Consider the following 57671-nt stretch of genomic DNA (forward strand, 5'->3'; position numbering starts at 1 on the left):
CGCCCGAGGGGCCAGAGGCCTCCTGAGCCCCCCTCGCGCAATCCCCCTGTCGTCCGATGAGCGGCCGGTGGGAGCCCTGGCGGGTTAGGCAGTTTGCCGGCGAAGGAAAGACATTCTAATTAACGCTGGCCTAATCATTGGGTTTGAGGATAGGAGACGGCCTTATGCAGCTCGAATCCTTGAAGATGTTCTGCGACGTGGTCGAGACAGGCTCCTTCTCCCGCGCCGCGCAGCTCAACCACGTCACGCAATCGGCGGTGAGCCAGCAGATTCGCGCGCTGGAGAATCGGTACGAGCAGAAGCTGCTGTCGCGCAGCGCGCGGCAGGTGACGCCGACGCCGGCCGGGGAGCGGCTGTTCCGTGGGTGCAAGGAAATCCTCGCCCGCTTCTCCGAGGTGGAGCAGGAGATTCGCGAGCAGGCCACCGAGGTGGCGGGCACCACCACGGTCTCCACCATCTATTCGGTGGGGCTGCACGAGCTGAACGCCGTGCAGAAGCAGCTGCTCAAGTCGCACCCCAAGGTGAACATGCGCCTGAACTACCGGCGCAACGACCAGGTGTACGACGACGTGATTCTGGGCGCGGCGGAGATTGGCATCGTCGCCTATCCGCAGCCCCGCGCCGGCGTGGACATCCTCTCCTTCCGCGACGACAAGCTGGCCGTCGTGTGTGCCCCCGGCCACCCCTTCGCCACGAAGCAGAAGGTGAGCCTCACCGCGCTGACGGGGGTGCCCTTCATCGCGTTCGACCGCGAGGCGCCCACGCGCAAGGCGTTGGATCGGCTCTTCCGCGAGAAGAACATCGACATCACCCCGGTGATGGAGATGGACAACGTGGAGACCATCAAGCGGGCGGTGGAGATGGGCCTGGGCGTGGCCATCCTCCCCATGGCCACGGCCCTGGGCGAGGTGAAGGGCGGCTCCCTGGTGGCCAAGCCCTTCGCGGAGGGGCCGGTGTCGCGCCCCATTGGCCTGCTCATCCGCAAGGGCAAGTACCTGGACCGCGCGTCCGCCGCGGTGTTGGAGGCGTTCAAGGCCGCCGCCAACCTGCCGCACGCCGACGACGACTGAGCGTCAGTAGAGCTTCCGGAGGCGCGCGGCGAAGAACCCGTCGAAGCCCTCCACGCCTGGCAGCGTGCGCAGGTACGCCTGGGACATCGGCAGCTTGAGGCCGGGCAGCACGGGCGGCTCGGCCGTCCACTCCGGGTGGCTGCGCAGGAACATCTCCACCTGGTCCTGCCCCTCCTGCGGCTCCATGGTGCACACCGCGTACACCAGCAGGCCCCCGGGCGGCACCGCCTCCTGGCAGTTCTCCAGGATGCGCCGCTGGAGCGTGGCCAGCCGGGAGATGTCCTCCTCCTTGCGGCGGTAGCGCAGCTCCGGGTGGCGGCGCAGCGTGCCCAGCCCCGAGCACGGCGCATCCACCAGGACCGCGTGGAACTCCCCCCACGCCTCCGGGAAGGGCTCCGCGGCGTCGTGCGCGTAGGCCTTCAGGCGCGGCTGCACGCCCAGGCGCCGGGCCTCCGCTTCAATCTTCCGCAGCTTGTGCGCGTGGAGGTCCACCGCCACCACGTCGTGTGACTGCGCCTGGTGGCAGGACTTGCCGCCCGGCGCGGCGCACGCGTCCAGCACGCGCGCCGTCTCCGGAATCGCCCCGTAGACGCCCACGAGCTGCGCGGCCTCGTCCTGCACCTGCCACAGCCCCTCCGCGTAGCCGTACACGTCCTCCACGCGGCCCACGGACGGCAGGGTGATGCCCACCGGCGATATCGAGGTGGCCTTCGCGTCCACGCCCATCTCCTGGAGCTGGGCGAGCAGCGCGTCGCGCGTCACCTTCGCGGTGTTGGCGCGCACCACCACCGCGGGGGACTGGTTGTCGGCCACCAGCATGGCCTCGGCGCGCTCGCGGCCGAACTGGCGCAGCCAGCGCTCCACCAGCCACTGGGGATGGCTCTCCCGCACGGACAGGTGCAGCGCCACGTCGGACGCGGAGGGCAGCGGCGGCGCGGGCAGGGCCGCCAGCTTGCGGAGGATGGCGTTGGTGAAGCCCGCCGCGCGCGACAGCCCCACTTCCTTCAGGGCCTGCACCGTCTCCGCCACCGCGGCGCGGGCTGGCACGCGGGTGTGGAATATCTGGTAGGCGCCGATGCGCAAGGCCGCCAGCACCTTGTCCTCCAGCGCGTCCAGCTTGCGGTCGGCGAAGCGGGTAATCGCGTAGTCCAGCGCGAGCTGCCGCCGGGTGGCGCCGTAGGCCAGCTCGGTGACGAGCGCCGCGTCGCGCGGGTCCTTCGGCGGTGATTCGGACAGCTGCGTGTCCAGCACGAGGTTGAGGTAGGCGTCCGTCGCGCGGACACGCGAGAGGACCTGGATGGCGAGTGCGCGGGCGTTCATCCTTCGTCGAGCCGGGTCAAGAGGTCCACGAGCTGCTCATCCGAGAGCCGCGTCGCGGGCAGGTTGGAGAGGGTGAGGCTCTGGAGGCTGTCCTCCAGCAGCGCGCGGTGGCCATGCTCCGCGGGAGCGCCACGCTGCACCGCCTGATACTGGGAACGGGCCCAGGCGGCCAGCTCGGCGGCGGAGAGCCTTCCCGAAAGCCGGTCTGAAATCTTCTGACGCACCAGCGCGCGCGTGAGCAGGTCCGCCGCGGGGGTGAGCCCCTTGCCGCCGCCGCGCCCCAGCGTCTTCGCCTGACGGGCCGCGCGCAGGTCCTCCACGGGCGCCAGCTTGCGGCCCAGCGTCTTCGTGGGCCCCGCCGTCTTCACCGCGCGGGCCAGGGACTTCGCCGTCTCCGACGAGCCGTCCTTGCGCGCGGCGCGCTTGAGCACGGTGATGGGGGTGACCTTCGCGCCCTTGGTGGGGCTCCCCTTCTTCTTTCCCAGGAGCTTCTTCGACTCCGGCTTCTCCGTCGTGAAGACGCCGCTGCCGAAGGTCTCCAGGGCCTGCAGGTAGGGCTCGAAGCCGGGCCCGCCGTGAATCTGGAGCACGCAGGCCTCCCCCACCACGGATTCGCGGGCCGGGGGCTTGAGCAGCACCTCGATGGCGGGCAGCCCGGCGGCCTCCAGCCCCTCCTTGAGGCAGTAGGAGCCGAACAGCCCGGCCGGGTTGATGATGATGCCGTCCAGCGCCTCCAGCTCCGCGCCGAGCGCGTCCAGCAGGTCGCCTTCGTGGTTGGACTGCACCACCGTCAGCTCCTGCCCCAGCTCCTCCGCCCGCGCGTGCATCGCCGCGTCCAGGTCTTCCAGCCGCCCCCCGGACGAGCCATCCCGCACGCCCAGCAGGTTCAGGTTGGGTCCGTGCAGTACCAGCAGTCTCATGGCCATCACCCGTTCTCCCGTCAGCCCGCGACGAAGGGCTGGCTGCCCGGCGCCAGCTTGTGCCCCTGCAGGAAGTCCGCGGCGCGCATCACCCGCTTGCCTTCCGGCTGGAGGTCCAGCAGCACCAGCGAGCCCTCGCCGCATGCCACCTCGATGCCGTCCGGGCCGGACGCCAGCACCGTGCCGGGAGCCCCACTACCACCCCTGGCCTGCGCGCGGTGGACCTTCAGCAGCTTTCCACCCAGCGTGGTGAAGGCCCCGGGCCACGGCGTGAAGGCCCGCAGGCGCCGCTCCAGCTCCGCCGCGGGCTTCGTGAAATCCAACCGGCCCTGGTCCTTCTCGATGATGGGGGCCAGCACCATGCCCTCGGAAGGCTGCGGCACCGGCTTCAGCTCCCCGCTCAGGTAGGCCGGCAGGAACTCGCGCAGCACCTCACCGCCCAGCGCGGCCAGCTTCGGATACAGCGAGGCGCTCGTCTCGTCCGGGGCAATGGCCAGGCGCTTCATCGCCAGCACCGGACCGGTGTCCAGGCCTTCATCCATCACCATCAGCGACACGCCCGTCTCCGTGTCGCCATGGGCAATGGCCCACTGGATGGGCGCCGCGCCCCGGAAGCGCGGCAGCAGCGAGCCGTGCACGTTGACGCAGCCGTGGGTGGGCAGCGCCAGCAAGTCCTTGGGGAGGATGCGGCCATAGGCCGTCACCACGCAGACGTCGGGCGCGTACTGGCGCAGCGCCTCCGCGAAGGGCGGCGTGCGCAGCTTGGCGGGCTGGAGCACGGGGACGCCGCGCGACAGGGCCAGCTCCTTCACCGGCGGCGCCGTCACCGTGTTGCCGCGGCCCTTCGGCTTGTCGGGCTGGGTGACGACGGCCACCACGTCTCCCAGCTCGAAGCAGGCGGCCAGTGAGGACACCGCGAACTCAGGGGTGCCCATGAAAACGATGCGGGGTCTACTCATGGTGTCGCGCTTCTCCTGCGCCGGGCGACTCAGGCCACGGACTTGAAGGTGCTCCCGGTGGGAGTGTCCACCGCCTGACGCTTGCGCGTGTGCAGGGCGCTCAGGGTGCCCAGCGCCTCCAGGGCCTCGGGCGTGGTGGCCACCGGCCGCAGGGCCTCCAGCACGGTCTCCAGCGCGTAGGCCTCATCCGCCTCACGCTCCCGGATGCGCGTCACCGCGTCGGTGAAGCGGTCGAAGAACTGCTTGAGCTCGTCCCCGCGCCGCAGCGGTCTCATCCGGGGATAGCGGCCGGCCGCCAGCGACGCCACGTACAGGCTCATGACGTGGACGGGACCCGCCACCCGGTGGGTGAAGACGAGGCCGAAGAGGCCCATCGCCACCGCCGTGCCCAGCGCGCCCACCGCCGTCAGCCACAGCAGCGTCTGCCCGCCGTCCAGCCCCTGGGCCGTGGACGACACGTGGACGCGGTGCGCCAACAGCCCGAACACGAGGATGCTGCCGGCGCCAATCCCCGCCAGCAGCAGGATGTATTTGAGCTGGAAGGGCCGGTCCAGGATGTACGTCCGGCGGACGTGGCTCGGGCGCACCGTCTTTTGATTCCCATCGGACATGTCGTTGACCAGCGTACCCCAGGTGCCGGGGGCGGTTTGCTTCCTTCCTCTCGCGAGGTTTACACGGAAGACAGGACAACCTCGCAGACGCACTGGAGACCGCATGACCCGCTCTCTCACCGCGTTGTGTGTTGCGCTCTCTTTCCTGGTGTTGGCTGGGTGCAAGGGGGACCCAGCGACCCCGGAGTACTGGGAATCAGGCATCCAGCAGAGCCGCAGGGCGGAGGACCGCATCCGCATGGTGGAGGCCATGCGTTCGTCCGGGAAGATGGACGAGCGCTTCCTGCCCATGCTCCACGGTCAGCTCGACACCGAGCGCAAGCCGGAGGTGCGCGCCGCGCTGGCCCGCGCGTTGGGCGACTTGAAGCATGCCTCTTCAGTGGAGCCGCTGACGAAGGCCCTGGACCCGGCGGCGAGCGACATGCCCGCGCACCTGGCGAACAAGGCCATTGTCGCGACGCTGGGGGCCATTGGTGACCGCCGCGCCATCCCCTCGCTGGTGCCGCTGCTGCGCGCGAAGGACAACTACACGCGCATCGAGGCGGTGCAGGTGCTGGGCGACATGAAGGCGAAGGAAGCGGTGGAGTCGCTCATCACCCTGGCCACGGACGACACCGTGGAGCCCTTCCTCAACAAGAAGGCCATTGAAGCCCTGGGGGACATCGGTGACGGCCGCGCGGCGCCCGCGCTGGTGCGGATGCTGACCAAGGAGCGCAAGGGCAAGTCCTTCTACGTGGAGAGCTCCTTCGCGCTGTACCAGCTGGGCGCGCCCGCGGCGGACGCGCTGCTGCCGGCGCTGGAGGGCCAGGACAAGGAGCTGCTGAAGTGGGCGCGGTCGAACGGCGTCAACCCCGCCAGCTACGCGATGAAGGCGGCGACGGTGCTGGGAGACTTGCGGGAGAAGCGCGCGGTGGCCGCGCTGATGAAGCAGCTGGACTTCACCCACGCGGACCCGCAGGTGCAGGCGCTGGTGCGGATGCAGGCCGCGGACGCGCTGGCGCGCATGCGCGCGCAGGAGGCGGTGAAGCCGCTGGCCGGGCTCGTGGCGGAGACGGACGCCACCGTGAGGGATGCCTACGTGAGCGCCCTGGTGCGCCTGGGCGGACGCGACGCGCTGCCCGCGCTGGAGAAGGCCGCGGGCACCGGCGACTGGTACGCGAGGGAGTCGGCGGTGAAGGGCCTCGCCATGCTGGGCGACGCGCGCGAGCTGCCCGTGCTGCAGAAGCTGGCCGCGGCCGAGCCGGCGCGGACGGCGGCGGACTGCAAGCAGGCGGAGGATGACGGCTGCGACGACGCGGCCGCGCTGGGCAAGCAGCGGGCGGACCAGATCGCGGGCCAGTCCAAGCTGCTGGAGGCCGCGCAGGCGTGCGCGGGCAACGCGGGCTGCTGGGTGCAACGCATGGAGAAGGCGGAGCCGCGGATGCTGGAGCGCGCGGCGCTGGAGGTCGGCCGCTCGGGCGCGGCCGAACACGCGGGCGCGCTGGCCTCGCGGCTGGGAGCGCGCGACACCGAGGCCCGGCTCGCGCTCGTCCTCGCGGTGGGCTGGCTGGTGGAAGGCTCGAAGGACGCCGCGAAGAAGCTGCGCGAGGCCTCCCTGCCCACGCTGCGCAAGCAGCTCGCGGACGAGCAGGGCAACACCCGGTTCGTCAACGTCAACGAGGACCTGCGGCGGCTGGTGGCGACGCTGGACCGGACCTGACGCCCTCCTTGAGCCGCAGCGGCGGGACGCGCTCCGCCGCGGAGTGCAGCACGGTGAGCTGTCGCACGAGCCGCTCCACGTGCGCGCGCGACAGCGCATCCACCCCACCCACCGGAGCCGTGGCGGGCATGGGCGCGGGCCGGCGTTGCTGCTCCATGGCCGTCGCCAGCTCGTCCAGCACGCCCCCGGCGAAGCGCACCACCTCGGAGAGCTCCCGGGGGGACGCCGGGTCCGCGCGGCTGGCGGCCAGCGTGGTCACCGCCGACGTGAAGCGCCGCGCATAGACGAGCAGCGCCATCACCGGCTCCAAATCCCTGGCGGGTCCGCGCCACTCTCCCAGCAGCCGCTGGAAGGACGCCTCCGCCGCCAGCAGCGCCAGGCCCATCTTTCGCCGGGCCTCGCGCACCGCGGGCTCCGCGTCCGAGTGCGCGGCGGCCACCGACTTCAGGTAGTCGCGGTCCGCGCGCAGCGCGAAGGCCACCTGCTCCGGCAGGCGCAGGTGCTCCGGGCTGGGCCACAGCAGCCGCGTCACCGTCAGCGCAATCAGTCCGCCGAGCAGCGTGTTGATGATGCGCACCCCGGCCAGCTCCCAGTCTCCCGACTGGAGCTCCGCGAGCAGCACCAGGGCCGGCGTCAGCAGCACCTGGAACGCGGACAGGCTGAGCGGCTGGACGCTCATCGCCACCGCGAACAGCACGACGATGGCCAGCAGGATGATGGCCGGGTCCCTCACCAACGCCACCAGCCCCGCGGCCAGCGCCGCGCCCAGCAGCGTGCCCGCGATGCGCTGCAGGCTCCGCTGGAACGTGAGGCCCGCGTAGGGCTGCAGGACGACGGTGACGGTGATGATGACCCAGTAGCCGTGATTGAGCCCCAGCGCCCAGACGAGCGCGGTGGCCAGCGCGGCCGCGACGCCCAGCCGCAGCGCGTGGCGGAAGATGACGGAGCGGACGTTGAGGTTCTCCCGCAGCGGCTCCAGGAGCGCCTGCCGCGGCGCCGGCTCCGCCTTTCCCGCGGGCAGCGCCAGGGCGTCTGGCACGGGCGCGCCGCCCTCCAGCCGCGCCGCCACCTCCACCGTCGCGTGGGCGTAGTCCCGCAGGCGGTCCAGCAGCGCGTACACGTACTGGTAGCCGGCACGCACCGGCTCGGGCACCTCACCCGCCGTCTCCAGCGCCTCCAGGGCCCGCTTCACCCGCTCGGCGTCCCACACCGGCTGGGGGTTCACCGCCGCCCCCTTCTCCAGGGCCAACGTGACGCGGCGCAGGTCCGCGGCCAGCGCCGCCAGCGCGCGCTGCACCTCCGCGCGGAGCGCGTGATACCGAGGCTCGGCGGGCGCCACCTCCAGCATCTCCGTCAGCGCGATGAGCGTCACCATCATCGAGTCCACGCCTTCGACCAGCACCAGCAGGTGTTCGCCCCGGCCGCTCTCCCCCGCCCGGCCCATGCGCGTGGAGGCCAGCACGGTGCGCGCCTGCTCGATGAGCTGACGCATGCGAGCCTGCCAGGGCGCCACCACCGGCAGGACGCCCGCGGCGGCGGGCGGCACCCCTTCGAGCGGCCAGCGCCCCACCTCTTCCGCGTGGTCCGCCAGCGCGTCGTAACACCGGGCAACGGCCAGACGCGCGGGCCGGTAGGGCACCAGCGGCCACAGCATCAACGCGAGGAACATGGCCCACGCCCCGCCCACCAGGAACAAGCCGGAGCGCAGCAGGGCGTCCGCCACGTCCCTGGCGGGGAGCGCGAGCGACACCACGAAGTAGTTGGCGAGCACCACGCCCATCAACCCGGGCGTGTCCCCAAACGAGCGAGCGAACCCGCACGCCGTCACCCAGAGCAGCGTGGCGATGACGGCGGCCCACGCGGGCAGGTGCAGCGCCGCGACCAGGCCCACCACCGCGCCCAGGAGCGTCATGGCCCCCATGGTGAGCGCGCGATACCGGTAGGGCCCGCCCCGGTCCACCAGGGCGACGAAGAGCGCGGCCAGCCCGACCCACGTGGCGGCGGGGAGGTGCAGCAGGGCCGCGACGGCCATGGGGCCGCCCACCGCGAGCGCGGCGCGCAGCCCCGCGCCATACGCGGGGCGGCCCGGCTCTACCCGGAGGAAGGCCTGGAGGTGATGACGAAGCGGACTCATCGCGGGTGAAGGTGATGTCCAGGCGTGGACGCGGCCAGGGGCCCGCGTCAGCCGGCCTCACGCTCCGGCCCCGCGTCGTCGAAGTCCTCCTCGACGGGCGCGGCCTCCTGGAAGGCGCTGGGCAGCAGACTGAAGGGCAGCACCTTCGCCAGCGCCGCCAGCAGCAGGATGCCGCCGGGCGCCGCGAAGATGGCCAGCGCGGGAATCGCCTTGGCCACGTCGATGAGCTGCGCGCGCATGCGCCGCCGCTCGTCACCCGTGAGCGCCTGACGCCGGGCCGCCTTCGTCAGCAGCACCGCCAGGTCGCCTGTCTCGCGGACCTCCTGCATCAGCCGGTAGAAGTTCGTCTCCAGCGTCTCCTGGATGCCGGCCACCAGGTCGTCGCCCATGGCGCCCGCGGCGTCCGACACGGTGAAGACGTCCACGATGGCGCGGTGGCGGACATAGAACTCCGCCATCTCCAGCTCCAGCCGGTGCAGCTCCACATCCGGGACGTGGAGCGCCTCCGCCAGCTCGCGGATGAAGACGCGCTCGCGCCGCGTCTTGCGGCCGTCCACCAGCGCCGCCAGCAACGTCTGCTCCAGCAGGAAGTGGCGCACGTCCACGCTGCGCACCTGGCGCACCACGTCCCGCACCGGGCGGCGGCGCGCGAAGGACTGCTTCACCGCGGCCTTGAGCTCGGACGTCATCGCCGCCGGCAGCCGCAGGGACTCCACCTGCCGCAGGATGGCGCGGCGCGCGGGCAGGCCCGGCACCCGGTCCACACACGCCAGCCCCGTCAGCACGTCCACCAGCAGCGCCTTCTGCCGCGCCGCGAAATCCAGCCGCCGCCGCGCCCGCTCGCGGTGCAGCGTGCCGCGCGAGAAGTAGTCGATGGCCTGCCGGCAGAACAGCTGCGCGTCCGCGTACTGCGCGCCGTTGTGCAGCACCAGCCCGTACACCGGGTCCCCCGCCAGCACGGGAGAGCGCGTCACCAGCGACGCCTCCACCTTCGCCGCCAGCCGCCGGGACACCGGCCGCCCCGAGGCAATCGTCGCGTCCACCGTCTCCGCCAGCGCCAGTTCCCCGGTGAGCACCGCGAACAGGACCAGGAGCTGCTCGGTGCGGACCGCCGCCGGGGCCCCCACGAGCCGGCCCAGCTCCAGCGCCATCAGCGCCAGGGTGCGCACCACCGCGTGGAAGAGCTGGTCCTCCAGCACACGCGCCTGGAGTTCCGTGGGCTGCTCCACGTCCGTCGCGGCGGGCGCGTCCGCGGGCGTGCCGTACAGCAGGCCACTGGCGCGCAGCGTCCGGCGCAGGTACGCGCGGGCCCGGGCCCGTCCGGAGCCCAGCGGAGGCGCGGACGGAGCCGGCGCGCCCGCCTCGAAGGCGACCGTCTCCGTCAAGAGTGGCATGAGCCACCCCGCCTTGGTGAAGTCCATCACCGGAGCACCCCTGGGCCGCGGGGAGAAACCCTCGCGCCGCGAAAGGAGCGGGATGTAACCCAGGGGCCTCCCGGTTGCCACTCGGCCACGGGACAGGGTCAAGGCCCGGAAGTCAGCGGGGATAGAACCGCCACTTCTACCGGGCCCAACCATCTGCTCTCGGTGCCTACAGCGCGGTCGTCGCGCCGGGCGCCGGGGCCACCACCTTGGCCGTGCCGCGCAGCTTCTTCAGCTCGCCGGTCAGCGCGTCCGGGGTGCCCTGGAGCAGGGGGAAGGTGCCGTAGTGCATGGGAATCACGCTCTTGACCTTCAGGAGCCGCACCGCCTGGGCCGCCTCCGCGGGGCCCATGGTGAAGTGGCCGCCAATGGGGAGCAGGGCCACCGTGGGCTTGAACTGGGTGGCGATGAGCGACATGCCCTCGAAGGGGCCGGTGTCACCCGCGTGGTACAGCGTGGGGCCCTTGTCGACTTTCAGCACGTAGCCCAGGGGCGCGCCCGCGTACTGCGCCGGCGACTTCGGGTCGGCGGCGTAGCTGCTGGAGTGGACCGCCTCCACCAGGTGGAGCGTGACGTCCTTCACCTGGAAGGTGCCGCCCGCGTTGGCGCCCACCGCCTGGGCCTCCGGGAGCCCCAGCAGGTTGATGAGCTCGAAGGAGCCGTAGACCTTCGCGCCCGTCTTCTCGGCCAGCGCCTTGGCCTCGCCCACATGGTCGAAGTGGCCGTGGGTGAGGAGGATGGCGTCCAGCGCCTCCGGCTGCGCGGCGCCCTGTGGGGCCTTGGGGTTGGTGAGCCAGGGGTCGATGGCAATCACCGCGCCGCCCGGGCTGCGAATCACGAAGGCCGCGTGCCCCCACCACGTCACCTCCGTCTTGCCGCGAGGGGCCGCCACCGGGGCCTTCTTGGTGGCCGCGACCTTGGCGGGCGCCGGGGTGCCCTGCGCAGCCGCCGTTCCGCTGAAGGCCATTGCCGCGCCCGCCACCACTGCCATGAGCTTCGTCCGCATATCCATCCACTCCTGCTTGCGAGGTGAAGACCTGCCGCCGCCACCTGACAAAGACCGGGCGGCCATTCAAGGGCCCGCCATGGATGCCCAAGTACGCGCCGCGTCTCAAGCTCGATTCGGCTGTCGATACGACGGGGGGCGTGCGCTAACGTCGGCGGCACGTGGACCACCGATTTCAAGTCAGCCTCCGCGGGGTCATCGACCTCCTGTCTCACCACCTGTACAGCTCCCCGGGCGTCTACGTACGCGAGCTGCTCCAGAACGCGACCGACGCCATCCGCGCCCGCCAGCTCCTGGAGCCCGGCCACGCGGGCACCGTCCGGCTGGAGCTGATGGAGAAGCAGGACGGCAGCCCGCCCACCCTGCTCTTCACCGACGACGGCGTGGGGCTGACCGAGGACGAAATCCACCGCTTCCTGGCCACCATCGGTGAGTCCTCCAAGCGCGAGGCCCTGGAGGCCCGGCGCAACGACTTCATCGGCCAGTTCGGCATCGGCCTGCTGTCCTGCTTCATGGTGTGTGACGAGCTGCTGGTAGTGACGCGCTCGGCGCGCGGCGACGGGCGCACGCTGGAGTGGCGGGGCCGGCACGACGGCACGTATGCCGTGCGGCCCTCCGAGCACCCGCTCGCCCAGCTCGGCACCCAGGTGTTCCTGGTGGCCCGCCCGGACATGGCGCAGTGGTTCACCGCCCAGCGGCTGCGAAACCTCGCCAGCCACTACGGCGGCCTGCTGCCCTTCCCCGTCCACCTCACCACGGACCAGGGCACCGAGCGGCTGGACACCTCCGGCGTCCCCTGGCGCCGCGAGTACGACAGCGCGTCGGAGCGGCGCAAGGCGCTGCTCGCCTACGGGCGCGAGCTGTTCGACACGGACTTCGTCGACTGCATCCCGCTGCGCTCCACCGCGGGAGACGTGGACGGGGTGGCGTACGTGCTGCCCGCGTCGCCGCACTTCAACTCGCGGCAGAAGCACCGTGTGTACCTCAAGCACATGCTGCTGTCGGAGAGCGCGGAGAACCTGCTGCCGGACTGGGCCTTCTTCGTGAAGTGCGTGGTGAACGCCAACGCGCTGCGGCCCACCGCCAGCCGGGAGTCCTTCTACGAGGACGACGCGCTCGCCGCGGCGCGCGAGTCCCTGGGGCAGTCCCTGCGCGGCTACCTGATGGAGCTGGCGCGCGAGGACCCGCGCGCGCTCCAGCGGCTGATTGCCCTGCACGGGCTGAGCGTGAAGGCGCTGGCGCTGGATGACGACGACTTCTACCGCCTCATCATCCACTGGCTCCCCTTCGAGACGTCGATGGGGATGATGACGCTGGCGGACTACCGGCGCGCGCACCCGGTGGTGCGCTACACGTCCACGCTGGACGGCTTCCGGCAGATTGCCCAGGTGGCCAGCGCCCAGGGCCTGTGCATCATCAACGCGGCGTACACGCACGACACGTCGCTGCTGGAGAAGCTGCCGCACGCGGTGCAGGACGTCCAAGTGGAGCCCTTCACCTCCGCGGACCTGCCGCAGAGCTTCGAGGAGCTCACCCTGGACGAGCGCGAGGCCACCTTCCCGCTGCTGCGCATGGCGGAGCGCGTGCTGGCGCCGTTCCGCTGCGGCGCGGTGGTGAAGAAGTTCTACCCGGCGGAGGTGCCCACGCTCTACAGCGCGGACGCGGAGGGCGCGTTCCGGCGCGACGCCGAGCGGGCCCGCGAGGAGTCGGATGACCTGTACGCCGGCGTGCTGGACAGCGTCATGGCGGCCTCGGGCAGCGAGCCTGCGCAGCTGTGCTTCAACCTCCACAACCCGGTGGTGCGGCGGCTGGCGGCGGTGGCGGACCGGGACATGCTGAAGCTGTCGGTGGAGATGCTCTACGTGCAAGCCCTGCTCCTGGGACACCATCCCTTGAACGCACAGGAGATGGTGCTGCTGAACCAGGGCCTGCTGGGCCTCATCTCCGCGCACCTGGGCGGGGATGGCGGACGCGGCGGCGAAGAAGGCAGCGGCGGCGCGGGTCCCCGGGGGCTGCACTGATGAGCGGTGACTGGCGCGAGCAGGCGGAGTCGCTCTTCGAACAGGCGGGCGGGCTGGCGGAAGGCGAAGGCAAGGTGCGGCTCCTGGAAGAGGCGGTGCGCCTGGCGGACACGCACAAGGACGTGGGCCTGGGCTACCGGATGCGGGACGCCCTCATCGACGCGGCGACCTTCGGCGGCTTCCCGGACAAGGCGCTGGTGGCCTTCGCGTGGTGCCGGGGCCAGCAGAAGAAGGACCCGAAGCGCTTCGACCCGGAGGAGATGTTCTGGAAGCAGAAGTGGGTGGTGGCGCGCATCAAGGAGTTCCCGCACATCACCCGCAAGCAGATTGTCGACGCGCTGGACGACGTGGAGCAGTGCTTCAAGGCCACGGACTCCGGGGCGCGCGCGGTGCTGAAGATGCGCTACCAGGCCGCGCGGGAGATGGGTGACGCCGCCGAGGAGGTGGAGCGGCTGTGGAGCTTGTGGCTGGAGGCCCGCAGAGACCACCTCACCGACTGCCGCGTGTGCGAGCTGGACGACGAGCTGGACCACCACGCCGACAAGGGCGAGTGGCAGCAGGTGCTGCGCAAGGCGAAGCCCATCCTGGACGGCCGAAAGGCCTGCGCGGAGATTCCCCACCTGACGCTGGGCACGGTGCTCTACCCGCTGTTCAAGCTGGGCGAGCTGGAGCAGGCGCGCGAAGTCCACCGCCGCGGCTACGCCCTGGTGGCGAAGAACCGCGAGTTTCTCTCCACCGTGGGCGAGCACCTGGAGTTCCTCGCCCTGACGGACAACCTGTCGCGCGGGCTGACGCTGCTGGAGAAGCACCTGGGCTGGGCGCTGGACCACCCGAGCTACCGGGACCGCTTCACCTTCTACGCCGCCGCCGCCTTCCTGCTGGAGCGGGTGCTGGCCGCTGGAGAGCGGGACGTGGTGAGCCTGCGGCTGCCCAAGACGTTCCCCCACCACCAGGCGGATGGCGGCTACGACGTCCGGGCCCTGCACGCCTGGACGCGGGAGCAGGCCCGGGACATCGCGGACCGCTTCGACACGCGCAACGGGACGGACCGGTTCGCCAGGCTCCTGGCGCGCAACCAGGTGCTGGCGGGGGAGGTCCGTCCCTTCCCCATCGACGCGAAGCCGTGAGGCGACGCCCCGTCAGCGCTTGAGCTTGCTGAACGGGTTGTTGAACGGCTCCGGGCCCTTCTTCTCACCGGGCCCCGAAGGCGGCTTCGGCCCCGGGCCGGAGGCAGGCCGCGCGCCCTGACGAGGCCCGCCGCTGCCGCCGCCGCGCTCCGTCATGCGGCCCTGCCCCGTGGCCCCGCCGACGGGGGGACGGCCCGACGGCTGCGGCGCCCCACCCTCCTGCGCCGCGCGCACGGAGAGCGCCAGCCGCTTGCGCGCCAGGTCCACGGTGAGCACGCGCACCGTCAGCCGGTCGCCCACCTTCACCACTTCGGACGGGTCCTTCACGAAGCGCGTGGAGATTTGCGACACGTGGACCAGGCCGTCCTGGTGCACGCCCACGTCCACGAAGGCGCCAAACGCGGTGACGTTCGTCACCACGCCCTGGAGCACCATGCCCTCCTTCACGTCCTCCAGCGAGCGCAAATCCTCGCGGTGCTGGGGCGCGGTGAAGTCGCCGCGCGGGTCGCGGCTGGGCTTCTCCAGCTCCGCCAGGATGTCCTTGAGCGTCAGCTCGCCCAGGTCCGGGCCCAGGTAGCGCTTCGGGTCAATCTTGCGCACCAGCTCGGCGTTGCCCACCAGCGCGCTCACGGCCACGCCCAAATCCTTCGCCATGCGCTCCACCACGCCGTAGCGCTCCGGGTGGACGGCGCTGGCGTCCAGCGGCTCCGTCCCGCGCACGCGCAGGAAGCCCGCCGCCTGCTCGAACGTCTTCGGCCCCAGGCCGCTCACCTTCAGCAGCTCTCGCCGCGTGGTGAAGCGGCCCTTGGACGCGCGGTGCGCCACCAGCTTCTTCGCCAGGGACGGCCCCACGCCGGACACGTGCTCCAACAACTGCGGAGACGCGGTGTTGACGTCCACGCCCACCGCGTTGACGCACGAGTCCACCACCTCGCCCAGCTTCTTCTTGAGCAGGCCCTGGTCCACGTCGTGCTGGTACTGCCCCACGCCGATGCTCTTGGGGTCGATCTTCACCAGCTCCGCCAGCGGGTCCTGGAGGCGGCGGCCAATGGACACCGCGCCGCGCAGGCTGACGTCCATGTCTGGGAACTCGTCCCGGGCCACCTCGGAGGCGGAGTAGATGGACGCGCCCTGCTCGCTCACCGACACCACGGGGACCTGCGAGCCCATCGCCTTCAGCGTGTCGCGCACGAAGTCCTCCGCCTCGCGGCTGCCCGTGCCGTTGCCCACGGCGACCAGCTCCGGCTTGTGCTTCTGCACCACCGCTGCCAGCAGCTTCGCCGCGCGGGCGCGCTCGTCCGCGCCGCGCTCCGAGTAGAGCGTCACCGTCTCCACCACCTTGCCGGTGACGTCCATCATCGCCAGCTTGGTGCCCGTGCGCAGGCCCGGGTCCAGGGCCAGCACCGCGCGGGCGCCCGCGGGCGGCGTGAGCAGCAGGTGGCGCAGGTTCTCCCCGAAGACGCCAATGGCCTGCCGGTCCGCGCGCTCCTTCAACTCCGCGCGCAGCTCCGCCTCCAGCGACGGCCCCAGCAGCCGGTCCCAGCTGTCCTCCACGGCGGCGCGCAGCTCCTGGGAGAAGAGGGCCTGCGGCCTCGTCACCACGCGCCCGGCCAGCAGGCCCTTCACCTCGTCGTCGGGCAGGGAGAGCTTCACCTTCAGCACGCCCTCTTCCTCGCCGCGCAGCAGCGCCAGCACGCGGTGCGAGGGGGCCTGCGACAGGGGCTCCTCGTGGCCGTAGTAGTTCTCGAACTTGGTCGGCTCGCCCTTCTTCGCGGGCACCACGTTCGAGCACAGCGTGCCCCGGCGCGCGCTCACCTCACGGGCCTCGCGGCGCAGGCCGGCGTCCTCGGCCACGCGCTCGGCGCAGATGTCGCGCGCGCCCGCGAGCGCCGCGGCCTGGTCCGGCACGTCCTTCTCCGGGTTGATGTAGGGGCGCACGCGCGCGGCCACGTCCTCGCCTCGGCGGCCGTCCTGCTTCCACACCAGGTCCGCCAGCGGCTCCAGCCCGCGCTCCCGGGCAATGGCGGCGCGCGTGCGGCGCTTGGGCTTGTAGGGGAGGTAGAGGTCCTCCAGCTCCGTGCGCGCCTTGGCCGCCTTGAGCGCCTTCGCCAGCTCCGGCGTCAGCTTCCCCTGCTCTTCAATCGAGCGGAGGATGGTGTCGCGCCGGGAGTCCAGCTCGGCGCGCTCGGTGGCCCGGTCGAAGAGGGTTTGAATCTGGACCTCGTCCAGGCCGCCCGTGACTTCCTTTCGGTAGCGCGCGATGAAGGGAACGGTGGCTCCGTCCTCTTGCAGCGCGAGGGTCCGGTCCACCTGCTCGGGCCTGAGGCCCAGCTCCTGGGAAAGCTCCGCGGCGTAAGCGTGCATGGCGCCGCTTCTATAACCCGGGCCCCGCACCGCTCCCAGAGACCGGCCGTCCGAAGCGCTCAGCCAACAACGAACGCGGCGCGCCGGGCCTCCCACTCCGGGCGCAGCAGGCCCCAGATTTGCTGGTCCCTGCGTTGCCCCTGGAACAGGCAGTGCCCGCGCAGGGTGCCCTCCATCGTGAAGCCCAGCTTGCGCGCCACCCCTTGAGAGCCCGTGTTCTCCGCCAGCGTCGTCAGCCACACCCGCTGGAGGCAAGGCAGCGTGAAGAGCTGCTCCAGCATCAGCCCCACCGCGCGCGTGCCCAGGCCTCGGCCGTGGTGCGAGTCCGCCATCATGTAGCCCAGCTCGATGCGGCCATGCGCGCGCGACAAGTCCCGCGCGGACACCGTCCCCACCAGCTGCCCGTCCGCCTCCACGAACCACCGGAAGCTGCGCGCACGGGGCTCCCCCAGCGCGCCCGCCTCCAGGATGCGCCGCAGGAGCAGCTCCCGCGTGTCGTCCTCCGTGTCCACGAAGCGCCGCGCGCCGGGAGCCGCCCGCATGGCCAGCCAGAAGTCCACGTGCTCCGGCCGGGCGGGAATGAGTTGGACAGCACTCACGACAGCACCAGTTGACATGGTTGGCTTCTATCGCGGCTGACGCCGCGACGCATCATGCCGGGCCGGATGACAAGCATCAGCACCTCACGGGGCTGCCCACCTGGATGAACGCTATACTGACCCATCCACCCCCACTCCTGGAAAGGTAGAGCCATGGGACTCCCCGAGCGCAGGGCGCAGAAGGCCTACGAGACGAATGTCTTTCCCAAGCAGAAGCAGCTCATCGACGAGGCGGCCCACTTCGAGGTGCCTGTCGAAGTCCACTGGGACACCTTGATAGAGGACGGCTACAGCCACCTCTTCGAGGATGCGTGGACGAAGGTCTTCTTCACCTCCGTGGTGGATGCGTTCAAGGCCATCTGTGTCGATGACATGGGCAAGGACGCGCTCAAGGAGAAGCTGAAGAAGGTGGTCATCCAGAACACGGCCGGGAACTCCAATGGGAGCCGCGTCGCCAGCTTCGCGGAGGGTGTGCTGACGCTGGACCATCAGCCCTTCACCAACATCGACGACCTGAAGGACCGCACCAAAAACATCCAGAAGACGTTGGAAGCCGTCCTGTAGGTCCAAGCCACCATCGAGCGGGCCTGGGGGGAAGCAACGTCATGTCATTGAATACTTGGCCCCGGGACCGCTCCATGAGCCCGGGCGGCGGCCTCTCCACGGGCCCGGGTGGCGGCCTCTACACCGGCTACTGCGAGCAGCCCTACCGGAGCAACCAGCCACCGCGCGCGGCGCTGCTGGAGTACCTGGCCAGGACGGGAAGGCAGCACCTGCTTCAGCTCCTCATACGCTACGGCTGACGCCTCCCGCGGCGCAGGCCGCGCAGCGCCCCTCATTGCCTTTCGCCAGCGGCGAAGCCGCGGCAGGCCGACATCGCCTTGAGCGCGCGCCTCGCGGAGCTGCACCGGCCCCGAAACGGCCGAGGGCCGCGGCCCGGAGCACCTGGCTCCCGGCGCGGCCCTCGCGCCTCACCCGGCGGGTGAGGCCCGTGCCGCTCAGGCGGCGGTGATGGCGCCGTCCTTGATGACGAAGTCGCGGCGGAAGGCCTTCGCCGTCAGCTCGGCGGGCGAGCGCAGCGAGTAGTCCCTGGCGATCTCCGTGCTCGGGATGAGGTGGAAGGCCGCCTTCGCCTCGGTGCCGCCGACCTCCAGCACCACGAAGCCGTGGGCGTCACCGTCCACGAACGCCATGCCGGGGTGCGCCTCCTTCAGCGACTTGTCCAGCTCCGTCACGATGTACCGGTACACCGAGCTGCCGGAGGAGAAGCCCGCGCCGATGACGGCCAGACCCGCCAGCTCCTTGATGGAGCCGGAGGAGATGGCCGGCGCCGTCAGCGCGGGGATGCCGGACTCCACGGACGCGAAGGACGCGTGGATGTCGCCGGAGATGAACAGCGCGTTCTGCACCTGGTTGTCGCGCAGGAACTTGAGGAACTCCTGCTTCTTGGTGGGGAAGCCGTCCCACTGGTCCACGTTGAAGTAGAAGTCCTGGCGCAGCGTGGGGTCCGGGACGTCCGCCTTGTCGCTCAGCTTGAACACCATGGAGGTGAGCGAAATCGAGGAGACGATGATCTTCCACGCGTTGGTGGCCTGCACCGACTCCTGGAGCCACGCCTGCTGCTCGTTGCCGAAGATGCCCTCGGTGGCCCCCGCCGAGCCCATGTACTTGATGGCCGCGAACAGGTCGAAGATGGGCTTCACCACGACGTAGCGTGAGCCCTGGATGCCGAAGAGGCCCGTCTTGCCCATGTGCGCATAGGCCAGGCCGCGCGGCGTGCCCGCCACGGGGATGAGCGGAACGGCCGACTCGCCCGCCGCCACGCGCGCCTGGTTGACGGCGTTGAGCACCTGGTTGACGTAGAGCAGCGCCTGCCCACCGGAAATCCAGAAGGCCGCCTTCGTGGCCGCCTCTTCCGCCGTGAGCCCGGCCGCGACGGCCTGCTGGACGTACACGCCGGTGAGGATCTGCTTGTAGGGCGTCAGCTCCTCCGCGTCGATGTCCACGTAGGCGAACATGTCCGACTGCAGCTGCGCCTGCGTGGCCTCCGGCAGCGTCGGCAACACCATGGCCAGCTGCTCGGCCGGCACCGCCACCTTGCCCGGGTACGCGTCCTCGGGGATGAGGTGGTCGGGGCGGTAGGTGCGCGTGTCCGTCACCAGCAGCTTCAGGTTCCGGCCGAACTCGAAGTCGCGGTAGATGCGCGTCGGCTGGGCCACCACGGCGTTGATGTCGATGGCGCCCGCGTCGCTCGCGCCGTGGTCCATGGGGATGTACTCGAAGAAGGCCTGCTCCGCGTTGCGGCGGCGCTCGGTCTGCTTCTCGTTGGTCTTCTCGTCCGTGTACGTCGCGACGTCGCCCCAGCAATCGTCGGAGAACTCGTGGTCATCCCAGGTGACGATGAACGCGTAGCGCTCATGCACCTGCTGGATGATTTTGTCCGTGCGCAGGTTCTTGTAGAGGTCGCGGTAGTTGGACAGCGAGTTGGCCGCGTAGAACGACGTCAGGCCCGTGCCCTGACGGAGCGCCTTCTCCGGCTCGCTGAAGACGATGCCGCGCCCGTCCACGGACTGGAACGACGCGTCGCCCGTCGTCTCGTAGACGTAGTCACCCAGGAACACGACGAAGTCGAGGTCCTCGTTGAGCTGCAGCAGGTGCTGCCACGCGTTGTAGTAACGGCCGATGTAGTCCTGGCAGCTGGCGAAGACGAACTTCACCGGCACGTCGTCGCCCGCCGCCGGCGCGGTGCGGGTGCGGCCCGTCACCGTGGAGTGCTTCTGGCCGTTCGCGTCGATGCTGAAGCGGTAGTAGTACGTCGTGCGCGCCGACAGGTTCGTCACCTTCACCTTCAGCGCATGGTCGAACTGCGCCTGCGCGGTGAAGGACTGGTCCAGCACCAGGCTGCTGAACGACTCGCTGGTGGAGACCTCCAGCCGCACCTGCGTGTTCGCGCCCGCGTTGTCCGGGTCCACCGCCCGCACCCACAACACCACGCTGTCCGGCCGCGGATCCCCCGAGCACACCGACTGCGGGAAGTACTTCTCACCAGCATCCGACGACGTCTCGTCGTCGGAGCATCCGAACGCAGTGGTCGCGGCGACGGCGACGGCGGCCTGGAGGAAACTGCGGCGTTTGAATCGGTCGAACAAGGTGGGACTCCGGATTGCGCGGGTTGGGAAGCAGGGCCGCGAGTCTAGAGCGCCCGTCCGCTCCGCAGGAAACATCCCCACGGAATGAAACGACAACGCGCCGTGTCACCCACGCCCGGTACGAACCGGCGCGAGCGACACCGGACGCCAAGCAAAAGGGCCGCCCACCTCGCGGCGGACGACCCTCTGACTTTCCTGGCGAATTGCCACCATCCGGGAAAACGCCCCGGAGACCGGGCTACTTCACGGCCTTCACGCGGCCGCGCTTCTCGCTGCCACCTTCGGGCGGCGCGGACTCGTCCGGCACCGCGGCGACGGGCGCGGCCCCCGTCTTGCCGATGCCGTACTTCTCCAGCACGCGGCCTTCGATGTCCTTGGCAATCTCCGGGTGCTCGCGCAGGTACTCCTTCACGTTCTCCCGGCCCTGGCCGATGCGCTCACCGTTGAAGGAGAACCAGCTGCCGCTCTTCTCCACGATGTTCTCGTTGGAGGCGAGGTCGATGAGGTCGCCCTCACGGGAGATGCCCGTGCCGTACATGATGTCGAACTCGACTTCCTTGAACGGCGGCGCGACCTTGTTCTTCACCACCTTCACGCGGGTGCGGCTGCCCACCACGTTGTCGCCATTCTTGATGGCGCCGATGCGGCGGATGTCCAGGCGCTGCGACGCGTAGAACTTCAGCGCGTTGCCGCCCGTGGTCGTCTCCGGGTTGCCGAACATCACGCCAATCTTCATGCGAATCTGGTTGATGAAGATGACGCACGTCTGGCTCTTGGAGATGGTGCCTGTCAGCTTGCGGAGCGCCTGGCTCATGAGGCGGGCCTGCACACCCATGTGCGCGTCGCCCATCTCACCCTCGAGCTCCGCCTTCGGCACGAGCGCGGCCACCGAGTCCACCACCAGCACGTCGATGGCGCCCGAGCGCACCAGCATCTCCGCGATTTCCAGCGCCTGCTCACCGGTGTCCGGCTGGCTCAGCAGCAGGTCATCGGTGCGCACCCCCAGCTTGCGCGAGTAGCCCACGTCCAGCGCGTGCTCCGCGTCCACGTAGCCGCAGATGCCGCCGCGCTTCTGCGCTTCGGCGACGATATGGAGACACAGCGTCGTCTTGCCGGACGACTCCGGCCCGAAGATTTCGATGATGCGGCCCTTGGGCACGCCACCCACGCCCAGGGCGATGTCCAGCGAGATGGAGCCCGTCGGGATGGCCTGAACGTCGCGCATCAGCGGCTCGTCGTTGCCGAGCCGCATGATGGACCCCTTGCCGAACTGGCGCTCCACCGCGGACATCGCCAGTTCGATCGCCTTTTCCTTCTCCTGATTCACGGCCATTGCTCGTAGCTCCTTGTATTGGCGAGCCACCCCGGCCCACCTGAACGCGCTTTTAGTACGCGATGGGTAGACCCTAGTCCACCCCTCTGACATCCGTGCTGCATCCTGCCGGTCAGCCCTCGCGGAGGGCAGCCAGGAGGGCGGCCACCAGCCCCGCCAATCCCACCCACAGCCCCGTGGGCGCCACGCCGAGGACGGCCAGCACGGCCCCGGCCAGGGAGACCGCGGTCAGCAGCAGCATCCCCACGCGGTACACGGGCGTCCGGGGCGGAGCAAGCCACAAGGCGGCCATCGCCAGCAGGGAGAGCCCCACCTGGGAGGTGAGCAGGCTGGCGTCCCCCTTAGAGAAGAGCGCCTCATGGACGACTTGTGCCCCAATGCCTCCCACCAACACCGCCATGCACGTACCTGGCTTCAGGCGCTGCGTCTTCCGCTGCAGGGTGTTGGCGCGCAGGTGCTCCAGGTCCTCGGGCTGGACCTCCAGGGCGTAGGGGAAGCCCAGGGACAGCAGGGCCTCCACCGCGGCCGCGCGGCAGGTGCGTCCCTTCGCATCCACCAGCCCGGCGAGCCGCCCGCTCTCCAGCAGCCGCAGGAAGGTGTCCGCCACCAGCCGGTCTCCGCCCGCCCTGGCCATCCGGGACAGCTGGAGGTTCAGCCGCGCCGCCACCAGGGGACGCTCCGCCTCCGGCACCCGCAGGGCCTGCTCCGTCAGGACCAGCACCGGCAGGGGGAGGTCCAACGGCGGCGTGGGCGCGCCCGGGAGCCTCGGGGCCAAAGTGGCTCGCGGCGGCGCGGGCTCGGGCGGCGCCTCCCACGGCGCGACGTCACGCGGCGGCGGCGCGTCCTCCACCTCCAGGGCGCGCTGCGTGGGCGGATGGATGCGAGGCGCGTCGGGCACGGAGGAAACTGTAGCCACGGCCCTGGGGGAGGTTCAAAGCGAAGTGCTCCCGCAACTTTCACCGGGCAACGGGGTTGATGTCGGAGTGGACGACGCGGACTTGGACGCACAGGCGATGCTGAGGGTGGCGGCGGGAGACCGGCGGGCCTTTGCCTGGCTGTTCGACCGCTACCACGCGAGCGTGGCGCGCTTCGCGCTCCGCTTCGTGGGCAACCGGGAGCGGGCCGAGGAGCTGACGCAGGACATCTTCGTGAAGCTCTACCGGAACGCGCGGGCCTACCAGCCCACGGCGCGCTTCAAGACGTTCCTCTTCCGGGTGGCCACCAACCACTGCCTCAACGAGGTGCGGCGCGGCGAGTACCGGACGCCGCACGCGCCCGACGGAGGCGACACGGAAGGAGGGGAGATGGAAGGCCCCCGGGGTGACAGGCCGGATGCGGCGCTGGAGGGGCGGGAGCTGGAGCGGGCGGTGAGCGAGGCCCTGGCCGGCATGAGCGCACGGGAGCGCGCGGCCTTCACCATGTGCCGCTTCGAAGGCATGGCGTACCGGGACATCGCGGACGCGCTGGAGGCGAGCGAGTCCGCCGTGAAGAGCCTCATCCACCGCGCCACGCTGGCGGTGGCGCGCAGGATTGAAGCGCTGCAGGCGGGCACCGTGCCCGCGAGGAGCAGGGCATGAGCTGTGATGACGCGAATGACTTGACGGCGTACATGGACGGCGAGCTGCCACCGGCCCGTGACGCGCGGGTGCGTGCCCACCTGGAGGCGTGCGCGGCCTGCCGCACCACCGAGGCGCTGCTGCGCACCACCGTGGCGCGGCTGGCGGAGCTGCCCGCCTTCGAGCCCTCGCCGGCCACGCGGCGCGCGGTGCTGGCGACGCTGGACGCGCTGCCCGTGTCCTGGCCGGAGCGGATGAGGACCTGGCTGCGCCCGGCGGTGCTGTGGCCCTCCGCCGGGCTGGTGGCGGTGCTGGCCGTGTCCCTGCTGATGCCGCGCCCCGGCCCGGACGCGCCGCTTGCGCTGGAGGACGCGTCCGTCATGGAGCTGGCGGTGAACCTGGAGCTGGCCGAGGACTACGAGCTGCTGGGGCTCGACAGCATGGCGGACCTGGAGGTCGTCGCGAACCTCCACGAGCTGGAGGTGGTGCGATGAGGAACGGGAACCTGGCGGCCACGCTGACGCTGGGCGTGGCGCTGCTCACGGGCGCCCCCGCGCGCGCGGAGGCTCCAGCGCCCCGGACGGCCGCCGAGCGCTTCGAGCAACTGACGCCTGAGCAGAAGGAGGCGCTGCGCGCGAAGCTGCGCGAGTTCAAGGCGATGTCGCCCGCCGAACAGGCACGCATCCGCGCCAACCTCCAGCGCTGGCGCCAGCTGCCGCCCGAGGAGCGCGAGCGCATCCGCGCCAACCTGCGCGAGTTCAAGCGCCTCACGCCCGAGGAAAGACAGGCCCTGCGCGAGCGGGCCCGGGACTTGAGGAAGCTGGACCCGGAGCAGCGCGCCGAGCTGCGCCGGCGCATGCGGCAATACCTGAAGGAGCACCCGGAGCGCCGCGAGCAGCTGCTGGAGAACGTCCGCCGCTGGCGGCAGCTGTCGCCCGAGCAGCGGCAGGAGGTCCGGGAGCGCCTGCGAGAAAGGCGGCGCCGTTGAGCGGCGCCCTGTCCGCCGTCGTCCTGCTGTGCCTGCTGCCCCTGGGCGCCACCGCCGCCGAGGCCCAGGCCGCCACGCCCGCGCCGACGCCCAGCGTCCCCGCGAAGCCGCCCCCGCCCGGCGAGCCTCCGCGCGCCCGCGCCACGCCCTCCGAGGAGGACCAGGAGGTGGTCGAGAACCTGGAGCTGCTGGAGAGCCTGGACGCGGCCGAGGACCTGGACCTGCTGCTCGAGCTGGGCCGGGAGGACTGAAGCCCTCACGCGGAAACGATGAAGCCCGAGCCCCCCTCGTGCGGGAGCCCGGGCTTCTGGCGCTTCAGGTCCGAAGCCGCGCGGTGCGCTACTCCACCGTCACGCTCTTGGCCAGGTTGCGCGGCTGGTCCACGTCGTTCCCGCGCAGGTCCGCCACGTGGTAGGCCAGCAACTGCAGGGGGATGGTGGCCACCACCGGCGCCAGCAGCGCGCAGGCCGCGGGAATCCGGATGACATGGTCGGCCAGCGTGGCCACGTGCTCGTCGTCCTCGTCGATGACGGCAATCACCTTGCCACCGCGCGCGCGGACCTCCTCGATGTTGCCAATGATTTTCTCGTAGGCGACGTGCGGCTGCTTCGGCGCGATGACGACCACCGGCATCTTGTCGTCGATGAGCGCGATGGGGCCGTGCTTCATCTCACCGCCCGCGTAGCCCTCCGCGTGGATGTACGAGATTTCCTTCAGCTTGAGCGCGCCCTCCAGCGCCACCGGGTGCATGGGGCCGCGGCCGAGGAAGAGGAAGTCCTGCGCGTTCATGTACTCACGCGACACGCGCGTCACGGCCGGCTCGCACTTGAGGACGTCCTCAATCATCTTCGGCACCTGCGTCAGGTGCGTCAGGTGCTCCTGCGCCGCCGGCACGGACAGGGTGCCACGCATGCGGCCCAGCTTGACGGCCAGCAGGTACAGGGCCACCAGCTGCGTGGTGAACGCCTTGGTGGACGCCACGCCAATCTCCGGGCCCGCGTTGGTGAGCACGGAGAAGTCGGCCTCGCGCGTCATCGCGCTGCCAATGACGTTGCAGATGGCCATGGCCGTGGCCCCGCGGGCCTTGGCCTCCTTGAAGGCCGCCAGCGTGTCCGCCGTCTCGCCCGACTGGCTGATGGCGATGGCCAGGTGCGAGCCGTCAACAATGGGGTCGCGGTAGCGGAACTCGCTCGCCAGCTCCACCTCCACCGGCAGGCGCGCCAGCGACTCAATCATGTGCTTGCCCGCGACACCGGAGTGCCACGACGTGCCGCACGCGAGGATGGTGACCTTCGTCAATGAGCGGACCTTCTCCGCCGACAGGTTCCAGCCCTCGAAGTGGACGTCGCCTTCCGACAGGAGCATCCGGCCGCGCAGCGTGTCCGCGATGGCGCGGGGCTGCTCCCAGATTTCCTTGTGCATGAAGTGCTTGTGGCCGCCCTTCTCCGCCATCATCGGCGTCCAGTCGATGCGGCGGGTGGGCCGGTTCACCTTCTGGCCCTGGCGGTTGAAGATGTCCACGGCCGCCGCGGTGATGACGGCCAGGTCACCCTCTTCCATGTAGACGAAGTCGCGCGTGTGCTCGAGCAGCGCGGGCACGTCGCTGGCCAGGAAGTTCTGGCCTTCGCCCAGGCCCAGCACCATGGGCGAGGCGTCCTTGGTGCAGACGATGCGGTTGGGCTCACTGGCCGTCAGCACGGCCAGCGCGTAGGTACCCCGCACCTGGGCAATGGCCGCACGCACCGCGTCCGGCAGCTCCAGGCCACGCTCCAGCCCTTCGGAGATGAGGTGCGCGAACACCTCCGAGTCCGTCTCCGAGGAGAAGACGTGCCCACGCGAGCGCAGCTGCTCCTTGAGCGCCAGGTGGTTCTCGATGATGCCGTTGTGCACCACCGCCACGTCCTTGTACGTGTGCGGGTGCGCGTTCTCGTCGGAGGGCCGCCCGTGGGTGGCCCAGCGGGTGTGCCCGATGCCGATGTTCCCCGGCGGCTGGTCCGCCACCACCCGGTTCTCCAGGTTGCGGAGCTTGCCCGTGGCCCGCACGACGTTGAGCTTGCGCTGGTTCAGCACCGCCACGCCCGCCGAGTCATAGCCACGGTATTCGAGCCGCTTCAGGCCCGACACCAGGATGGGGGCTGATTCCTTGTCACCGACGTAACCAACAATCCCGCACATAGTTGCACCTCTCTCGCACGCCCACGCCCGCCGGAGCAATCCGCGGGATTCCCCTACATCCCTGCCGCACAGCACTCTGCCTGGTTCCCAAGCAAGAGCCGCGCCGCCTATCCCGCCCGAGCCTTCGCCTGCCGCGCCTTCTTGGTGGCCACCCAGCCTTCCTTGGTCACCTGTGGCGTTCGGGACACAGCGAGGCTCCCTGGAGGCACATTTTTCGTCACGGTGGTGCCCGCGCCGACATACGAGCCGTCGCCCACCTTCACGGGCGCGACGAGCTGGGTGTCGGAGCCGATGAACACCCCATCACCCAGTTCAGTCAGGTGCTTGTTCACCCCGTCATAGTTACAGGTGATGGTGCCCGCCCCCACGTTGCACCCTGAACCAATGACAGCGTCCCCCAGGTACGTGAGGTGATTGGCCTTCGAACCTTTCCCGATGCGGGCCTTCTTCGTCTCCACGAAGTTGCCCAGATGCACGTCCTCTGCCAGCTCCGTCCCGGGGCGCAGCCGCGAGAAGGGGCCGATGACGTTGCGCTCCCCCACCCGGGCCTCTTCCAACACGGAGTAGGGCTTGATGACGGTGCCGTCCGCCACCGTGGAGGCATGCAGCACGCTGCCCTGGCCAATGCTGCAGCCCTTGCCCACCACGGTGCCCGCGGCCAGCGTGACGGAGGGACCGACTTCGGTGTCAGGCCCCACGGTGACGCCTTCCTCGATGTAGGCGGTGGCGGGGTCCTGCAGCGAGACGCCGGCGCGCATGTGCGCCTCGTTGATGCGCTGCTGCAGCACGCGCGCGCGCGCGGCCAGCTCCACCCGGTCATTCACGCCGGCCGTCTCCGTGGCGTCCGCCTCCACCGAGCCCACGGGCCCCAGCTTCGCGGCCATCTCCACCAGGTCGGTGAGGTAGTACTCGCCCTGGGCGTTCTGCGGCTTGATGTCAGCCAGCGCCTTCCAGAGGAACTCCGCGTCCACGGAGTAGATACCGGCGTTGCACTCGCGCACCGCGCGCTGCTCCGGGGTGCAGTCCTTGTGCTCCACGATGCGCGTCACCTTGCCACCCTCGCGGATGACCCGGCCGTAGCCCGTGGGGTCCTCCAGGGTGGTGGACACCATGGCCAGCGTCCCGCCCGCCTGGTCATGGGCTGCCAGCAGCGCCGCCAGCGTCTCGCGACGCAAGAGCGGCACGTCGCCGTAAAGGATGAGGACCCGCCCGGAGTAGCCCTTCAGGGCCTCCTCCGCGGAGCGCACCGCGTCCGCCGTCCCGCGCTGTTCGCGCTGGAGCGCGAAGCGCAGGGGGGCCTCCGGGAAGAGGCCGCGCACGGCCTTCTCCACCGCCTCCGCCTGATGGCCCACCACCGGGACCACCGACGTGGCGCCCAACTCAAGGGCCCGCTTGAGGGGATACGCGCAAAGGGGCCGGCCGAGGATGGGGTGAAGGACCTTCGCCTTCTCCGACTTCATCCGCGTGCCCTTGCCCGCGCACAGCACCACCGCCGCCAGAACGCTCATGCGGCGGAGAATTAGGGACAGCGAATCGAGTCGTCAACCGCGCGAGGATCAGAAGGCGTGACGGTGTCCACCGGGCGCGGCTTCGCACTGACCGAGACGCACAGGGTGTTGCGTTGAATCGTGATGCCGAAGCTGGGCTTCAAGAAGACCGTCACCTCGGCCGCGCCAGGCGCGGCGCCAGGTAGGCTCTTTTTCTCGGGTATGGCTGGCGTGCTCATACGCTCCCCCGGACGCGATTCATGATGGGACCAGGATGCACGCCACTGGAGAACAATCCAAGAGGAAAAATGTTGCTAGGCTGAAATCCTGGTCCCGGCCACACGGTTCGTGCATACCGAGACACATGTAGTCCGTCTGGTCCCCCGCCGTCGCCGGACTGGAGGGTAGGCTTTTGTCGCCCGGGTAACACACCACCCAGGACGAAAGCCAGCGATGGACTGTTCAGACAACGCGAGGAGGGCTGAACCTGTGAAGGAAACAAGCTTCCGCGGTGCGGTGGTGAAGCGCGGGCTGCTGGCCGCGGTGTTGGTGGTGGCGAGCGCCGCGCAGGCGGCGCGCCCATACCGGGGCGGCGCGGTGGCCACGGCCTACCCCCAGGCGAGCGCGGCGGCGCTGCAGATGCTGGAGAAGGGCGGCAACGCCACGGACGCGGCGGTGGCGGCGGCCTTCGTGGCGGCGGTGGTGGGGCCCTACCACTCCGGCGTTGGCGGTGGCGGCTTCGCGCTGGTGCACGACGCCAAGAGCGGCGACACGAAGGTGCTGGACTTCCGCGAGGTGGCCCCCAAGGCGGCCACGCGCGACATGTACCTGAAGGACGGCAAGGTGGTGCCGGGCCTGTCCACGGACGGGGCGCTGAGCGTGGCGGTGCCGGGCGCCGTCGCGGGCTACCTGGAGCTGCTCAAGGCGCACGGGAAGCTGAAGCCAGCGGTGGTGCTGGCGCCGGCCATCGCCGCGGCGCGCAAGGGTCTTTGGGTGACGCCGCGCTACCGCACCATGGCGGAGGGCCGGCTGGCCTGCCTGAGCCGGGACGCGGAGGCCTCGCGCGTGTTCCTGGTGAAGGACGCGCAGGGCCAGTGGGCAGCGCCGCCCGTGGGGCACGTCATCCGCCAGCCCGACCTGGCGCGCACGCTGGCCGCCATCGCGAAGGGAGGCGCCAAGGCCTTCTATGCGGGGCCGGTGGCGAAGGCCATCGCCACGTCGGTCCAGGCCGGCGGCGGCATCCTCACCCAGGAGGACCTCGCGGCCTACAAGACGCGCGGCGCCACGCCCCTGGAGGGCACGTACCGCGGCCACCGCATCCTCACCATGCCGCCGCCGAGCGCGGGCGGCGTGGCCGTCATCCAGGTGCTGACCGCGCTGGAGCAACTGCGTCCCCAGGGCGTGCCGTTCCGCGACGCGGAGGCGCTGCACCTCTACGTGGAGGCCGTGCGGCGGGCCTACGTGGACCGCGCGAAGCACCTGGGGGACCCGGCCTTCGTGGACGTGCCCCTGGCGCGGCTGGTGTCGCCCGGCCACGTCGCGGACCTGGCGGGCTCCATCGACCCGAAGAAGGCCACGCCCAGCGCGTCACTGCTGGCGCCGAAGGAGGGCGTGCGGGGCTCCACGCTGACGGACGAGCCCACCACCCTGACGCCCGAGCCGGAGAAGAAGAACACCACGCACATCTCCGTCATCGACAAGGACGGCAACGCGGTGGCCATGACGACCACGGTGAACTACGGCTTCGGCTCGTGCGTGGTGGCCAAGGGCACCGGCGTGCTGCTCAACGATGAGATGGATGACTTCGCCGCGCAGCCGGGCGTGCCCAACGCCTACGGCCTGGTGACGGGCGAGCCCAACGCGATTGCGCCGGGCAAGGTGCCGCTGTCCTCCATGTCCCCCACGCTGGTGTTCGCCAAGGAGGACCCCAAGCGCGTCATGCTCGCGGTGGGCAGCCCGGGCGGCTCCACCATCCCCACCACCGTCATCCAGGTCATCAGCAACGTGGTGGACCACGGCATGGACGTGGCGCGCGCGGTGAACGAGGGCCGCGTGCACCATCAGTACCTGCCCGACGAGGTGTGGGTGGACAAGTGGGGCCTGGAGCCGGCGACGCTGTCCGTGCTGGAGGCCAAGGGCCACAAGGTGCGCCGCGTGGAGCAGTGGGGCGACGCGGAGGCGGTCTACAGCGACCCGAAGACGGGGCTGCGCTTCTCCGCGAGCGACCCGCGCAACGAGGGCGCCGCCCTGGGACAGGACTGAGCAGTGCCCACCACCCCACCGCCCATCTTCGACGCCCACCTCCACCCGGAGAGCCTGAGCGACCAGGATTTGGAGTCCATGCGCTTCTTCGGCGTGGAGCGGGCGCTGGTGGTGGCGCACCACTTCCCGGAGCCCACGTCCAAGGCGCTGCTGCGGCACTTCGATGACCTGGTGGAGCGCCAGCTTCCCCGGTTGGAGCGCCTGGGCATCCGCGCGTACGCGGCCCTGGGCGTCCACCCGCGCTGCATCCCCCGGCGCGGCTTGAGCGAGGTGCTGTCCGCGCTGCCCGGCTACTTCCAGGGCGGGCGCGTGGTGGCGCTGGGAGAGACGGGCCTGCACACGGGCGGCGAGGAGGAAGAGGAAGCCTTCCTGGAGCAGCTCGCGCTGGCCCGGAGCCTCAAGCTGCGCGTGGTGGTGCACACCCCCACCACCGACAAGGAGCGCCACACGCGGCGCATCCTCACGCTCTTGCGACAGTCAGGCCTGCTGCCCTCGCGCGCGCTGGTGGACCACGCCAACGCCCGCACGGTGCGCACCATCCTGGAGGTGGGCCACTGGGCCGGGCTGACGCTGCACCCCGAGGCGCTCAAGGCCGAGCGCGCGGTGGTGCTGGTGCGGCGGCTGGGCAGCGAGCGGCTGGTGCTCAACTCCGACGCGGGCGACGGCGCCGGTGACATCCTCGGCCTGGCGCGCGCCGCCAACCTGCTGGCCAAGGCCAGCCTGTCCGAGCGCATCGTCCGCCGCATCACCCACGAGAACGCCGCCCGCTTCTTCCAAGTGGGCGGCTGACGCTCGCGCGGCGCCGCAAGCCACCGTGGCCGGACGGCGTTGACCTGGGTCAACCCTCCTCCGCGGCGGAATCTTGCGATGAAACGGCGCGCTCTTCGTCATTCCCATCAGGAGCACGCAGCGGAAATAGGCCGGTCCCCCGCACGTTGCCCCCTCACCCGCGCTGGGAGTGGCATTTGCACCGCTTGGTCGTCTTCGTCGTCAGCCTCGCGCTCGCGGGCTGCACTGGCCCGTCCTCCGCTCAGCGCCCTGCGTCATCCACCGGGACGCCGGTGCATTTCGCGGCGCGCCCCTTGGAGCCTGACGCGGGCCGCCAACTGACCGCCACCCCCGGGCGCTTCCTGGCGGCCTGCCTGTGCGACGTGCAGCGGGCCCTGGCGCGCATCGACGCGCTGCTGTCGCTGCCCGAGCCCCGGAACGTGGACGCGGCCCTCACCGCCTACGACGACGCCATCGCGTTGCTGGACGATGCCAACGGCCGCGCGGGCATCGGCGCCAACACCCACCCGGACGCCGCGTTCCGCGCGGCGGCGGCGCGCTGCGCCCAGGCCGCGGAGGGCATGCGCACGGACGTGTCGCTCAACCCCCACGTCTACGCGGCCCTGGCCGCGCTGGACCTGAGCGGACAGGACACCGCCACCCAGCGCTGGGTGGACCTGGTGCTGCGGGGCTTCCGCCGCGCGGGGGTGAATCGGGACGCGGCCACCCGCGCGCGGCTGCGCGAGCTGCACGATGCGCTCACGCGGCTGGGTCAGACGTTCAGCCAGCACATCCGCGAAGACGTCCGGTACGTGGAGGTGGCGCCCGAAGCGCTGGCGGGCCTCCCCGGCGACTACATCCGGGACCATCCACCGGGCCGCGACGGCCGGGTGCGCATCACCACCGACGCCTCCGACGCCCTGCCCTTCCTGACGTACGCGAAGGATGGCCGCGCCCGCGAGGCGGTGTGGCGCGCGGGCCAGCAGCGCGGCCATCCCCGCAACCTGGAGACGCTGTCACGCCTGCTCCAGACGCGTCACGACCTGGCCACGCTCCTGGGCTACCCGAGCTGGGCCGCCTACGCGTCAGAAGACAAGATGGTCCGACACCAGCACGTGGCCGAGGACTTCATCGAGCAGCTCGCCACCGCCACCACCGCACGCGTCCAGGACGACTACGCCGCGCTGCTGGAGCGCAAGCGGCGCGACGTGCCCGGCGCCGCTCGCGTGGAGCCCTGGGAGCAGACGTACCTGAAGGAACAGGTGCGCGAGGAGCGCTACCGCTTCGACTCACGCGAGCTGCGCCCCTACTTCGAATACACGCGGGTGAAGCAGGGCGTGCTGGACATCACCGCGCGGCTCTTCGGGCTCACCTACCGCCGCGTCCCGGACGCGCCGGTATGGCACCCGGACATCGAGGCCTGGGACATCTACGAAGGCCCCACGCGCCTGGGGCGCTTCTACCTGGACATGCACCCGCGCCCGAACAAGTACGCCCATCCGGCCCAGTGGGACCTGGCCACCGGCCGCGCGGGGAGGACGCTCCCTGAAGGCGTGCTGACGGGCAACTTCCCGCGTCCCGGCGCCCACCCCGCGCTGCTCCAGCACGCCCAGGTGCAGACGTTCTTCCACGAGTTCGGCCACCTGCTGCACCACGTCCTCGGCGGCCGTGCGCGCTGGGCGGGCCTGTCCGGCTCCCGCACGGAGCGCGACTTCGTGGAGGCCCCCGCCCAGGTGCTGGAGGAGTGGGCCTGGCGCCCGGAGTCACTCCAGACGTTCGCCCGCCACGTCGTCACCGGCGAGCCGCTGCCCACGGAGACCATCCTCCGGATGCGGCGCGCGGACGCGTTCGGCAAGGGCCTGTGGCTGCGCCAGCAGCTCTTCTACGCGGCCGTCAGCCTGCAGCTCCACGCGAGCGACCCGGCCGGCGTGGACACCACCGCGCGGGTGAACGCGCTCCAGGAGCGCTACATGCCCTTCCCCGCACTGGACGACACCTACGCCCATCTCTCCTTCGTCCAGCTCGACGGCTACTACTCCTCCGCGTACTACGCCTACCTCTGGTCGCTCGTCATCGCCCGCGACCTGCTCACGCCGTTCCTGGAGCACGGGCTGATGGACCCCTCCACCGCCCAGCGCTACCGGGACACCGTGCTGGGTCCGGGCGGCTCCCGTGACGCGGCGGACCTGGTCCGGTCATTCCTGGGCAGGGACTACGACTTCGAGGCGTATACCCGTTGGCTCGACGACGCCTGACGCTGCTCGTCAGGGCCTGTAAAAACCAAGGGCCCCGCGATGTGAATCGCGAGGCCCCTTGTATTGTGAATCCGTCAACCCGTTGACACTCCGCTCACGCAGGGTCGGCGCTCAGTGCACCGCGGGTGCGGACACCGGCTGCTCGGGCTGCAGGGTGATGCCCTGGGAGCCCACATTGAAGCGGACCTGCACGGGGACGCCCTGATAGCGGTACTGGGCCAGGGAGTCCGCCGCCTCGTCGAGCTGGCGCTGATAGCGCTCCTCGAGCTCCACGGCGATCAGCAGCATCGTCTCGCCCGCGTCCTCGACGCCCGGGCGGTACACTTGGCACCGCTGGAACCGCGCCCAGCGACCGTTCTCCATCTTCACCAGCTCGCCGTCGTAAGCCATGCGCAGCTCCTCTGCTGTAAATCCAACGGAATCCAATGTAGGGCCGGATTAACTCCGTGTCATCCCCTCACTTGAAAATTCGTCAAAACCCTGAAACTCCAATGGGTTAGGGGCACACATGGCAGGCATCCAGGCGAGGGAACAGGGGCAACTGCTCAAAAATGTAAATTGAGCGGGTCGTCAACGTGGTTAAGGCCCGCCTCGCGGGGCGGTGGCACGGGAGCAGTGCGTCACCTATGCTTTGGGGGAGATGAAGCTGCCCGGGCTGTTCCGCAAAGAGCGCACCACCATCCAGGCCGCCGACGCCCAGGACCATGCCGAGCGGCTCCTCGCGGAGTCGCTGCGCATGCTGGGCCAGGTCTGCTCCAAGGTCGCGGACGCCATCGAGGCGCAGCGGCTGTCCCGCCAGGGGTACTCGCACAACACCTACCTGCGACGGACCGACGGCGACGAGGACGACAGCGGCAAGAAGGCGTAGACGGGTGGCGCGCATGGCCACCGACTCCGACGCTGACGTGCCCGCGCCCTGCTTGGCCTCCGCGCCCACGTGGCGGGACGCCGGCATCCGCATGCCCATGCCCGCCCTCCAGGACGCGGAGGGCGCTCGCCTGCCCGAAGGGCTGCCTCCCGTGGTGGACGCCCACGTCCACCTCTTCCCGGACCGGGTGTTCGACGCGGTGTGGCGCTGGTTCGACCAGTACGGCTGGCCCATCCGCTACAAGCTGCACACGCGGCAGGTCGTGTCCTTCCTCCTGTCGCGAGGCGTCCACCGGGTGGTGGCGCTGCATTACGCCCACCGGCCGGGCATGGCCCGCGCGCTCAACGCCTACGTGGCGGAGGTGGCCCGGGAAGAGCCTCGGGTGCTGGGGCTCGCCACCGTGCTCCCGGGGGAACCCGACGCCACGGCCGTGCTGGAAGAGGCCTTCGCCGCGGGCCTGCGCGGGGTGAAGATTCACTGCCACGTCCAGGCCTTCTCCCCTGACGCGCCGCACCTTCACGAGGTGTATGCCGCGTGCGCGAAGGCAGGCCGTCCGCTCGTCATGCACGCGGGACGGGAGCCCTCCAGTCCCCACTACCCCCGCGACACCTACGCGCTCTGCGCCGCGGAGCGGGTGGAGCGGGTGCTGAAGGACCATCCCACGCTGAAGCTGTGCGTGCCCCACCTGGGCGCGGACGAGTTCGACGCCTACGCGCGGCTGCTCGAGCGGCATGACAACCTCTGGCTGGACACCACCATGGCCCTGGCCGGGTACTTCCCCGTCCCCCTCCCCCGCCGCGCGCTGGAGGTCCGGCCCGAGCGCATCCTCTACGGCACGGACTTCCCCAACATCCCCTACGCGTGGGACCGCGAGCTGCGGACGCTGCTGGGGATGAAGTGGGATGACGCGGTGCTCGCGGGCCTCCTGGGGCAGAATGCACTCCAGCTCTACGGAGCGTGAGCCCCGCGCGCATCCGGCCCCGGATGCAAGCCTCGTCCTCACGGGCCGTTCGCTGTTGAAAAGCATCGGGGCCCCTTCCGGAATGGAAGAGGAGTTCCCATCATCCTGCCCATAGAATTTCGCGGCGCGACACCCAAGCCGCAGCTTCCGAGGCCCTGCCATGTCCCACATCCTGGTCGTCGACGACGACGCGAGCCACCGCACGCTCATCTGCGATGCCCTCGAGGAAATGGGCTATCCCACGGTGCAGGCGGCCAACGGCCGCGAGGCGCTGGACCTGCTGGAGGGCGCCATGCCCTCCGCCGTGCTGCTCGACCTCCGGATGCCGGTCATGAGCGGCTGGGGATTGCTCGACGCGCTCAAGAAGATGCCCCGTGCGCGCGGTCTGCCCATCATCATCATCTCCGGCTACGGCTTCGAATGGGAGGCCGAGCTCGTGGGCGCCGCGGGCTACATCTCCAAGCCCGTGGACCTGGACAAGGTGCGGATGACGGTGCAGCAGATCGCCGGTCCGCCGGAGATGTCGCTCGTCCACTGAGCCGGCATCGTAGGAGCCGGCGGCATCCCCCTGTTGACGGGTGGGGATTGTCCCCCGGTGCCGGGCTCGGGTGAGATGGAGGGCATTCCATGACGCCCTCTCCCACTGATGACCTGGCGGTCGACGCCCGCGGCCTGCAGAAGCGCTTTGGCGGCTTCAGCGCGCTCAACGGCCTGGACCTGCAGATTCCCCGCGGCGCCTTCTACGCGTACCTGGGCCCCAACGGGGCCGGGAAGTCCACCAGCATCGCCCTGCTGACGGGGGTGTACGGCCCCGACGCGGGCACCATCCGCATGCTCGGGGTGGACGCGGTGGCCAGGCCCATGGAAGTGAAGCGCCGCGTCGGCGTGGTGCCGGAAGAGCTGAGCCTCTTCGAGCGGCTCACCGGCCGGCAGTACCTCACCTTCTGCGCGCGCATGTACGGGCTGGACGGCGACGAGGCCGCGGCGCGGGCCACGGAGCTGCTGGAGCTGACGGAGCTCACCTACAAGGCGGGCGCGCTGGTGGCGGAGTACTCCAAGGGCATGCGCCGGAGGCTCGCCATCGCCGCGGCGCTGATCCACGCGCCGGAGCTGGTGCTGCTGGACGAGCCCTTCGAGGGCATCGACGTGCTGGCCGCCGGCGTCATCCGCGAGCTGCTGCGCGAGCTGAGCCGCCGCGGGGTGACGCTGCTGCTCACCACGCACGTGCTGGAGATCGCCGAGCGGTTGGCCACGCACGCGGGCATCATCCGCGGCGGCCGCATGCTGGACCAGGGGCCGGTGGGCTCGCTGCTGTCGCGCTACGAGTGCCCCTCGCTGGAGGCGGTGTTCGAGAAGCTCATCTCCGTGCCGGCCTCGCGCAACGCGCGCCTGTCCTTCTACGGCGAGGCGCCCGAGTCCGTGACGCCGCTGCGCCAGGAGACCGCATGAGCCGCCCCGCCGTGCCTGGCTTCTTCCGGCACTTGTGGCTGCTGTGGGGGCTGCGCTTCGACATCGGGTTGAACCAGGGTCCCGGACGCAGCCGGCTGCTCGCGGTGGCCGCCTTCGCCGCGTCGAGCGCGCCGGGCCTCTTCCTGGGCCTGACGTTCTTCACGCTGATGCGGCTGCGGCCCATCGCGCAGAGCAACGTATGGCCCTTCTTCATCCTCAACCTGCTGTGCTTCGTCACCTTCTCGGTGTGGGTGACGTGGCCGCTGCTCTCCGCGGGCGTGGATGACCACTCCGAGCTGAGCCGCTACGCCGCCTTCCCCATCTCCCCCTTCCGGCTGCTCATCGCGTCGACGGTGGCCAGCCTCTTCGAGCCGCGCGCGCTCGTCTTCTACGCGCCGCTCACCGGGGCCGCGCTGGGCTTCGCGTCCGTCCGCGTGCTGTACATGCCGTGGCTGGCGGTGGTGCTCTACGTCCTCTTCGCGCTCCTGTGCGCGGCCTGGAGCCGGGTGGCGCTGTACGCCGTCATCAACGTGCTGCGGGCGAAGCACAGCGCGGAAATCATGGGCGGCGGACTGGCGCTCTTCCTCCTGGGCGCGTCGTTCATTCCGCCCATCGACACCTCGTGGCTGACGGCGGTGGGCGAGGCGGGCGTGGACGCCCTGGACATGTCCCTCATCATCAACGCGGCGGTGGCGCTGGGCCGCGTGCCCCCGGGGCTCTTCGGAGACGCGCTGGCGCAGCTCGCCTGGCACCGGCCCCGGGTGGCCATGCTGGAGGCGGCGGCGCTGCTCTTCTTCGCGGGCGTGGGCATGGCGGTGGCCTACGCGCTGCTGATGCGCTTCCACCGGCAGGCGGGCCGCGCGGGGGGCTCAAGCAAGGACTCGGGCGACAGCAACCCGTTCGCCACCACGCGGACGCGCTACACCACGCTGGTGACGCGCGAGGCCCTGGACCTGTGGCGCAACCCGCGCGCGCGGCTGCTGGCGTCGGTGCCCTTCATCCTGGCCATCCTGCTGAAGCTGCTGTCCGGCCGGGACCTGTTCGTGTTCCTCCTGGGCGGCGCGGCGGATGCGTGGCTGATGGGCGGCCTGTGCATCTACGGCGCGGTGGTGATTGCGTCCACGTTCTCCCAGAACACCTTCGCGTATGACGGACAGGGCTTCGCGGCCTTCCTGGCGGCGCCCCTGGACCTGGCGGAGGTGCTGCGCGCGAAGAACCAGGTGCAGGGCGCGGCGGCGCTCGGGATGGCGGCGCTGGTGGCGCTCTTCTATCGGGTGTACTTCGGCTTCGGCACCGGGCTGGACCTGCTGTGCGCCATGGCGGCCGTGACGGCCGTGGTGCCCATGCTGCTGGCCGCGGGCAACTTCCTGTCGCTGTACTTCCCGGTGAAGTTCCACGCGAGCCTCAAGCGGCGGGACAAGGTGCCGCTGACGGCCTCCATGCTGGGCATCCTCGCGGCCAGCGCGGGCTGCATGCCCTTCGGCTGGGCGCTCAGGCTCGCGGGCAAGGAAGGCCCCACCTGGCACACCGCGGCGATGATTCTCCTGGCCGCCGCGCTGAACGTGGCGCTGTATCGCGGCGTGCTCCCCCTGGCGCTGCGGCTGCTGGAGCGGCGGCGGGAGGTCGTCCTCCAGGCGGTGACGCGGGAGTAGCCCACACGGCGGACAGGCTGCTCCCGGAGGCCGTCCATCCGGCGCCGGGGGAGCGCGCGCGCCCACGCCTGACACGCGCAAGCCGCGGACGCCTGCAAGCGCGTCCGCGGCCTCCGGGTCCCCACCTCCATCGCGCTCAGTAGGCGATGCCGTGCCGGGCGGCCTGCGCCTTCACGCCCTTCATCACGTTGGCGTCGAAGGCGTCATCCTTCTCGGGGGCGTTCTTCGTCAGCCACGCCTCGCGCTCGGCGGCCAGCGCCTCCGCCTTCTTCTCCAGCGACTTCTTCTCCTCGGAGAGCGCCTTCACCTTCGCCACCTGCGCCTCCTTGGACATGCCCTTGAGCTCGGAGGGGAGCTCGTCCGCCTTCACGCTCGCCAGCGCGGACGGCGCCTCCACCAGGTCCACCGCGCCGCCCACCGCCTTGGGCGCGCTGCTCGCGGGGGCTCCCGCGGCCCCACGGCCGCGCGTCTTCTTCATGTAGCTGATGCGCTCGGCCGCCGCCTCCGGCGCCAGCGCCCCCATGGAAGCGGCGCGCGCCATGTTCTCCGCCTGGACCTCCCTGCGGCCCGTGTAGAGCGTCTTGGTGGACAGCTCCGCGTTCACCTTCGCCAGCTCCGCGTCATACGGCGTGGCGACGGCGACCATGCCACCGCCCTGGTCAATGGAGTCGAAGGTGCCGTCCGTCAGCTTCGCCACGAACCGCCACGACGTCTCCGTCTCGGCGTTCCCGCCGCACCGCACGGTGTTCACGACGATGTGCTTCTCCCGGGCCTTCTTCGCCCAGTGCTTGAAGTCCCAGTCGTCGTTGCGCTGCGCGGGGGGCGCGTCCCCCACCAGGAAGATGGCCTTCATCACCTCGCGGTTCTGGCTCCAGGACAACTTGGACACGGCCTCGCCCAGGCCGCGCCCCACGTGCTCGGGCGTATCCCCGCCGCCCCCCGCCTCGAACTTGCGCAGGTTCGCGAACACCGTGTCCAGGTCGTCGCTCAGGTCGAAGCGCTTCGTCACGTAGTCGTCGCCCACGTCACGGTAGGCCACCAGCCCCACCTTCAGGTGCGGCGTCGGGCGGCCCTGCGCGATGCGCGAGGCGATGGAGTAGATCTTCCGCTTCGCCCCCTCCAGCAGCCCGCTCATCGAGCCCGTCGTATCCAGCACGAACACCACCTCGATCTCCGGCCGGGCGGCGGCGGGGACCTGCTGCTGGGAAGGCGCCGGCTGCGCGGGCTTCTGGTCCGGAGCGGGCTTCGCCTGGGCGGCCGGCGTCGCCGTCCTGGCGGGCGCGGGCTTCTCCACGGGCTTGAGAATCGGGCTCTCCCTGGCCTGGGCCAGGGCGGCGGACAGAGCGGTGACGAGCGCGGCCGACAGCGCGGCGCGCGACAGGGACTTGCGGTCCATGGCGTTCTCCAAGGGAATGGGACGGCGGCAGCGAGGTTGGAAACGGCTGACCTCGCCCCCGGGTCTACGCCCCCGGTCGATTTCTCACACGCGCCGGCGGCCTCGCCGAGCCCGCCTGCTCTGGAGCGGCTTGCCCGGGTGGCACGGGGGGCGGATGCTGGCACGCACCAGGAGACTCAAGAACATGACCCCCTCCATCCGCCGGCCCCTCATCGGGAGCCTGTTCCTCGTCGGCAGCGCGCTCGCGTTGTCCTGCGGCGGCACCGGGCCCTTCTTCCGCATGGCCTTTGACATCCCCGACACCCTCACCGCCATTCCAGGTGAGAGCCTCCCGGTGGACATCACCGTGCTTCGCGAGGGCGACGACCAGAGCGAGTTCCGCATCAACCTCCAGAATGCGCCCGAGGGCGTGACGCTCGCGCCGGAAATCGTCCTGCCCGAAGGCGAGGCCAGCGTCACCACGACCGCCACCTACGCGGTGGCGCAGGACACGCAGGCCCAGGGAATGATGCGCGCCTTGCTGGTGGCCACCAACGCCACGGAGACGTTCGCGACCAGCGCCAACATCTTCCTCGTCATCCTCCCGCCGCCCGTGGCCCAGCCGGACTTCTCCGTCACCATCGAGCCTCGCCAGTTAAACCTCTTCGCCGGTCAGAACGAGAAGGTGCGCATCACCGTGACGCGAGCGGAGGGCTTCACCGGCCCCGTCACCGTCGCGCTGGAGTCGCCCACCCGCCGCATCAGCATGCCCACGGTCACCATCCCCGCGGACCAGACGTTCGTGGAGCCCTACATCGACACCGACCGCGGCATGACCCGCGTGCCCGTCGCCGCCTCCATCATCGCCACCAGCGAGGACGGCCGGCTGGCCAGCACGGGCACCACCGTCAACGTGCGCTAGCACCGCCACGCATCAATTCGAAAGCCCACCCGCTCAATCTGCCCCGCCCGTCAGACGAACGGCGGGCCCCCGTCCGGCGCCGGGGCCCGCCCGCACGACAGCGGTGCACGAAGAGGCCAGGGAGGGTTACCTTGAAGACAGCCATGAGCATCTCACCCACCCGCCGGCAGGCCGCGCTGGACGCCCTCAAGCTGGACGACGAGGCCCTCCTGAAGGCGTGCGAGGTGGACTACTTCATCGCCTCGGGCCCGGGGGGCCAGCACCGCAACACCACCGCCAGCGGCGTGCGCCTCACGCACGCTCCCACCGAGCTGTCCGTCAGCGCCACCGAGCGCCGCAGCCAGGTGCAGAACAAGGGCGTGGCGCTGGAGCGCCTGCGCGAGGGCCTCAAGGTCCTCACCTTCGTGCCCAAGGTGCGGCGGGCCACCAAGCCCACCGCCGGCTCCAAGCGGCGGCGCCTGGAGGGCAAGAAGCGCACCTCCGAAAAGAAGGCCCTGAGAAACAGCAAATCCGGCTGGTAACCCGGGTCCATTCAGACTCCAGTCACCCTGTCGTCGGACAGTCTGGGTGCGCCTAAAGTTTGCGGGCTCGCAGACGTTGCAAGGTCGTCTGCTGCTCGGAAGGACCTCCTCCCGGAAATTCGCCGTGGAGTGTCGGGGGCTTGGCTCGCCAAGCAGGGAGGCACGCGGTGTGCAGATACACCCTGCGTGTCTCCACTACCCCAGCCCCCAGGGGTCATTGTGCCCGCAGGACATTCCCCCATGCCCTTGCTCACGGTTTTTTCGACGCCTTCCCAGAAGTACCGTTCCCGCGCGCCCCGCTGGAAGCTGTGGGCACCCCTGGCGCTGACGCTGGCCGCCTCCGCCGCGTGGGCCCAGGACGCCGCCCTCGAGCCGGACTACGCCGTCGAGGCAAAGAACGCGCAGCCCTCCGGCCTGGTGGTGCGGGTGGCGCCCCTTCATCAGACGCAGCTCATCGTGGAGAACGCCGAGCGCGTGAGAGTCCAGGCCGCCGCGGTGGTCGAGGCGTCGCTCGGTGAGCCGAACCAAATCATGGTCCAGGGGCTGAGCCTGGGCGTGTCCGAGGTGCTCGTGTGGCGCCAGGGCATCAAGCAGCCCCTGAGCGTGCGCGTGGAGGTCGCGAAGTGAGCCGGCGCGACGCACGCGGAATGACGCTGCTGGAGGTCAGCATCGTCCTCGCCATCATCGCGGTGCTGGCCGCGCTGGCCTACGCGGGCTACGCGCAGCTCAGCGCGCGGACGAGCCCGCAGAACGCGGCCGCCGACCTGTCCGGCGCGCTCGCCGAGGCCCGGGCCCGCGCCGTGGACCGCCAGGCCGACGTGTGGCTCATCATCTACCCGGACATCAATCCGGAGGGCCAGGCCGGCGCCGGCAACGGAGCCTGGTTCCTGGTGGAGGACCGCCTGCGCGACTTCGGAACCGCCGCGGCCCCCGCCGGGCAGCTGAGCTTCAACACCTTCTCACCGCCGCTGGACATCCAGCCCACTGCGGCGCAGGGCCGGCTGATGGACGCCATGTACCTGGACCGCTACTCACAGCGCACCGTGCGCTTCGGCGCCAGCGGCAACCTGGCGTGGACCGGCATCTTCGAGGGCCTGGCCGCCACGGACTGCAGCTTCTGCAGCGGCGCGCCGCGGCGTGGCGCCATCGTCTTCCGCGGTGACGGCTCCGCGCGCTTCGTGGACGGCGCGGGCCAGCCCGTCATCCCCGCTGGCAACGACACCGTGAACCGGGCCGCGTCGCTGGCACTTCTCTCCACCGACGGGCAGCGCGAATACCTCTTCGCCGTCTCCGCGCCCGTCGGCTTCGTCGACATGAGGGTCAACCGATGAGGCGCCTGAATCCCGCATCCCGCCGTGCCCGCGTGCGCGGCGCCACGCTCATCGAAGGCCTGGTGGCCGCCGCCATCCTCGCCATGGGCATCAGCGGCGTCTTCGGCGGGCTCATCTTCGCCAGCCAGCAGAACGCCGCCGCCAACCGCCTGTCGCAGGCCAGCGCCATCGCCTCGCAGGTGCGCTCCGGCCTCCAGCTCCAGGGCCGCTCCCGCCTCTTCGCCGGTACCGGGCCGCTGTCCAGCGCGCGCTGCGCCGGCGCCGCGGAGACGCTCGAGCTGGCCGGCGGCCTCTCTACCCTGCCCGACGCCTGCGTCGTGGACCTGGACGCCTTCGAGACGGGGACCGGCGACCCGCTGCTCCGCGTGGTGCCGGGCTACTCGCCGGAGGAGAGCGAGTACTACCGCCGCGTCCTCGTCTGGACGCCGGCGCAGGCCATCGACTCGGTCGCGGTGGTGGTGTCCTTCCGCAGCGCCGGTCAGCGCCGCTACGTCAAGCAGTTCGTCGCGCTCTACAACCCGGCGGAGAACGGCGCGGGGGTGGAGCTGTGAGCACGCCCAGGACACACGCGCGACGCGGCTTCACGCTCATCGAGTTGCTGGTGGGCATCACCGTCTCCTCGGTGGTGCTGCTGGCGGTGGCGGGGACCATCATCGCCGTCAACAACATCTTCCAGAACAACACCGTCTCCAAGACGGCCGTCGAAGGCAGCCGCGTGGGCACCGACTACCTCAACCGCACGCTGCGCTACGCGGGCTACGGGCTGGACCCGGCCATCGCCTTCGACTTCGACACGGCGGGCCTGCCGGGGGCTCGCAAGGACAACTACACCGAGGAAGTGGAGGACTGGGGCACCTTCGTCACCGACGACCTGGCCTTCCGCTACCGCGACCCGATGTTCCTGCGCCACGGCCAGCTCAACGGCGCCGGGGCGCCGCCCTACCAGTTGACGCTGGACTCCGCCGCGACCTTCGGCCAGCCGCTGCGCCAGGGCCAGGCGGTCCTGGTGGCCTGTCCGGGTGGCCAGGACTACTTCCTGGGACGCCTGACGGCGGACGTGCCCGCGGACGGCACCACCGCCACGCTGGACACCGCGCTCGCCGCGGGCCTCCCGGGCGACGTGCCCAGCGCCTGCATGTCGGACGCCGGCCGCGTGCCCTTCGTCATGCTGGTGCATGAGAAGCGGCTGCGCGTGGAGGAGCACGGGGGGCGCCCCTACCTGGTGGTGAAGCACGGCTGGGCGGACAACGCCGACTTCGACCCCATCGCCGCGGACGTAGAGTCCTTCCAGGTCAGCTACCTGATGAACCGGCCGCCCGCGAACTCCGCATGCTGCGCCGGCCTGCCCGCGCCCGACGGCGCCGTGGGCAGCGGCATGGCCTGGGTGCTGGGAGACGAGGACTCCGTCGTGCTGCCCAAGTACGACGCCGACGTTCCGGCGCCCACGTACAGCACGCCGTATGACGCGCCCCTGCGCTACAACATGAACCCGGCCAACATCCGCTCGGTGGGCGTGGGCCTCACGGTGCGCTCGGTGCGCCAGCTGCCCTCCGGCACGAAGAACCAGGCCCGCAAGCTCTTCAACGCGGAGCCGGTGAACCCCGAGGACACGTACTTCCGCACCACCGTGGAGACGTCCGTCCGCATTCCCAACATGACGTCCCGCGCGTTCTTCATCCCCGAGCTGCGCGCCGCTGGCGTCGCCGGTGACCTCAAGAACGTCTGGGGAGGCTAGCCACCATGACTCACTTCGCCTCACGCCGGGGCAGCGCCCTGGCCATCACCCTGATTGCCCTGACGGTGCTGCTGCTGCTCGTGGTGGGCGCCATCACCTTCACCGGCCGCAACCAGTCCGCCGCCGTGGCCAAGACGCGCAGCGACCGCGTGGAGGCCTGCGCGGAGACGGCGCGGCGCTACCTGCTGTCGCGGCTGAAGGTGTTCGGCACCGGCGCGGTGCCCGTCACCAACATCAGCCTGGAGCAGGTGCTGCAAGACGACCAGGTCGTCGCCGACAGCAGCGTCATGCGCACCGCCCACCTGGGTGACACCGCGTCGGCGCCCACGGCGGCGGTGCTCGCCTCGTCCTCGTTCAGCAGCGGCAAGGACCAGGTGAGCGACGCGGCCAACACCCTCCGAGAAGGCACGGCCGGCGGCAGCTACTACCGCGTGGTCGTCATGTGTGACGAACCCGGAGGCCGGCAGGCCGAGACCGAGTTCGTCTTCCGCTTCGGCATCTGACCCCTTCGACACCGCCCTTCCCCGAGAGCCCCCCCATGAAGGCACTCTTCTCCACCTTGACGGCCCTGACCGTGCTGCTGGCCGCCCCTGGCGCGCTCGCGCAGGACCCGGCGTCTTGCAGCCTGCAGTCCACCTCCCGCCTGGACGCGCTGCTCAACCCCGCCCGCGGCAGCGACGAGCGCTTCTTCACCAGCCCCAGCGGCCCGCCCAACATCCTGCTCATCCTGGATACGTCGGGCTCCATGGCGTACTGGCCCATCGCCTGGAGCAACAACGACTACTACAGCTTCGACGAGAACCAGAACGGGCAGTCCCCGGGCTGCCGCCAGGAGAACATCGACGCGCTGAACTACGACGCCAACGTCGAGTACCCGCGCATGTGGCTGTCGCTGACCAACCAGGACTCACCCTGGTTCGTGCCGTCCAGCTACTACCGCTTCGACGGCAACGGCAGCGGCACGCAGGCCAGCTTCGGGATGAACCTCAACCCCGTGCGCTTCGACCAGCCACCGCCCAACACCGTCATCAGCGACAACGCGGCGGCGGCATGCTCCAACCTGGTGGGCACCGGAAACGGCGGCAACCGGCCCGCGGCGCGCGCCGCGTGCGCGCAGTGCCTCGCGACGAAGGGCTACTTCCAGTACAAGCACGACGCGCGCGTGGCGGCCGGCAACTTCCTCAACTTCTACTCGCCGCGCGGCCACTCCGCCGTCAACGTCATCAGCCAGGTGCTCAAGGACTCGGAGCGCACGCGCTTCGGCGTGGTGACGTTCTCCGCGAGCAGCGCCGCCAGCGACACGGTGAAGTGGAGCAACCAGGACGTGGTGCGCTTCGAGCGCTTCGGCCCCCGGTGTGACCAGTCGCTCAGCGGCGCGGAGCGTGACAACCACCGCAACAACCTGCTCCTCAAGATGAACCGCGGGCTGCGCTTCAACACGGGCACGCCGCTGACGCAGGCCATGTGGGGCGCCAGCACCTACTTCCGCTCCTCCGGGGACGACCCGTTCCCTGGCTGGTTCGGCAGCGACTACCTGCGTGACTCGGACTTCGACGACGAGGACTCGCCTGGACGGGCCGCCACCTGCTTCACCTGCGGCTTCAACGCCATGATCCTGCTCACGGACGGTGAGCCCAACGAGCCCAGCGGCAGCTCCGCCCAGGTGCCCTCCCAGGTGCGGGACCTCAACGTCCCCTGCAACAACTGCGCGGCGGCCGGCCAGGGCAACACCAGCGGCGGCTCCAGCAGCCACATCCACCGCATCGCCAAGTGGATGTGGACGCATGACCTGCGGCCGGAGCTGGATGGAGCGCAGCAGGTGGCCACCTACACCGTGGGCTTCGCGCTGACGAACACGCAGGCCATCAACCTGCTGCGCGTCACCGCGGACGCGGGCGGCGGGCGCTTCTACGCGGCCACCAACTCCAGCCAGCTGAAGACGGCGCTCCAGTCCATCGTCGACGACGTGCAGAACCGCAACGTCGCGTTCGCCGCGGCGGCCATCTCCTCGTTCCAGACGGGCAGCTCCACGCTCAGCGCGCTGATGCCGCGCATGTCGCCCGCCTCGGGTGACAGCGCCTGGCGCGGAGATTTGTGGCGCTTCAACCAGTTCAACGAGTTCGTGGAAGGCGTGGACAAGAACGGCGACGGGGACATGGACGACATCTTCGTCGTGGACCGGGACGGGGACATCGTCGTCGAGGACTCGTCAGGCAACTTCGTCAAGGACGGCGGCAGCACCCCGGCCAACCAATTCTGGGAGGCGCGCCGCGCGCTGCTGGCCCGGTCCCTGGACAGCCGGAAAATCTACACGGTGACGGACAGCAACCAGGACGGGCGCATCACCGCCGCGGACAACACTGCGACGCCCATCGAGTTTACCGTGGACAACCGCGAGGCGCTGAAGAGCTACCTCGGCATCCTCGGCACCCCCGCGTGCCCGAAGGTGCAGTCGCTGAGCCCCCTGGACATCGACCCGGGCACGTTGCTGGCGGGCCTCCGGCTGACGCCCCAGTTGGCCGCCGCGGCCATGGGCGTCACGGTGCCCGGCTTCGGCAGCGTGGCGCAGGCGCAGACGTGGCTGGACGACCTCTGCGTGCGCGCGCTCATCCAATACGTGCGCGGCCAGGACCTGGCGGACGAGGACGGCAACGGCGACCGGGCCGAGGTGCGCCGCTCCGTGCTGGGCGACATCTTCCACTCCGCGCCGGTGCTGGTGGACCCGCCCATGGACAAGTTCCTGTGCAACCTGGGCATGAGCAATCAGTGCACGCGCACGCTCTACAGCCAGCAACTGGGCGTGTCGCCCACGCCGCTCGCCACGGAGGACATCAGCCGCTGCGGCAACACCGTGGAGGTGGACGCGTATGACGCGTACCTGCACCGCTACCGCCGCCGGGACAAGCTGGTGCTGGTGGGCGCCAACGACGGCATGCTGCACGCCTTCCGCGACAGCGCCGCCAGCGGCGACAACTGCGCGGGCGGCATGCCCATGATTGAGTACGCGCCCAGCACCGGCGAGGAGGAGTGGGCCTTCATCCCGCCGGACCTGCTTTCGCGCCTGCATGAGATGGCCAGTGGCCACCAGTACTACGTGGACGGCGACATCATGGTGCGCGACGTGTGGGCGGACGGCTCGGGCGGCTCGCAGGCGGACGGCATCAAGCAGTCCGACGAGTACCACACGATGGCGGTGATTTCAGAGGGACGCGGCGGCGTGCACTACCTGGCGCTTGAGCTGCGCGCGGACGCGGGCACCGGCCGCTTCGGCCCGCCCCGGATGCAGTGGATGTACCCGCAGCCGGACTCCCCGGAGGCCGCCCTCTTCGGCAAGACGCTCTTCTCCCTCAGCCCCAAGCCGCCGCCCATTGGCCCCGTGCTGGTGGAGGCGGGGACCGCGCCCGGCGCCGTGTCCCGCTACAACGCGGAGACCCAGGAGCGGTGGATGGTGGCCCTGTCGGGCGGCTGGTCCCCCGGCCAGGAGAAGGGCCGCGGCATCTACATGGTGGACGCGTGGTCCCCCGAGGTGAATGGCCGCACCGACAACCTGTGGTGGAAGTTCGAATACGACCCGAACGCCACCGGCGAGCAGCACGGGCCCGCGCGGCACCTCACCCACAGCGTGGCGGCGCCCGTGGCGCTGGTGGACTACGGCGTGGCGGGCAACGTGCAGCAGGATGGCTTCTTCGACACGGCCGTCTTCGGTGACATGCGCGGCCAGCTCTGGGTGGCGCGCATGTCCGTGCCCGGCGCGCTGGACCCTTCCACGAAACTCATCCGCAACTGGAGCGCCGCGCGCGCCTTCCAGATGGACCGGGACTCCGTGGGCCCCTCGGGCGTCCCGGGCACCAGCCTGACGCGCACGTGGCCCTTCTATTACGTGCCCTCCATCGGCATTCAGCCGGGCACGGGCGCCATGCGCGCGCTCGTCGGCACGGGAGACCGCTACGCGCTGCTGGATGACCAGGCCGGCATCTGCCGCTTCGACAACCCGCAGGCCTGCGCGCGCTACGGGTGCGGCAACGTAGAAGTGGATTACCGCGTGGACCGCATCGGCGAAAACATCACCCAGTCGCGGCACCAGTGGACGCAGCGGGGGCTGGCGCAGTCCACGCTGACGCGCGGGACGGCCTCGCAACCCGCTTGCGGCGACCCGGGCCAGACGGTGGTGTCCGCCCGGTTCACCCGGCACGAGGCCCGCTCCTGCCCGGGGGCGCCCCAGGACTACACCTCCATGAGCCCCGCGCGCGTGGAGTGTGGCAAGGACGCCGCGGGCAACTTCCGCTGTCTCGACGTGAGCAACGTGGCGCCCAACTTCGCGGACCTGGAGCTGACCCGCAGCGTCAACGCCATCGGGAAGAACCGCTTCTACGGCGTGCGCGTGTACGGCGTGGCCGGGCAGACCTTCGCCGAGGACGCCACCGCTGTTTCCGCGGAGGGCCCCCTGACGGCGAGCCAGTTCGACGCGGAGCGCCTGAGCGACCGCACTGGCGACAACGACACCAGCGGTGACCTGGTGGACGTGACGAACATCACCTGCGACGCCTCCGGCGCCTGCTCCGCCACGGGCGCCCTGCCCGACGGCAAAGGTTGGATGCTGGAGTACACGGACAACCACACCCACAAGACGGCGGGCGGCGCGGCCACGGTGGCCAGCTGCACGCTGTGGAACGTCATCTACCCGTCGCAGGACGGCGAGGTGTGCAGCAGCACCGCGGCCCGGGCCCGCTTCTACCAGGCGGACTTCCTCAGCGGCCTGCCCAACTGCGCCGCGTCCTTCGAGAACGCCCGCTACCAGGAGCGCGCGGTGCTGTCGCCGCCGCCCGAGCCCGCCACCGCGGTGATGATTTCGCCCACGGGCAGCGTGAAATACAGCGCCATCATGCAGGAGCCCGGGCAGCGGCAGGCCACCTCGGTGGACGTGTCGGAGAACAGCGAGGTGCTGCAGAACGTGTACGAGCTGCCCCTCACCCAGGAGCAGCACGCCTGCCGTCACGAGGACGCGGCCCGCTGCCTGCCGTGACGTGAAGGCCCGCCGCCGCCCTCCCCGCTCGCCTGGGGAGGGCGTTGGGCGTTAGAAGACGGGCATGCCCGCACTCGAAGACGCCATCGCGCTCGCGGTGGCCGCGCACCACGGCCAGCGAGACAAGGCCGGCCAGACGTACATCCTCCACCCGCTGCGAGTGATGATGCGGCTGGACACGGACGAGGAGCGCACGGTGGCCATCCTCCACGACGTGGTGGAGGACACGCCCTACACGCTCGAGCGCCTGCGCGAGCTGGGCTACCCGGAAGCCGTCCTGGGCGCGCTGGACGCGCTCACCCGCCGCCAGGACGAGACATACGAGGCCTTCATCGAACGGCTGCGCCCGCTGGCGCTCGCCCGCCGCGTGAAGCTGGCGGACCTGGAAGACAACATGGACGTGCGGCGGCTGGCCGCGGTGACGCCCAGGGACGCCGAGCGCCTGGCCCGCTACCGCGCCGCCTGGGCCCGCCTGCGCGAGCCGTGAAGACACGACGGCCCGGAGCGCCACCAGGGACACTCCGGGCCGCGGTGCTACCGGCGCCCGCCGAGGAAAGCAGGGCGCCGGTTCCTTCGACTCCGCGCTAGGCCTTGGCCAGCTGGCGGAGCACGTACTGCAGGATGCCGCCGTGGCGGTAGTAGTCGAGCTCGTTCGGCGTGTCGATGCGGCACACCACCGTGAACTCCTTGGTGCCGCTCTCCCCCGTGGCCTTCACGGTGAGCTTCTTCTGCGGCGCCAGGTCCTGCGCCACGCCGGTGATATCGAACTTCTCGTGGCCGGTGAGGCCCAGCGACGCCGCGTCCTGGCCCGCCTCGAACTGGAGCGGCAGCACGCCCATGCCCACCAGGTTGGAGCGGTGGATGCGCTCGAAGCTCTTGGCGATGACGGCCTTCACGCCCAGCAGCATGGTGCCCTTGGCCGCCCAGTCACGGCTGGAGCCGGTGCCGTACTCCGCGCCCGCCAGCACCACCAGCGGCGTGCCCTCCGCCTGGTACTTCATGGACGCGTCGTAGATGCTCATCCGCTCGCGCGTGGGGATGTGGACGGTGACGCCGCCCTCCACGCCCGGAACCAGCAGGTTCTTCAGGCGGATGTTGGCGAAGGTGCCGCGCACCATCACCTCATGGTTGCCGCGGCGCGCGCCGTAGGAGTTGAAGTCCTTGGGCTCCACGCCGTTGGCCATGAGGTACTTGGCCGCCGGGCTCGCCTTGGCGATGTTGCCCGCGGGGGAGATGTGGTCCGTGGTGACGGAGTCACCCAGCAGCGCCATGACGTGCGCGCCATGGATGTCCTGCGCGGGCTTGGGCTCCTTCGGCAGGTTCTCGAAGAAGGGCGGCTTGCGCACGTAGGTGGACTTGTCGTCCCACTGGAACGTGGCGCCCTTGCCCACCGGCAGCTGCTGCCAGAGCGCGTCGCCCTCCATGGCGTTGGCGTACTGGCTGCGGAACTGCTCCGGCTTCACGGAGGTGCGGATGACCTCCTGAATCTCCTCGTTGGTGGGCCAGATGTCCTTGAGGAACACGGGGCGGCCGTTGGGATCGTTGCCCAGCGGCGCGCTGTCCAGGTCCACGCCCACCTCGCCGGCCAGCGCGTAGGCCACCACCAGCGGCGGGCTGGCCAGGTAGTTCATGCGCACGTGCGGGTTGATGCGGCCTTCGAAGTTGCGGTTGCCGGACAGGACCGCGGCCACCACGAGGTCGCCCTCGGTGACGGCGTTGGCCACCGGCTCCGTCAGCGGACCGGAGTTGCCGATGCACGTCGTGCAGCCGTAGCCCACGATGTGGAAGCCCACCGCCTCCAGGTAGGGCAGCAGGCCGGCGTCGCGCAGGTACTCGCTGACCACGCGGCTGCCCGGGGCCAGGGACGTCTTCACCCACGGCTTCGGGTTGAGGCCGCGCTCCACGGCCTTCTTCGCCAGGAGGCCCGCGCCCACCAGCACCGCCGGGTTGGAGGTGTTGGTGCAGGAGGTAATCGACGCAATCACCACCGCGCCGTGGCCCACCTGGTAGCTCTGGCGGCCGTTCTTCACGGTGACGGTCTGCGCCAGACGCTCGGGAGGCACCGCGGCGGCGGCGGCCTTGCCCTCGTCCCCGCTCTTGCTCTTTCCGGCCGACAGCATCTCCACCAGCGACTTCTCGTAGCCGGACTTCATGTCCTTGAGGGGCACGCGGTCCTGCGGGCGCTTGGGGCCGGCGAGGCTGGGCACCACGGTGGACAGGTCCAGCTCCAGCGTGTCGCTGAAGAGGGGCTCCTCGGCGTCGTCACGCCGCCACAGGCCCTGCTCCTTGGCGTAGGCCTCGGTGAGGGCGACGAGGTCGTCCGGACGGCCGGTGAAGCGCAGGTAGTTGAGGCTCTCCTCGTCCACCGGGAAGAAGCCGATGGTGGCGCCGTACTCGGGCGCCATGTTCGCGATGGTGGCGCGGTCCGGCAGGGACAGGTTCTTCATGCCGCTGCCGTAGAACTCCACGAACTTGCCCACCACGCCCTTCTTGCGAAGCATCTGCGTGACGGTGAGCACCAGGTCCGTGGCGGTGGCGCCCGCGGGCAGCTTGCCGGAGAGCTTGAAGCCCACCACCTGCGGAATCAGCATGGTGATGGGCTGGCCCAGCAGCGCGGCCTCGGCCTCGATGCCGCCCACGCCCCAGCCCACCACGCCCAGGCCGTTGATCATCGTGGTGTGGCTGTCGGTGCCCACCAGCGTGTCCGGGTACACGGTGCTGCCCTGGCGGAACGTCACGTGCGCCAGGAACTCCAGGTTGACCTGGTGGCAGATGCCGATGTCCGGCGGCACCACGCCAAAGCCCTTGAACGCGCTCTGGCCCCAGCGGAGGAACGCGTACCGCTCACGGTTGCGCTCGAACTCCAGCTCCGCGTTCTCCTTGAACGCGGCGGACGTCGCGAAGGAATCAATCTGCACCGAGTGGTCGATGACCAGGTCGGCCGGGTTGCGCGGGTTGATTTTGTCCGGGTTGCCGCCCATGGAGGACAGCGCCTCGCGCATGGCCGCCAGGTCCACCACCGCAGGCACGCCCGTGAAGTCCTGGAGCAGCACGCGGGCGGGGTGGAAGGAGATCTCCACGTCCGGGGTGGCCTTGGGGTCCCAGGCCAGCATCTTCTCCACGTGCTCGCGCTTCACCACGCGGCCGTCCTCGTGGCGCAGCAGGTTCTCCAGCAGGACCTTCAGCGAGAACGGCAGGCGGTTCACCGCCGGGTGGGATTTGGCCAGCTTGCCCAGGCTGAAGAGGTCATAGGTGGCGGAACCCACCTTGAGCTGGGACTTCGTGCCGAAACTGTCGGTCATGTGTTGTGCCGTCCTTCCTTGCGCGGGATGCGGCAACTTCTAGGCCCCCCTTTGACGCGTTGCAAAGGGTTCCTGCGAGCGCATTGAAGGCCGGACGCTTCGCGCTGCGGGGATGCACCCCGCTGAGGGGCGGCCCTGCGTGGCTCAAATGATTCTGCGAAGCAGAGACAGTGCCCGCTCCAGCAGCTTCTGCCACAGGGGCCGGCGGCGGAACTCCGCCAGCGTCACCTCGCGGCAGTCCCCGCAGTCGGTGCGGAAGGAGTCCTCCAGTTGCTGTCCCAGGCGCGCGTCGGTGAAGACGGCGTTCACCTCGTGATTGAAGGCCAGGCTGAGGCGCTCCAGGTTGAACGAACCGATGGTGCCCCACACCCCGTCCACCACGGCCGTCTTGGCGTGCAGCACGCCGCGCTGCCACTCGAAGATGCGGACGCCCGCGCCCAGCAGCCGCTCGTAGAAGGCCCGGGCCATGAACTCCAGGAGGGGGTGGTCACTGCGCGCGTTGAGCAGCAGATGGACCTCCACCCCGCGCCGGGCCGCCTCACGCAGCGCCATCACCATGCGGCGGTCCGGGATGAAGTAGGCGGCGGCCACCAGCACGCTGCGCCGGGCCCGGCGGATGGCGTGCAGATAGGACCGGTGGATGCTTCGCCGACTGGACAACACCGCCAGCCCCACCGCGCCGCGGCGGGGCGGCGGGTTGCGCAGGCGCTCCAGCCGCCGCGTCAGCCGGTGGAAGCGGCCCTGGAACATCATCCGCCACGTGGCGGAGAAGCACCGCTCCAGCTCGTGGACGGCCGGCCCTTCGATGCGCAGCACGTCATCCCGCCACGCCGCGCCCAGCTCTGCGGGCGCCCAGTGGGCGGAGATGTTCACCCCGCCGGTGAAGGCCACCTCACCGTCCACCACCAGGATTTTGCGGTGGTCCCGCCGCAGCAGGTGCCGCAGCCCGCGTGACAGGCTGAAGGGCTTGAAGGCGCGGATGTCCACGCCCCGCGCGCGCAGCCCGGCGAAGAAGCTCCGGCGGCTCGTCCACGAGCCCACCGCGTCGTACAGCACCTTCACGTGCACGCCGCGCTCGGCCGCCTCCGCCAGCGCCTCGCCGAACCGCTCACCGACGGCGTCGGAGACGAACATGTACGTCTCCAGGCGGACATAACGGCGCGCCTGGCGGATGGCCTCCAGCATCGCCGGGTAGGCCTCCACGCCGTCCCGCAGCAACTGGCAGGCGTTGCCCTGCACCACCGCGTGGCGGCGAGGCAGGTAGTAGCGCGACAGGAGCAGCCCGGAGACGCTGGGGCGCCACACCGGCCCATGCTCCGGCACGGGCCCCGGGGGCGTGGGCGCACGCCGCGGCGCGCCCGTGTCCGCCTCCCCCGACTGCTCGGTCAACGCCTCCGGCTCACGCATGGCCTCCCAACGGTGCGGATGCCCGGGCGAGCCGGCAACCCGAGCCGCTTCGCAGCCTGGCTTCCCGTGCCAGCCGGTGTCCGGAAGCCGACAGGACAAGCCCGCGACTTCACGAACACCGGAAATCCGTGGCGCGGCCTAGAGACCGTACTCCGCGCGCTTGGCGTCCGCGCGGGTGGCGCACGGCTGGTCGAACTCCGGGAAGTACTCCTTCACGTGGTCCAGGGTGGCGGAGGCGCTCTTGTAGTTGCCCTGGTTGTAGTAGCCCTCCACCTCCAGCAGCAGCTTGGAGCAGGTGCGGTCCAGCTCCTGCTGCGCCGCCTTCATGCGCTCCTGGGCGTCGTAGTAGAGGTCCGGCTTCGGCTCCGGGTGGGCCTCCAGCATCAGCCACGACACGCGGAAGGACTTCCAGGCCTCGTAGCGGTTGCGAGCGCCGATGTCCGGCGTCTGGAAGTGCTTCAAGCCCCGCTTGTGGTACTCGGTGGCCTCGCGCACCAGCTCCTCGGGCAGCAGGTCCGGCAGCAGCGCGCGCTCCACCCAGATGTTCCAGATGGTCCACGGATCTTCACCCGGCGGATTCTTCACGTTGTCGAAGATGATGCGGTTGGGCTCGCCCTTCTTCAGGTGCTGCGCCGGAATCATCAGCTCGATGGAGCGATCCTGGCTGGCCAGCGTGTCGGGCGGCACCTTGCCCACGTCCACGCCGTTGACGCTCACCACGACCTCATCCTTGGAGATGCCCTGGGCCTGGTAGTGGAGGATGACCACCGCGCGCGTGGCGGCGGTGTACTCCCACTCGAAGACCTTCATGTCCGCGCGCTCCCACGTCACGCCCGGACCCAGGCCGAACGACTCGCGGATGGGCTGGCCGCTGAGCATCGCGGGCTCCTCCCCCACCGGCTGACCGTCCTCGCCGCTCAGCACCAGCCAGTAGAGGACACCGAACAGCGCGAGCACCATGGCCACGCCGCCACTGATGATGCCGGTGCGCACGCCCTGGCTGGCGTCCGCCCAGAAGAGCTTCGCGCTGGACACCACGCCGGGGGACTCACGCCGGATGCGCGCGCGCTCCGCCGCGGACAGGCCCCCACCCCCCGACGCGGACGGCGCCGGACGGGCCCGGGCCGGCGGGGGCGAACTGGACGGCCGCCGCGCGGGTGGCGCCGCGGGCGTCGGGCGCTCGATGGCCGCCGGCCGTGAGCCGCTCTGCCCCTGGGACACGGGGCGCAGGGCCTGCAGATTGGAGCGGGTGGCGCCCTCGCGGATTTCGTTCAGCGCCTCCTGGTCGGCACCGTCCGGGGCCAGCGCGACGCCCTTGTTGCGCTGCCGCTTCAGGGAGTCCAGGGAGACGATGCGCGTGCTGCCATCACCTTCCTGGGCGCCGGCGGGCAGCTCCTCTTCGCCCGTGGCCGGCTCGTCCGTCAGCATGCCGAAGATGAACGTCACCGGCCCCAGGGTCAGCTTGTCGCCGTCCTCGAGCACCTGCGTCTTCACCGGACTGCCGTTGACGAGCGACCCGTTGGCGCTGCCCTGGTCTTCGACGGCGTAGGCGTCACCGTCGAGGAAGATGCGGCAGTGGCGCCGGGACACACCCGGGTCGAACAGCGCGACGTCACAATCCGTCGAACGGCCGATGAGAACGGAGTCCTGGTCGAAGACGAACTCCTTACCGGCTTCTCTACCCTCGGAGATCGTCAGCTGGAAAGGCATGGGGGGTCACAATCCTACAGAGGCCCGCGCCGCTCGGGCAACGGCCGCACGCGCGGAGGCCGGTTCCATGACCTGCGCCTCGCCACCGAAGGACAGGACCCACTGGGTGAGCCAGCGCTCGCTGTCCCCCGCCACCAGCACCTCCACGCCCCCGTCAGCAAGCGGGCGGGCATCCTGGCCGAAGCGCTCCTTCACATACGGTGCGGCCACGGGGGAGAAGCGCACACGCACCGTGGCATCCTTCAAGCCCCGCGCCGGGTTGGGCACGTCCGCCCGGGCGTCCGCGGGCGGCTGGAAGGGCACGTCCGTGACGAGGATGTCCTCCATCCGGTCCAGGCGGAACAGGCGCGCGTCCTGCCGGGTGTGGCAGTAGCCCTGCAGGTACCACTGCCCCCGGTGGCTGAGCAGCTCGTAGGGGCGCACGGTGCGCGGCTCCGGTGACCGGCCGGGGCTGGCGTAGCCGAACGTCACCTCCAGGCGCTCGATGATGGCGCGGGTGAGCGGCCCCAGGGCCTGGGGCGCCTCCGTGGACGCATCAATCTTCCGGTACATCTCCCGGTAGCGCTCGCGGGTGGCGGGTGGCAGCACGCGCTCCAGCTTCTCCAGGGCGCTCTGCAGCGCGTCCCCCGTGGCCGGCCGCAGCAGCTCCGCCGACGCGGCCAGCGCCGCGGCCTCGCCCGGCGTCAACCGGGGCGGCGCGAACAGGCGCTGGTCCAGGTCCACGTAGACGCGGTCGTTGTCCACGTAGATGTCGATGTAGTCATCCGGGTTGAAGGGCGGCCGGCCCACACAGGTGAGCAGGTCCAGCTCCTCCAGCAGGTCCTCGCGGCTGACGTTGAGGGCGCGCGCGAGCGCGTCCACCGTGACGCCGGGGTGCTTGGAGACGTAGGGGACCAGGAACAGCAGGCGGCGGAGCCGCTCGTGGACGTTGCTCATGCGCTCACCTTGTCCAGCGAATCGTCGTGGCACGCCACGATGCGCGAGGCCATCTCCCGCAGGCGCGCCTGCGCCCGCTCCGGGCCCTCCACGCGGCAGTCCGGCCCCAGCGCCAGGCAGAAGCGCATCAGGCCATCCACGAACGTCACCGGCAGCCGCGCCCGCACCGCCCCCATCTCCGAGGGCTCCAGCGTGGCGCCGGGCAACAGGCTCGCGGCCCGCGAGGCGAGCGTGCCCGACAGGTGGAGCACCACCTCCACCTGCTCATGGAAGCGGTGCTGCCACGGGAAGTACGCCACGTGGGCCTCCAGCGAGAAGTCCGCCGGCACCTGGAAGTCCGGCGTGCGCGGACGCGCCGTGTTCACCTTCAGCTCGCGGATCCGGTGGACGTGGAAGGTCCGCAGGTCCTTGCGCAGGTGGCAGTACCCCACCAGCGTCCAGGCGCCGCGGCGCAGCGCCAGGCCATACGGGTCCACGCGCCGCTGCGTGGTGCCGGCCTGCTTGGGGCTGGCATACGTCAGGTCCACCCACTTGCGGGCCGCGCACGCATCCCAGAGCTGCTCCAGGCGCGCGGAGACCTCCTTCTCCTGGCCCTCATGCACGGAGCCCAGCTCCATGCGCACCCGGGGTGTGGGCAGGGATTGACCGGCGAAGAAGCCGATCTTCCGCAGCGCGTGCGCCAGGTCGTCCCGGCCCGGGAAGGCGCCCGACGCCAGCGCCGCGGAGCCAGCGGCATAGAGCACGGCCAGCTCTTCCTTGGAGAGGTCCGCCTCCGGGAGGTAGTAGGCGTCCCGGTCGACGAGGTAGCCGTCCCGCCGCTCGTCATCGCCCTGCACGTACGTCAGCGGAAAGCCCAGCTCCACGAGCTCCGCCTTGTCGCGCTCGAACTTGCGCTCGGCGGCATCATCGGAGCCGCCGTAGTCACCAGGGAAGTGCTCGCGCAGCTCGGCCCAGGAGATGGGCTCGCGCGCGTCGAGCAGAAGGGCTACGAGGTCGAGGATGCGTTCGGTGCGGTCCATTGGAAAGGTCGGCGACGATGCCGGGCGGACCCGGGGGGGTCAAGAAGTGGACGTGTGGGTGGGGAAACAGGTGAGCGGTCCGCCAGCGTCCGCGAGATAGCCGGACACGACTGAACAGACAAGCAGGTATTCGTCTGTAGGCGCGGTTGTCCTCATTCCAGCGGACAAGGACTTGGGCGGGGGGCTCGCACGACGGGCATGATCTGGGTTATTGCTGCACCATTCCGTGGAAGTGG

The 57671-nt window shown here is 70.6% G+C and carries 48 protein-coding genes; 27 read left to right on the forward strand and 21 right to left on the reverse strand.

Going from position 1 to position 57671, the window contains the following annotated elements; genetic code table 11:
- Window positions 1–164: 164 nt before the first annotated feature.
- Entirely contained in the window at window positions 165–1070 is a 906-nt protein-coding gene (locus HV824_RS09700) for a LysR family transcriptional regulator (protein WP_176409296.1), read from the forward strand.
- Between the two features lie 3 nt (window positions 1071–1073).
- Here the strand turns inward: HV824_RS09700 and rsmB are convergent, their stop codons facing one another.
- Genes rsmB through HV824_RS09720 form a run of 4 tightly spaced genes read right to left on the reverse strand, consistent with a single transcriptional unit; the run spans window position 1074 to window position 4880 of the window.
- Entirely contained in the window at window positions 1074–2390 is a 1317-nt protein-coding gene (gene rsmB / locus HV824_RS09705; protein ID WP_176423143.1) for a 16S rRNA (cytosine(967)-C(5))-methyltransferase RsmB, read from the reverse strand.
- Window positions 2387–3310 (reverse strand): type II 3-dehydroquinate dehydratase, encoded by a 924-nt coding sequence (locus tag HV824_RS09710; protein ID WP_176416082.1) that lies wholly within the window; start codon window positions 3308–3310, stop codon window positions 2387–2389. Before HV824_RS09710 ends, rsmB begins: the two co-directional genes overlap by 4 nt.
- Window positions 3311–3330: 20 nt before the next feature.
- A complete protein-coding gene (gene fmt / locus HV824_RS09715) occupies window positions 3331–4269 on the reverse strand; it encodes a methionyl-tRNA formyltransferase (protein ID WP_176416081.1) in 939 nt (312 codons plus the stop codon).
- Between the two features lie 29 nt (window positions 4270–4298).
- On the reverse strand, window positions 4299–4880 hold the full coding sequence (locus HV824_RS09720) for a signal protein (protein WP_255207896.1): 582 nt from the start codon (window positions 4878–4880) through the stop codon (window positions 4299–4301).
- Between the two features lie 103 nt (window positions 4881–4983).
- Here HV824_RS09720 and HV824_RS09725 point away from each other — a divergent pair, with 103 nt between their 5' ends.
- Window positions 4984–6579 (forward strand): HEAT repeat domain-containing protein, encoded by a 1596-nt coding sequence (locus HV824_RS09725; RefSeq protein WP_176416080.1) that lies wholly within the window; start codon window positions 4984–4986, stop codon window positions 6577–6579.
- On the opposite strand, the gene HV824_RS09730 is transcribed toward HV824_RS09725, so the two are convergent.
- From HV824_RS09730 to HV824_RS09740, 3 genes are all read right to left on the reverse strand, one after another.
- On the reverse strand, window positions 6533–8713 hold the full coding sequence (locus HV824_RS09730; RefSeq protein WP_176416079.1) for an FUSC family protein: 2181 nt from the start codon (window positions 8711–8713) through the stop codon (window positions 6533–6535). The genes HV824_RS09725 and HV824_RS09730 overlap by 47 nt on opposite strands.
- Before the next feature lie 47 nt (window positions 8714–8760).
- Complete coding sequence (locus HV824_RS09735) at window positions 8761–10107, reverse strand: LETM1 domain-containing protein (protein ID WP_255207897.1); 1347 nt, start codon at window positions 10105–10107, stop codon at window positions 8761–8763.
- Between the two features lie 196 nt (window positions 10108–10303).
- On the reverse strand, window positions 10304–11146 hold the full coding sequence (locus HV824_RS09740) for a metal-dependent hydrolase (RefSeq protein ID WP_176416077.1): 843 nt from the start codon (window positions 11144–11146) through the stop codon (window positions 10304–10306).
- A 155-nt stretch (window positions 11147–11301) separates the two neighbouring features.
- Between HV824_RS09740 and HV824_RS09745 the strand changes: the two genes are divergently transcribed.
- Complete coding sequence (locus tag HV824_RS09745; RefSeq protein WP_176423144.1) at window positions 11302–13161, forward strand: HSP90 family protein; 1860 nt, start codon at window positions 11302–11304, stop codon at window positions 13159–13161.
- Window positions 13161–14288, forward strand: a complete 1128-nt coding sequence (locus HV824_RS09750; protein WP_176416075.1) for a hypothetical protein — start codon at window positions 13161–13163, stop codon at window positions 14286–14288. Before HV824_RS09745 ends, HV824_RS09750 begins: the two co-directional genes overlap by 1 nt.
- 12 nt (window positions 14289–14300) lie before the next feature.
- Here HV824_RS09750 and HV824_RS09755 read toward each other — a convergent pair whose 3' ends face one another.
- Window positions 14301–16652 carry a Tex family protein gene (locus HV824_RS09755; protein ID WP_176423145.1) on the reverse strand — a complete coding sequence of 784 codons (2352 nt, stop codon included), beginning with the start codon at window positions 16650–16652 and terminating at the stop codon, window positions 14301–14303.
- A 59-nt stretch (window positions 16653–16711) separates the two neighbouring features.
- Window positions 16712–17251: a GNAT family N-acetyltransferase gene (locus HV824_RS09760; protein WP_368738044.1), complete on the reverse strand. Its 540-nt coding sequence runs from the start codon at window positions 17249–17251 to the stop codon at window positions 16712–16714.
- 153 nt (window positions 17252–17404) lie between these two features.
- Between HV824_RS09760 and HV824_RS09765 the strand changes: the two genes are divergently transcribed.
- Both HV824_RS09765 and HV824_RS09770 read left to right on the forward strand, forming a co-directional pair.
- Window positions 17405–17815, forward strand: coding sequence for a hypothetical protein (locus HV824_RS09765; RefSeq protein WP_176416072.1), 411 nt, complete (start codon window positions 17405–17407; stop codon window positions 17813–17815).
- A gap of 41 nt (window positions 17816–17856) precedes the next feature.
- Entirely contained in the window at window positions 17857–18054 is a 198-nt protein-coding gene (locus HV824_RS09770) for a hypothetical protein (RefSeq protein WP_176423147.1), read from the forward strand.
- 195 nt (window positions 18055–18249) lie between these two features.
- On the opposite strand, the gene HV824_RS09775 is transcribed toward HV824_RS09770, so the two are convergent.
- The 3 genes from HV824_RS09775 to HV824_RS09785 form a co-directional block, all read right to left on the reverse strand.
- Window positions 18250–20475, reverse strand: a complete 2226-nt coding sequence (locus HV824_RS09775) for an alkaline phosphatase (protein WP_176416150.1) — start codon at window positions 20473–20475, stop codon at window positions 18250–18252.
- Window positions 20476–20638: 163 nt separating this feature from the next.
- Entirely contained in the window at window positions 20639–21733 is a 1095-nt protein-coding gene (gene recA, locus HV824_RS09780) for a recombinase RecA (protein WP_176416070.1), read from the reverse strand.
- Between the two features lie 112 nt (window positions 21734–21845).
- Window positions 21846–22649, reverse strand: a complete 804-nt coding sequence (locus HV824_RS09785) for a hypothetical protein (RefSeq protein ID WP_176423148.1) — start codon at window positions 22647–22649, stop codon at window positions 21846–21848.
- Window positions 22650–22716: 67 nt separating this feature from the next.
- Here HV824_RS09785 and HV824_RS09790 point away from each other — a divergent pair, with 67 nt between their 5' ends.
- Genes HV824_RS09790 through HV824_RS09805 form a run of 4 tightly spaced genes read left to right on the forward strand, consistent with a single transcriptional unit; the run spans window position 22717 to window position 24528 of the window.
- A complete protein-coding gene (locus HV824_RS09790; RefSeq protein ID WP_176423149.1) occupies window positions 22717–23310 on the forward strand; it encodes an RNA polymerase sigma factor in 594 nt (197 codons plus the stop codon).
- Entirely contained in the window at window positions 23307–23783 is a 477-nt protein-coding gene (locus HV824_RS09795) for an anti-sigma factor (protein ID WP_176423150.1), read from the forward strand. Before HV824_RS09790 ends, HV824_RS09795 begins: the two co-directional genes overlap by 4 nt.
- Complete coding sequence (locus tag HV824_RS09800) at window positions 23780–24277, forward strand: DUF3106 domain-containing protein (protein WP_176423151.1); 498 nt, start codon at window positions 23780–23782, stop codon at window positions 24275–24277. Before HV824_RS09795 ends, HV824_RS09800 begins: the two co-directional genes overlap by 4 nt.
- Window positions 24274–24528 (forward strand): hypothetical protein, encoded by a 255-nt coding sequence (locus tag HV824_RS09805; protein WP_176416065.1) that lies wholly within the window; start codon window positions 24274–24276, stop codon window positions 24526–24528. The genes HV824_RS09800 and HV824_RS09805 overlap by 4 nt, the downstream gene beginning before the upstream one ends.
- Window positions 24529–24616: 88 nt before the next feature.
- Here HV824_RS09805 and glmS read toward each other — a convergent pair whose 3' ends face one another.
- Both glmS and glmU read right to left on the reverse strand, forming a co-directional pair.
- A complete protein-coding gene (glmS, locus tag HV824_RS09810) occupies window positions 24617–26452 on the reverse strand; it encodes a glutamine--fructose-6-phosphate transaminase (isomerizing) (RefSeq protein ID WP_176416064.1) in 1836 nt (611 codons plus the stop codon).
- A 107-nt stretch (window positions 26453–26559) separates the two neighbouring features.
- Complete coding sequence (gene glmU, locus HV824_RS09815; protein WP_176423152.1) at window positions 26560–27960, reverse strand: bifunctional UDP-N-acetylglucosamine diphosphorylase/glucosamine-1-phosphate N-acetyltransferase GlmU; 1401 nt, start codon at window positions 27958–27960, stop codon at window positions 26560–26562.
- Window positions 27961–28392: 432 nt separating this feature from the next.
- Here glmU and ggt point away from each other — a divergent pair, with 432 nt between their 5' ends.
- From ggt to HV824_RS09830, 3 genes are all read left to right on the forward strand, one after another.
- Window positions 28393–30201, forward strand: coding sequence for a gamma-glutamyltransferase (gene ggt, locus HV824_RS09820; RefSeq protein WP_176416062.1), 1809 nt, complete (start codon window positions 28393–28395; stop codon window positions 30199–30201).
- A gap of 3 nt (window positions 30202–30204) precedes the next feature.
- Window positions 30205–30990, forward strand: coding sequence for a TatD family hydrolase (locus HV824_RS09825; RefSeq protein ID WP_176416061.1), 786 nt, complete (start codon window positions 30205–30207; stop codon window positions 30988–30990).
- 176 nt (window positions 30991–31166) lie between these two features.
- Window positions 31167–33224, forward strand: coding sequence for a M3 family metallopeptidase (locus HV824_RS09830; protein ID WP_176423153.1), 2058 nt, complete (start codon window positions 31167–31169; stop codon window positions 33222–33224).
- Window positions 33225–33335: 111 nt separating this feature from the next.
- Here HV824_RS09830 and HV824_RS09835 read toward each other — a convergent pair whose 3' ends face one another.
- The gene (locus HV824_RS09835; RefSeq protein ID WP_176416059.1) at window positions 33336–33614 is read right to left on the reverse strand and encodes a hypothetical protein; all 279 of its coding nucleotides are present in this window, start codon (window positions 33612–33614) and stop codon (window positions 33336–33338) included.
- 250 nt (window positions 33615–33864) lie between these two features.
- Between HV824_RS09835 and HV824_RS09840 the strand changes: the two genes are divergently transcribed.
- From HV824_RS09840 to HV824_RS09860, 5 genes are all read left to right on the forward strand, one after another.
- Entirely contained in the window at window positions 33865–34092 is a 228-nt protein-coding gene (locus HV824_RS09840) for a hypothetical protein (RefSeq protein ID WP_176416058.1), read from the forward strand.
- 13 nt (window positions 34093–34105) lie between these two features.
- Window positions 34106–35053, forward strand: coding sequence for an amidohydrolase family protein (locus HV824_RS09845; protein WP_176416057.1), 948 nt, complete (start codon window positions 34106–34108; stop codon window positions 35051–35053).
- A gap of 160 nt (window positions 35054–35213) precedes the next feature.
- Window positions 35214–35591: a response regulator gene (locus HV824_RS09850; RefSeq protein WP_163783677.1), complete on the forward strand. Its 378-nt coding sequence runs from the start codon at window positions 35214–35216 to the stop codon at window positions 35589–35591.
- A gap of 89 nt (window positions 35592–35680) precedes the next feature.
- Window positions 35681–36502 carry an ABC transporter ATP-binding protein gene (locus tag HV824_RS09855; protein WP_163783676.1) on the forward strand — a complete coding sequence of 274 codons (822 nt, stop codon included), beginning with the start codon at window positions 35681–35683 and terminating at the stop codon, window positions 36500–36502.
- Window positions 36499–38154 carry a hypothetical protein gene (locus HV824_RS09860; RefSeq protein WP_176416056.1) on the forward strand — a complete coding sequence of 552 codons (1656 nt, stop codon included), beginning with the start codon at window positions 36499–36501 and terminating at the stop codon, window positions 38152–38154. The genes HV824_RS09855 and HV824_RS09860 overlap by 4 nt, the downstream gene beginning before the upstream one ends.
- Window positions 38155–38290: 136 nt before the next feature.
- On the opposite strand, the gene HV824_RS09865 is transcribed toward HV824_RS09860, so the two are convergent.
- Window positions 38291–39550: a VWA domain-containing protein gene (locus HV824_RS09865; protein ID WP_176416055.1), complete on the reverse strand. Its 1260-nt coding sequence runs from the start codon at window positions 39548–39550 to the stop codon at window positions 38291–38293.
- A 184-nt stretch (window positions 39551–39734) separates the two neighbouring features.
- On the opposite strand from HV824_RS09865, the gene HV824_RS09870 reads away from it, so the two are divergent.
- The 9 genes from HV824_RS09870 to HV824_RS09910 all read left to right on the forward strand — a co-directional run bounded on the left by HV824_RS09870 (window position 39735) and on the right by HV824_RS09910 (window position 49548).
- Window positions 39735–40451, forward strand: a complete 717-nt coding sequence (locus HV824_RS09870; RefSeq protein WP_255207898.1) for a hypothetical protein — start codon at window positions 39735–39737, stop codon at window positions 40449–40451.
- Between the two features lie 143 nt (window positions 40452–40594).
- Window positions 40595–40972, forward strand: a complete 378-nt coding sequence (locus HV824_RS09875) for a peptide chain release factor-like protein (RefSeq protein WP_176416053.1) — start codon at window positions 40595–40597, stop codon at window positions 40970–40972.
- A gap of 240 nt (window positions 40973–41212) precedes the next feature.
- A complete protein-coding gene (locus tag HV824_RS09880) occupies window positions 41213–41599 on the forward strand; it encodes a pilus assembly protein N-terminal domain-containing protein (RefSeq protein WP_176416052.1) in 387 nt (128 codons plus the stop codon).
- On the forward strand, window positions 41596–42303 hold the full coding sequence (locus tag HV824_RS09885; RefSeq protein ID WP_176423154.1) for a prepilin-type N-terminal cleavage/methylation domain-containing protein: 708 nt from the start codon (window positions 41596–41598) through the stop codon (window positions 42301–42303). The genes HV824_RS09880 and HV824_RS09885 overlap by 4 nt, the downstream gene beginning before the upstream one ends.
- Complete coding sequence (locus HV824_RS09890; RefSeq protein ID WP_176416050.1) at window positions 42300–42854, forward strand: type II secretion system protein; 555 nt, start codon at window positions 42300–42302, stop codon at window positions 42852–42854. Before HV824_RS09885 ends, HV824_RS09890 begins: the two co-directional genes overlap by 4 nt.
- Window positions 42851–44038 carry a prepilin-type N-terminal cleavage/methylation domain-containing protein gene (locus HV824_RS38180; protein ID WP_176423155.1) on the forward strand — a complete coding sequence of 396 codons (1188 nt, stop codon included), beginning with the start codon at window positions 42851–42853 and terminating at the stop codon, window positions 44036–44038. Before HV824_RS09890 ends, HV824_RS38180 begins: the two co-directional genes overlap by 4 nt.
- A 5-nt stretch (window positions 44039–44043) precedes the next feature.
- Window positions 44044–44541 carry a hypothetical protein gene (locus HV824_RS09900; protein ID WP_163783667.1) on the forward strand — a complete coding sequence of 166 codons (498 nt, stop codon included), beginning with the start codon at window positions 44044–44046 and terminating at the stop codon, window positions 44539–44541.
- Window positions 44542–44576: 35 nt separating this feature from the next.
- Entirely contained in the window at window positions 44577–49061 is a 4485-nt protein-coding gene (locus HV824_RS09905; protein ID WP_176423156.1) for a PilC/PilY family type IV pilus protein, read from the forward strand.
- Window positions 49062–49125: 64 nt separating this feature from the next.
- Window positions 49126–49548 (forward strand): GTP pyrophosphokinase, encoded by a 423-nt coding sequence (locus tag HV824_RS09910; RefSeq protein ID WP_176416047.1) that lies wholly within the window; start codon window positions 49126–49128, stop codon window positions 49546–49548.
- 97 nt (window positions 49549–49645) lie between these two features.
- On the opposite strand, the gene acnA is transcribed toward HV824_RS09910, so the two are convergent.
- From acnA to HV824_RS09935, 5 genes are all read right to left on the reverse strand, one after another.
- Complete coding sequence (gene acnA, locus HV824_RS09915) at window positions 49646–52363, reverse strand: aconitate hydratase AcnA (RefSeq protein ID WP_176416046.1); 2718 nt, start codon at window positions 52361–52363, stop codon at window positions 49646–49648.
- 144 nt (window positions 52364–52507) lie between these two features.
- Window positions 52508–53770, reverse strand: a complete 1263-nt coding sequence (clsB, locus tag HV824_RS09920) for a cardiolipin synthase ClsB (protein ID WP_255207899.1) — start codon at window positions 53768–53770, stop codon at window positions 52508–52510.
- Between the two features lie 138 nt (window positions 53771–53908).
- On the reverse strand, window positions 53909–55480 hold the full coding sequence (locus tag HV824_RS09925; protein WP_176416044.1) for an FHA domain-containing protein: 1572 nt from the start codon (window positions 55478–55480) through the stop codon (window positions 53909–53911).
- A 6-nt stretch (window positions 55481–55486) separates the two neighbouring features.
- Window positions 55487–56416, reverse strand: a complete 930-nt coding sequence (locus tag HV824_RS09930) for a YafY family protein (RefSeq protein ID WP_176416043.1) — start codon at window positions 56414–56416, stop codon at window positions 55487–55489.
- Complete coding sequence (locus tag HV824_RS09935) at window positions 56413–57435, reverse strand: YafY family protein (protein ID WP_176416042.1); 1023 nt, start codon at window positions 57433–57435, stop codon at window positions 56413–56415. The genes HV824_RS09930 and HV824_RS09935 overlap by 4 nt, the downstream gene beginning before the upstream one ends.
- Between the last annotated feature and the right edge of the window lie 236 nt (window positions 57436–57671).

This window comes from Myxococcus sp. AM009 (assembly GCF_013372605.1).
GTDB lineage: Bacteria > Myxococcota > Myxococcia > Myxococcales > Myxococcaceae > Myxococcus > Myxococcus vastator.

Excerpts from the sequence above, each read along its gene's own strand:
- HV824_RS09765 (WP_176416072.1), top strand. The coding sequence starts at position 17,405 with ATGGGACTCCCCGAGCGCAGGGCGCAGAAGGCCTACGAGACGAATGTC.
- HV824_RS09875 (WP_176416053.1), top strand. The coding sequence starts at position 40,595 with ATGAGCATCTCACCCACCCGCCGGCAGGCCGCGCTGGACGCCCTCAAG.
- HV824_RS09880 (WP_176416052.1), top strand. The coding sequence starts at position 41,213 with ATGCCCTTGCTCACGGTTTTTTCGACGCCTTCCCAGAAGTACCGTTCC.
- HV824_RS09720 (WP_255207896.1), bottom strand. The coding sequence starts at position 4,880 with ATGTCCGATGGGAATCAAAAGACGGTGCGCCCGAGCCACGTCCGCCGG.
- HV824_RS09925 (WP_176416044.1), bottom strand. The coding sequence starts at position 55,480 with ATGCCTTTCCAGCTGACGATCTCCGAGGGTAGAGAAGCCGGTAAGGAG.
- HV824_RS09865 (WP_176416055.1), bottom strand. The coding sequence starts at position 39,550 with ATGGACCGCAAGTCCCTGTCGCGCGCCGCGCTGTCGGCCGCGCTCGTC.
- HV824_RS09735 (WP_255207897.1), bottom strand. The coding sequence starts at position 10,107 with ATGCCACTCTTGACGGAGACGGTCGCCTTCGAGGCGGGCGCGCCGGCT.
- HV824_RS09775 (WP_176416150.1), bottom strand. The coding sequence starts at position 20,475 with ATGTTTCCTGCGGAGCGGACGGGCGCTCTAGACTCGCGGCCCTGCTTC.
- HV824_RS09930 (WP_176416043.1), bottom strand. The coding sequence starts at position 56,416 with ATGAGCAACGTCCACGAGCGGCTCCGCCGCCTGCTGTTCCTGGTCCCC.
- HV824_RS09755 (WP_176423145.1), bottom strand. The coding sequence starts at position 16,652 with ATGCACGCTTACGCCGCGGAGCTTTCCCAGGAGCTGGGCCTCAGGCCC.
- HV824_RS09750 (WP_176416075.1), top strand. The coding sequence starts at position 13,161 with ATGAGCGGTGACTGGCGCGAGCAGGCGGAGTCGCTCTTCGAACAGGCG.
- HV824_RS09770 (WP_176423147.1), top strand. The coding sequence starts at position 17,857 with ATGTCATTGAATACTTGGCCCCGGGACCGCTCCATGAGCCCGGGCGGC.
- HV824_RS09835 (WP_176416059.1), bottom strand. The coding sequence starts at position 33,614 with ATGGCTTACGACGGCGAGCTGGTGAAGATGGAGAACGGTCGCTGGGCG.
- HV824_RS09800 (WP_176423151.1), top strand. The coding sequence starts at position 23,780 with ATGAGGAACGGGAACCTGGCGGCCACGCTGACGCTGGGCGTGGCGCTG.
- acnA (WP_176416046.1), bottom strand. The coding sequence starts at position 52,363 with ATGACCGACAGTTTCGGCACGAAGTCCCAGCTCAAGGTGGGTTCCGCC.
- rsmB (WP_176423143.1), bottom strand. The coding sequence starts at position 2,390 with ATGAACGCCCGCGCACTCGCCATCCAGGTCCTCTCGCGTGTCCGCGCG.
- ggt (WP_176416062.1), top strand. The coding sequence starts at position 28,393 with ATGGACTGTTCAGACAACGCGAGGAGGGCTGAACCTGTGAAGGAAACA.
- HV824_RS09935 (WP_176416042.1), bottom strand. The coding sequence starts at position 57,435 with ATGGACCGCACCGAACGCATCCTCGACCTCGTAGCCCTTCTGCTCGAC.
- HV824_RS09890 (WP_176416050.1), top strand. The coding sequence starts at position 42,300 with ATGAGGCGCCTGAATCCCGCATCCCGCCGTGCCCGCGTGCGCGGCGCC.
- glmU (WP_176423152.1), bottom strand. The coding sequence starts at position 27,960 with ATGAGCGTTCTGGCGGCGGTGGTGCTGTGCGCGGGCAAGGGCACGCGG.
- HV824_RS09900 (WP_163783667.1), top strand. The coding sequence starts at position 44,044 with ATGACTCACTTCGCCTCACGCCGGGGCAGCGCCCTGGCCATCACCCTG.
- recA (WP_176416070.1), bottom strand. The coding sequence starts at position 21,733 with ATGGCCGTGAATCAGGAGAAGGAAAAGGCGATCGAACTGGCGATGTCC.
- HV824_RS09870 (WP_255207898.1), top strand. The coding sequence starts at position 39,735 with ATGACCCCCTCCATCCGCCGGCCCCTCATCGGGAGCCTGTTCCTCGTC.
- HV824_RS09730 (WP_176416079.1), bottom strand. The coding sequence starts at position 8,713 with ATGAGTCCGCTTCGTCATCACCTCCAGGCCTTCCTCCGGGTAGAGCCG.
- HV824_RS09850 (WP_163783677.1), top strand. The coding sequence starts at position 35,214 with ATGTCCCACATCCTGGTCGTCGACGACGACGCGAGCCACCGCACGCTC.
- HV824_RS09740 (WP_176416077.1), bottom strand. The coding sequence starts at position 11,146 with ATGGATATGCGGACGAAGCTCATGGCAGTGGTGGCGGGCGCGGCAATG.
- HV824_RS09700 (WP_176409296.1), top strand. The coding sequence starts at position 165 with ATGCAGCTCGAATCCTTGAAGATGTTCTGCGACGTGGTCGAGACAGGC.
- HV824_RS09710 (WP_176416082.1), bottom strand. The coding sequence starts at position 3,310 with ATGAGACTGCTGGTACTGCACGGACCCAACCTGAACCTGCTGGGCGTG.
- HV824_RS09845 (WP_176416057.1), top strand. The coding sequence starts at position 34,106 with ATGGCCACCGACTCCGACGCTGACGTGCCCGCGCCCTGCTTGGCCTCC.
- HV824_RS09910 (WP_176416047.1), top strand. The coding sequence starts at position 49,126 with ATGCCCGCACTCGAAGACGCCATCGCGCTCGCGGTGGCCGCGCACCAC.
- HV824_RS09795 (WP_176423150.1), top strand. The coding sequence starts at position 23,307 with ATGAGCTGTGATGACGCGAATGACTTGACGGCGTACATGGACGGCGAG.
- HV824_RS09725 (WP_176416080.1), top strand. The coding sequence starts at position 4,984 with ATGACCCGCTCTCTCACCGCGTTGTGTGTTGCGCTCTCTTTCCTGGTG.
- HV824_RS09855 (WP_163783676.1), top strand. The coding sequence starts at position 35,681 with ATGACGCCCTCTCCCACTGATGACCTGGCGGTCGACGCCCGCGGCCTG.
- HV824_RS09860 (WP_176416056.1), top strand. The coding sequence starts at position 36,499 with ATGAGCCGCCCCGCCGTGCCTGGCTTCTTCCGGCACTTGTGGCTGCTG.
- clsB (WP_255207899.1), bottom strand. The coding sequence starts at position 53,770 with ATGCGTGAGCCGGAGGCGTTGACCGAGCAGTCGGGGGAGGCGGACACG.
- fmt (WP_176416081.1), bottom strand. The coding sequence starts at position 4,269 with ATGAGTAGACCCCGCATCGTTTTCATGGGCACCCCTGAGTTCGCGGTG.
- HV824_RS09840 (WP_176416058.1), top strand. The coding sequence starts at position 33,865 with ATGAAGCTGCCCGGGCTGTTCCGCAAAGAGCGCACCACCATCCAGGCC.
- glmS (WP_176416064.1), bottom strand. The coding sequence starts at position 26,452 with ATGTGCGGGATTGTTGGTTACGTCGGTGACAAGGAATCAGCCCCCATC.
- HV824_RS09905 (WP_176423156.1), top strand. The coding sequence starts at position 44,577 with ATGAAGGCACTCTTCTCCACCTTGACGGCCCTGACCGTGCTGCTGGCC.